Here is a 56758-nt window from a genome sequence, read left to right as displayed (position 1 = left end):
CGGCGGCACGGTCTTCACCCTCGAACTGGAGGCTTCCCCGTGAACGCACCCCTGCTTGCCAACCACCTGTGCGTCGTCGATGACGACGAGGCCGTGCGCCGCTCTTTGGGCCTGCTGCTGCTGTCGCGCGGCCATGCGGTGCAGGCCTTTGCCTCGGGCGAGGCCTTTTTGGCCGGTGCCGACCTGCAGCGCCCGGGCTGCGCCATCCTCGACCTGCGCATGGAAGGCATGAGCGGGCTGCAGGTGTTCGACGCGCTGCGCGCGCAGGACAGCCCGCTGGTCGTGATCTTCCTGTCCGGGCACGGCGACATCCCGATGGCGGTCGAGGCGGTGCAGAACGGCGCCTTCGGCTGGCTGGAAAAGCCCTGCAACGACGAGCGCCTGCTCGACAGCATCGCCAAGGCATTGCACAAGGCCGAGGAGATCGCCGTGCGCCGCCAGGCCCGGCAGGCCGCGCAGGCGCTGTGGGCCAAGCTCACGCCGCGCGAGATGCAGGTCGCCCGGCTCGTGGCCGAAGGCCTGCCCAACAAGCGCATCGCGCAGGAACTCGCGCCGCTGGAGCTGCGCACGGTGGAAACGCACCGGGCGCACATGTTTGCGAAGCTGGGCTTTTCGAGCAGCCTGGAGCTGGACCGCTTCCTGCGCGAGCACGGTCTCTAGAACTTAGGGTTTACCCCTGCGTACGGGTACGCAGTCCCGCGGCCGGGGTCTACGGACGACAGCGCGCCCCCGGCGGACCAGACTCCCCGGCACGGCTTTCCGCGGGCTTCGCGGGGGCTGCAGCCAGAGACAAGGACCCCCGCATGACCGCCATTGCCAGCAGCAGCACGAGCGCCGGCGCTTCCAGCCCGGACGCGACCCGCGACACCACCCCCTACACCTTCGAGGAAAAGCGCAAGCGCATCTTCGCCATCTTTGCCGCTTCGTCCGGCAACCTGGTGGAGTGGTTCGACTTCTACGTCTATGCCTTCTGCGCGATCTACTTCGCGCCCTCGTTCTTCCCCAAGTCGGACCCGACGGTCCAGCTGCTGAACACCGCCGGCGTGTTCGCCGCCGGCTTCCTGATGCGCCCGATCGGCGGCTGGCTGTTCGGCCGGCTGGCCGACCGCAAGGGCCGCAAGACCTCGATGGTGACCTCGGTGGTCATGATGTGCGTCGGCTCGCTGGTCATTGCCTGTCTGCCCACCTACGCCCAGATCGGCGCCTGGGCGCCCGCGCTGCTGCTGGCCGCGCGCCTGCTGCAGGGCCTGTCGGTCGGCGGCGAGTACGGCACCACCGCCACCTACATGAGCGAAGTGGCGATGCGCGGCCAGCGCGGCTTCTTCTCGTCGTTCCAGTACGTCACGCTGATCGGCGGCCAGCTGCTGGCCGTGGTGGCCGTGGTGGTGCTGCAGCAGCTGCTCACCGAGGCCGAGCTCAAGGCCTGGGGCTGGCGCATTCCCTTCGTGCTGGGTGCCCTGGCCGCCGTCGTGGCGCTGATGCTGCGCCGCACGCTGACCGAGACCGCCAGCACCAAGACCCGCGCCGCCAAGGGCGCCGGCAGCGTCGCGGAGCTGTTCAAGCACCACAAGCGCGCCTTCCTCGTGGTGCTGGGCTACACGGCCGGCGGCTCGCTGATCTTCTACACCTTCACCACCTACATGCAGAAGTACCTGGTGAACTCGGCCGGCATGTCGATCAAGACCGCCAGCAACGTGATGACGGCCTGCCTGTTCCTGTACATGTGCATGCAGCCGCTGTTCGGCGCGCTGTCGGACCGCATCGGCCGGCGCAGCAACATGCTGCTGTTCGGCGCCCTGGGCGCGCTGATGACGGTGCCCGTGCTGAGCAACCTGCAAAGCGTGAGCAGCCCGCTGATGGCCGGCGTGCTGATCACGCTGGCGCTGGCGGTGGTGAGCTTCTACACCTCGATCAGCGGCATCGTGAAGGCCGAGATGTTCCCGCCCGAAGTGCGCGCGCTGGGCGTGGGCCTGTCGTATGCGGTGGGCAACGCCATCTTCGGCGGCAGCGCCGAGTACGTGGCGCTGGGCCTGAAGTCGATCGGCCACGAGTCGTACTTCTACTGGTACGTGACGGCGATGATGGGCGTGGCCTTCCTGGTCAGCCTGCTGCTGCCGAAGCAGGCCACCTACCTGCACAACGACAAGTAAGCGCAGCGGCGCTTCATCAACGAACCCGGCCGCGTGCCGGGTTTTTTACGTGCGCTGCAACGCGCGCGTGACCATGTCGTTGGGCGCCAGCCGCAGCAGGTGCGGCAGCAGGCCCAGGGCGCGATCGCGTTCGCCCGCGTGCAGCAGGCCGTTGGCGCACACCGAGAGCGTGTCGGCCAGCTCGGGGTGGTCGGGCGCGGTCTTCAGCAGGATGCGGCAGAGCTTGTCGGCGTCGCCGAATTGGCGGATGCGCGCGAAGCGGCGCGCCAGCCGGGCCATGTCGTCGGGCTTCAGGCGCACGCCGGGCTTGGCCTGGTCGAGGTAGGTCGTGAAGCTGCTGTGCTGCAGCGCCAGCGTGTCGGCGTCGGTGGCGGGCAGGCGGAAGATGCGGCGCGCGGCCTGGTGGAAGTCGTCGCTCGCGGGCTGCAGTCGCGCGGTGTGGAACCAGGCGCGCAGCGTGTCGGTGTCGCCGGGGCGCAGGGCGGCGGCGGCGCGCCATTCGGCACACGCTGGCTCGAACTTCATGGCCGCCGACAGCTTGCGCGCGGCGGCCACGTGCTGGTCGAAGCGGTGGTCGTCGGTCACCATTTCCGACTTCACGGTCTCGGGCGTCTTCACGCGGCCCAGCCACATGGCGCCGGCCATCAGCGCCGCGCCCGTCAGCAGGCCGCCCAGGTGGGCCATGTAGCCCACGCCCTGGTCCCCCATCCATTGCTGCAGCAGCTCGTTGGCGATCCAGGCCGGCAGCAAGAGCAGGGCGGGCGCGGTGACGTAGCTGAAATAGAAGAACAGCTGGTAGAAAAAGCGGATGCGCCGCAGCCGGTACATCACGGCGTACATGCCCATCAGCGCCGAGATCGCCCCCGAGGCGCCCAGGCCGTGGCCGCCGTTGCCGGCATAGGCCCAGCTGGCCAGCAGCGACGAGCCGACGGCGCCCAGCAGGTAGAAGCACAGGTAGGTGCCGCGCCCCAGCGCCAGTTCGACCGAGAAGCCGAACAGGAAGAGGAACAGCATGTTGCCCAGCAGGTGGCCGGTGTCGGCGTGCAGGAAGGCCGCGGTGACCCAGGTCCAGGGCTTGAACGCGGCGCCCTTGTTCTGGTCGAGCGACCAGCGCTCGGTGAAAGGCGCGGGCAGCATCGCTTCGTACTGGCGGCGTTCGCGTTGCCATTCGTCGAAGCGCGGGTTCGCGGGCGTCACGACCTCGTCGGCACGCAGCTTCTTCAGGAAGGGCTGGTCGTTCTGCAGCGCTTCGAGCAGTTGCGGGTAGGCCTCTTCATGCCCCAGCGCGCGGCGCGCCCTCTTGCCGCGCTTCGGGTCGGTTTTTTCGAGCCATTCGACGAAGGGCGGCAGTTCCAGCTCGGGCAGCACGCTCTGCACGTAGAACTGCGCCGCGCGCTCGCGGCCGTTCTCTTCGCTGCGCTGCGGACCCCAGAACACGATCATGTTCAAGAGGATCAGCAGCACCGTCATCCACGGCGGGTTGTGCCAGCTCGGTTTGTTTTCGAGCGGGATGGCGTAGAACATGAAGCGCGGCCCTCGGTGGTGCGGCCGCGGGCTTCAGCCCAGGCGGGCGCGGTGGCGGGCGACCTGTGCCTTCACTTGCACGGGCGCGGTGCCGCCCAGCACGTTGCGTGCATTGAGCGAGCCGCGCAGGCTCAGCACGTCGTACACGTCCTTCTCGATGTTCGGGTTGAACTGCTGCAGCACCGACAGCGGCAGCTCCGACAGGTCGACCTGGTGCGAGGTGGCGGCCTTCACGGCGTGGGCCACGGTTTCGTGCGCGTCGCGGAAGGGCAGGCCCTTCTTCACGAGGTAGTCGGCCAGGTCGGTGGCAGTGGCGTAGCCGCGCAGCGCGGCGGCTTCCATGGCCTCGGGCTTCACGGTGATGCCGCCGATCATCTCGGCAAAGATGCGCAGGGTGTCCTTGAGCGTGTCGACGGTGTCGAACAGCGGCTCCTTGTCTTCCTGGTTGTCCTTGTTGTAGGCCAGCGGCTGGCCCTTCATGAGCGTGATGAGCGCCATCAGGTGGCCGACCACGCGGCCGGTCTTGCCGCGCGCCAGCTCGGGCACGTCGGGGTTCTTCTTCTGCGGCATGATCGACGAGCCGGTGGTGAAGCGGTCGGCGATGTTGATGAAGCCGAAGTTCTGGCTCATCCAGATGATGAGCTCTTCGCTCAGGCGGCTCACGTGCACCATGCACAGGCTGGCGGCGGCGGTGAACTCGATCGCGAAGTCGCGGTCGCTCACGGCGTCCAGGCTGTTCTGGCAGACGCTGTCCATCTTCAGGGTGCGCGCCACGAGCTCGCGGTCCAGCGGGTAGCTGGTCCCGGCCAGTGCGGCGGCGCCCAGCGGCAGGCGGTTGACGCGCTTGCGCACCTCGCCCATGCGCTCGGCGTCGCGGCTGAACATTTCCACGTAGGCCAGCATGTGGTGGCCGAAGCTCACGGGCTGGGCCACCTGCAGGTGGGTGAAGCCGGGCAGGATCACCTCGACGTTCTTCTCGGCGATGTCCACCAGCGCCTTCTGCAGCTCGACCAGCAGGTCGCCGATGAGGTCGATTTCGCCGCGCAGCCACAGGCGCACGTCGGTGGCGACCTGGTCGTTGCGGCTGCGGCCGGTGTGCAGGCGCTTGCCGGCGTCACCGACCAGCTGGGTCAGGCGGGCCTCGATGTTCAGGTGCACGTCCTCGAGGTCGAGCTTCCATTCGAAGCTGCCGGCCTCGATCTCGCCGCGGATCTGCGTCATGCCGCGCTCGATGGCGGCGTGGTCCGTCACGCTGATGATGCCCTGGGCCGCGAGCATGCCGGCGTGCGCCAGCGAGCCCTCGATGTCGGCCTGCCACAGGCGCTTGTCGAAGAAGACGCTGGAGGTGTAGCGCTTCACCAGGTCGCTCATCGGTTCGGAGAACAGGGCCGACCAGGCTTCGGATTTCTTGTCGAGTTGGTTTTGGGTCATGGGAGCCGTCCAGGAAGGCAATAATGGGTTGGTCACCCGATGGATCTGATGTCTGCGATGCGCAACCCGGCGATTTTATCGGCCAGCTCCCCCTCCACGTCCGCTTCGTCACCGGAACGCGTGCGCGCGCCCGTGCGCGGCGGCCCGGCGCTGTTCGACGCCTGCCAGATCGGCGTGGTGCTGCGCACCGTGGTGTTCGTCGAAGCGGTGGTGGCGGTGGCCACGTTGTTCGTGGTCGGCACCTTCGGCGAATGGCTGGTGCAGGCGGCCACGGTCACCGGCGGTGCGCTGCCCGCCACGCTGCTGTGGCTGGTGGCGGCCTGCGGGCTCAAGAAGCAATTGCGGCGCCTGCCGCCCCCCGGGCAGTACGCCGCGGGCGCCGTGCTGGGCGCGGTTGCGTCGCTGTACGGCTGCGGCCTGCTGCGCCTGACCGGCGTGATCGCCAGCGCGCCCTGGCTGGCCAGTGCGCTGGCCGGCGCGCTGTTCGCGGGGCTGGTGATGGCGGCCATGGTGCTGCGCGCGCGCGGCCAGACGCCGGCCGCGACCACGGCCCGGCTCGAAGAGCTGCAGTCGCGCATCCGCCCGCACTTCCTGTTCAACACGCTCAACAGCGCCATCGCGCTGGTGCGCGAAGAGCCGGCCAAGGCCGAGACCATGCTGGAAGACCTGGCCGAGCTGTTCCGCCAGGCGCTCACCGTGCCCGGCGAATCGGGCACGCTGGCCGACGAGATCGCGCTGGCCGAGCGCTACCTGGCCATCGAGCAGGTGCGCTTCGGCGAGCGCCTGCGCATCCGCTGGGACCTCGATGCCGCCGCCAGCGACGCGCGCCTGCCGCCGCTGCTGCTTCAGCCGCTGGTCGAGAACGCCATCAAGCACGGCGTGGAGCCCAGCCCCGACGGCGGCAAGCTGCGCATCCGCACCGAGCGGCGCGGCGGCATGGTCGTGATCGAGGTGGTCAACAGCCTGCCGCCGCTGCGCTGGGCCGACGAGCCGCTGCCGCGCGGCCATGGCATCGCCCTGGACAACGTGCGCGAGCGGCTGCGCCTGCTGCACGACATGCAGATGCAGTTCAGCGCCGGCATGGACCAGAAGAACTACCGCGTACGCATTGCCATTCCCGCCGAATCCTCATGAGCCTCAAGACCCTGATCGTTGACGACGAAGCCCTGGCCCGCTCGCGCCTGCGCACGCTGCTGCGCGACTGCACCTCGCCCGCCGCCGAGGTGACGGCCGAGGCCGCGCAGGGCGAGGAGGCGCTGGCGCACCTGGCCGCGATGGACCTCGACCTGGTGCTGCTCGACGCGCACATGCCCGGCGTCGACGGCATCGAGGTGGCGCGCGCGCTGCGCCACCGGCCCGACGCGCCGGCCGTGGTGTTCGTGACGGCGCATGCGAGCCATGCGGTCACGGCCTTCGAGCTGGAGGCGGTCGACTACCTCACCAAGCCCGTGCGCGCCGAGCGGCTGCAGCAGGCGCTGCAGAAGGTCGAGCGCTTCCTGAAGGAGCGCCGCGCCGCGCAGCCGGTCGCCGAAGCCACGCCCGAGTGCGTGCTGATCCAGGACCGGGGCCGCGCCGAGCGCGTGCCGCTGTCCGAGGTGCTCTACCTCAAGTCCGAATACAAGTACCTCACGGTGCGCACCGCCACGCGCAGCCACATCCTCGATGGCTCGCTCAACGATTTCGAGGAGCGCTACCCGAACCGCTTCCTGCGCGTGCACCGCAATGCGCTGGTGGCGCGCTCGGCCATCCGCGCGCTCGAGCGCTACGACGACGGCGAGGACGCCGATGGCTGGGCGCTGCGGCTGGACTCGGTGCCCGAACCCGTGGCGGTGTCGCGCCGCCAGCTGGCCGCGGTGCGCGAGATGCTGAAGGAATCGCGATGACCGACGACACCCCGGCTGGCCCGAAGCCCCCGCCCGAGCGGCCGGTGGCTGCGGAAGAGCCGCCGCCTGCGCCCGCTCCGGCGCCGCCGCCGGCCGAGCCCGCTGCGCCGGTCGAGCCGCAGGAAGATTCCACCTCCGCCCTGCGCAGGCGCTTCGTGCTGCACATGCCGGTCGACGTGCGCAGCGCGTCGCTCGTGGTGCTGGCCGTGCTCGCCAGCGTCTTCGCGCTGCGCTGGGGCCAGGCCGTGTTCGTGCCGCTGATGCTGAGCCTGCTGCTGAACTACGCGCTGTCGCCGCTGGTCGAGCGCCTGCACCGCTGGCGCGTGCCGCGCTGGATCGGCTCGGCGGTGATCCTGCTGGGCCTGTTCGGCGGGCTCGGGTGGACCGGCTATTCGCTCTCGGGCAGCGCTTCGCAATTGCTCGACTCGCTGCCGGTCGCCGCGCAGAAGCTGGGCCAGGCCATGCGCCGCGACAAGAACGCCAGCGCCACGCCGCTGGACAGCGTGCAGCAGGCCGCTGCCCAGCTCGAGAAAGCGGCCGAGGAAAACTCCGCGCGTGTGGCCTCGCGCAAGGGCGTGGCGCGCGTCGTCATCGAGCGGCCGGGCTTCAACGTGCGCGACTACCTGCTCAGCGGCACGGTCGGCCTGCTCAACGCCTTGGGGCAGCTCACGCTGGTGGCCTTCCTCACCTACTTCGCGCTGTGCTCGGGCGACACCTTCCGGCGCAAGCTCATCAAGATCACCGGGCCCAGCCTGCAGAAGAAGAAGGTCACGGTGCACGTGCTGGACGACATCACGCGCAACATCGAGCGCTACCTGCTGGTGCAGATATTGGTGAGCGCGCTGGTGGGGCTCGCCACCGGCCTGGCGTTCTGGCTCATGGGCGTGGAGAACGCGGCCGTGTGGGGAATCATCGCGGCCGTGACCAACCTCATTCCGTACATCGGCTCGGTGATCGTGCTGGTGGCGGCGGGGCTCATGGCCTTCCTGCAGTTCAGCAGCATCGAGATGGCGCTGCTGGTGGGCGGCGTCTCGCTGGCGATCCACACGGTGGTCGGCAACCTGCTGATGCCCTGGCTCACCAGCCGCACCAGCCGCATGAACCCGGTGGCGGTGTTCGTGGGCGTGATCTTCTGGGGCTGGCTGTGGGGCATCTGGGGGCTGCTGCTGGGCATCCCGATCACCATGGTCATCAAGTCGATCTGCGACCGGGTGGAAGACCTGCAGCCGATCGGCGAATTGCTCGGCGAATAAACCGGCCCTTCAAACCCTTCAGGAGGGTGCATCGTCCGATGCTGTAAATTATTGCGAATCAATTCGCAATAATTAAATGGCCGACGTTTCATCCGCTTCCTTGCCACCCGGGGCCGGCGCCCCGGCCCGGCTGCTCTCCATCGACGCGCTGCGCGGCCTCGTGATCCTGTTCATGCTGCTGGACCACGTGCGCGAGACCTTCTACCTGCACCACCAGGTGCCCGACCCGATGCTCGTGGCGCAGACGCCGCCGGCGCTGTTCTTCGGCCGCCTGCTGGCGCACCTGTGCGCGCCGGTGTTCGTGTTCCTGACCGGGCTGTCGGCTTTTCTCTACGGCGCGAAGCAGGCGGACGGCCGCGCGGCGGCGTCCTCGTTCCTGTGGAAGCGGGGCCTGTTCCTCGTGCTGCTGGAGGTCACGGTCGTCAACTTTGCGTGGACCTTCCAGTTCCCGCCGGCGACGGTGTTCCTGCAGGTGATCTGGGTGATCGGGCTGTCGATGCTGGCGTTGTCGGCGCTGGTGTGGCTGCCGCGCCGGGCGCTGGTCGTGTTGGGCGTGGTGCTGGTGGCGGGGCACAACCTGCTCGACGGCGTGCACTTTCCCGTCGGCCATGTGCTGCACGTGCCCTGGGCCGTGCTGCACGACCGGGGCTGGATCGAGCTGTCCGAGGCCCTGAGGCTGCGCACGTCGTACCCGCTGCTGCCGTGGATCGGCGTGATCGCGCTGGGCTATGTCGCCGGGCCGTGGTTCCTGCCCGGCGCCGACGCGCCGCAGCGCCAGCGGCGGCTGCTCGCGTGGGCCGTGGGCCTGCTCATTGGCTTCGTGGCGCTGCGTGCACTCAATGCCTACGGCGACAAGCCCTGGGCAGCAGGCGACAGCGCGCTGACGAACGTGATGGCCTTCCTCAACGTCACGAAGTACCCGCCGTCCTTGCTGTTCATCGCGCTGACGCTCGGCGTGGGGCTGTGGCTGCTGCGCCTGTTCGAGCGCCGGCAGGGCGCGGCCTGGCTCGCGCCGCTGGCCGTGTTCGGCGCGGCGCCCATGTTCTTCTATGTGCTGCACCTGTACGTGCTCAAGTTCCTCTACCTGGGGGCCGAGGCGGTCTGGGGCCCCAACCAGGGTCGCTTGTTCGGCTTCGACGCCGTCTGGATGGTGTGGCTGGTCACCGGGGTGCTGGCCTTTGCGCTGTATCCGGCGGTGCGCGCCTTCGCCGCCCTGAAGGCGCGGCGCCGCGACATCGCGTGGCTCAAATATCTGTGAGCGGCTGGCGATGAAGCGGTTCTGCGGCGCGGCCCTCGCCATGCTGGGCACGTCCGCCCTGGCGGCCGAAGGCGGCGGCTTCGTCGAGGACACGCACTGGCGGGTGCTCCAGCGCAGCGTGTACGAGCACCGGAGCTACCTGCACGGCGATCGCAGCAACGGCGGGCGCAACGCCACGCTGTCGAAGGCGCGGCGCAGCGACTACGCGCAGGAGTGGGGCTACGGCGTCATGGGCACCGTCGCGTCCGGCTTCACGCCGGGCTGGATCGGCTTCGGCGTGGACGCGCATGCCTCGCTCGCGCGCAGCCTCGACGGCGACGATCTGCGCGTCGGCAAGATCCGCATGCTGCCGGTGGACGGCGCGGGCTACGCGCAGGACGGCATCGCGCGCGGCGGCGTGGCGCTGAAGGCGCGCATCTCCGCCACCGTGCTGACGGTGGGTGAGCAACGCGTGAAGACGCCGGTCTTCAGCGCGTCCGATTCCCGCCTGCTGCCCGAGACCATGCGCGGCTGGCTGCTGACGAGCCGCGAGTTCGACACGCTCACGCTGCAGGCCGGCCGCTTCACCGGATCGACCGACCGCCATGCGCGCGGCACGAACCACCCGTTGATCGTCAATTACCTCGACCCGAAGTCACCGCGCGGCGACGTGTTCGACTTTGCCGGCGGCACCTGGAAGGGCAGCGCTTCGCTGTCGCTCACGGCCTATGTCGCACGCCTGGAGGACACCTGGCGCACCGGCTACCTGGGGGCCCAGTACACGGTGCCGCTCCCGGAGAAGCGTGCGCTGTCCTTCGACCTGCAGGTGTACCGCAGCAAGGACACGGGCCGCGCGCTGGCCGGCCCGGTGGACAACACCACCGCGAGCCTCATGACCAGCTACGCCCACGGCCCCCACCGCGTGGGCCTGGGCTGGCAGAAGGTCGCGGGCGACACGCCGTTCGACTACGTGACGCGCGGCGCCGTTTGGCTCGGCAATGCAGCGCAGCTGTCCGACTTCAATGCGCCGCATGAGCGGTCGTGGCAGCTGCGGTACGAAGTGGATGCTGCGCGTTGGGGCGCACCCGGGTTGAGTCTGGGCGCGGCCTACATCCGCGGCAGCGGCATCGACGGCAGCCGCGTGCCGGCGCGCGGAGGCTACGCGTGGCTGGGCTACGGGCAGGGCGGCCGGCACTGGGAGCGCGACCTGTGGCTGCGCTACACGGTCCAGCAAGGCAGCGCCAAGGGCCTGGCCTTCCTGCTGCGCTACGGCGAGCACCGCAACAACAAGGCGCAGGCCGAACTCAACACGCGCCAGATCCGCGTCGCGCTGGAGTACCCGATCGGCAACGACTGAGCGGGCGGCGCTGTCAGGGGGCCGTGACGGGCAGCTTCTTCACGAAGGTCGCGGCGGGGTCGAGCGGCTGGCCGTCGCGCGTGCGCAGGTCGATCGGCGCTACCGGCTCACCGTTCTCGCGCTCCAGCAGCACCGAATGCGGCTCGCCGGGCGCGAACAGGTTCGCCTCGCCCCAGTGCCGCAGGCCGACCACCACGGGGAACAGGCCGCGGCCCTTGGCCGTCAGCGCGTACTCCTGGTAGAGCGAGCCGTCCGAGGCGGGCACGAGGTCGAACACGCCTTCCTGCACCAGCCACTTCAGGCGGTCGGCCAGGATGTTCTTGGCCACGCCCAGGCTCTGCTGGAACTCGCCGAAGCGCCGCATGCCGTCGAAGGCGTCGCGCACGATCAGCAGCGACCACTGGTCGCCGACGATCTCGAGCGCGCGCGCCATCGGGCAGGCGTCGAACCTCAGACTTTTTCTCCTGGCCATCGTGTGTTTCCTGTGCGTCCCTGGGATGGCGGGATTAGACCGTAGCGCTCGGCTGGTTGCAAATTAAAACCGATGCGACTAGCATCCAAATGGTTTTAATTTGAAACCTGAAATGGCCATGACCCTCCCAACCCCCGCTCCCCACGACATCCCTTCCGGCGGCGACGCCGTGCCCGGCCTGCGCGCCAGCCCCGTGCGCGTGGCCGTCGTGCAGTTCGACCCGCAGGTCGGCGTCGAGAACCTCGCACGCAACGCCGCCGCCGTGCGCGCACAACTTGAAGCCGCCGTGGCCGGCGGCGCACAGCTCATCGTGCTGCCCGAGCTGGCGACCACCGGCTACTGCTTCAACGGCCGCGCCGAGGCTTTCGCCCATGCCGAGCCCGTGCCGCACGGCCCGACGGTGCAGGGCTGGGTCGCGTTCGCGGCAAAGCGCGGCGTGTACCTCGTCGGCTGCCTGGCCGAGCAGGACGGCATGCAGCTGTTCGACACGGCCGTGCTCGTCGGCCCCGAGGGCTACATCGGCCGCTACCGCAAGACCCACCTGTGGAACAACGAGAAGCTGTGGTTCACGCCCGGCAACGAGGGCTACCCGGTGTTCGAGACGAAGATCGGCCGCATCGGCCTGCTCGTGTGCTGGGACATCTGGTTTCCCGAGGCGCCGCGCATCGTGGCGCAGCAGGGCGCCGACATCATTTGCGTGCCCACGGGCTGGGTCTGGACGCCGCCACCGCTGTACGACGCCAGCGGCGTGTGCATGGCGGCCTACCTGACGATGACGGCCGCGCACGCCAACAACGTCTTCATCGCCACCGCCGACCGCGTGGGCCGCGAGCGCGGCACGGGCTTCATGGGCAACTCGCTGATCGCGGGCACGAACGGCTGGCCGATGGGGCGCATCGCCGGGCCCGAGGAAGAAACCATCCTCTATGCCGACGTCGACCTGGGCGCCGCGCGCTCCGCGCCGATCTGGACGCCGCTCAACGACCTGCACCGCGACCGGCGAACCGATCTGTACGACGCGATGCTGGGCTACCGCGGGGCGCAGGCACTGCCGCGCTAAGGCGGGCAAAACGGACGATCATCCACGGCCCGAGCAGCGCCCCGAGCCCGACCGAGCTCCACGCCGCCACCCACGCGTACGTGCTGCCGAAGCCGAACCGCGCCTGCCCCCAGTCGAGCGCCAGCCCGAACACCCACGGGCTGAGCGCGCCCGCGCCGAAGCCCATCACCGAGCGCACCGAGAACGCCACGCCGAGCCGGTGCGGCGCCACCACGTCGGCCAGTGCGGTCGAGTAGACCGACGAATCGGCGATGGCGAGCAGGTTGTACAGCGCTGCCATCGCGGCCAGCGCCCACAGCGGCCAGGTCCACATCCAGCCGAAGCTGAACGACAGGGCCAGGCTCGCGAGGGTGGCGATCATCATCACGCGCGCGCGGCCCAGCCGGTCGGAGGCCGCGCCGCCCACCACGCTGCCGAACACGCTCACGAGGTGCGCGAACGCCGCCAGCGCGATGCCCGCGGCCGGCCACGCGGTCGCGCCGCCGCGCGACGAGGCCATGAGGTAGGCGGGCAGCCAGGCCCACAGCGCCATGAGTTCCCAGCAGTGGAAGGCGTAGGCCCAGTTGCCGGCCATCGCGGGCCGGTCGCGCACGGTCGCGTTCAGCGCCTGCAGCACGCCTTCGCGCGGCGCACCGGCGACCCGTGGCGCAGGCGGCGCCATGCGCCGCAGCGCGAGCTGGGCCAGCAGCACGCCCATCACCGTGCAGCCCGCCGCCACCAGCAGCCCGGTGCGCCAGTGCGCCACCACGCTGAAGCCCGCCACCACCGCGAGCGACAGCGCATAGCCCATCGACGCGGCTCCGAGAAACAGCCCCATCGCGCGCCCGCGCACCGCGGGCCCGGCGTTGAGCGACAGCAGCTGCAGCCCCGGCGTGTACGAGGCGCCCGCGCACAGCCCCGCCAGGCCGTACAGCAGCAGCGCCGAGCGGTGGTCGTGCGCGAAGAGCGCGAAGGCCAGCGATGCGGCCGCGCCGATCACGCCACCGATCGCGAAGATGCGGTGCGGGCCAAAGCGGTCGGCCAGCAGGCCCACGGCGAACAGCGAGCTCATGTAGCCAACATGCCAGGCGCTCTGGATCGAGCCGGCCTGCGCGGCCGTCATCTGCCAGTCGTCGCGCATGAACGGCAGCACGCCCGAGTAGGCCGTGACGATCATTCCCTGCAGCAGCCGGCTCGCGCACAGCAGCGCGAGCCATCCGCGCTGCGGCGCCGCCAGGGTGGGGTCAGCGCAGTGCACGCTGCATCAGCACGGTGTCGCCCCACTGGCCGAACTTGAAGCCGACATTGCGCAGCACGCCGACCGTCTCGAAGCCCAGGCTCGCATGCAGCCGCTGCGAGCCCGCGTTGCCGCTGTGGCCGATGCACGCGACCATCTGCGTGAAGCCGGCCTCGGTGCAGCGGTGGATCACCGCCTGCAGCAGCGCCGTGCCGATGCCGTGGCCGTGCATGTCGGGTGCGACGTAGATCGAGTCTTCCACCGTGTGCCGGTAGGCCGAGCGGGTGCGGTAGGGGCCGGCGTAGGCGTAGCCGGCCACCTCGCCATCCTTCAGCGCCACGAGGTACGGCAGGCCGCGTTCCTGCACGTCGATGCGGCGTGCCTGCATCTGCGCGACGGGGGGCACTTCTTCTTCGAACGAGCACAGGTCGTGCTGCACGTAGTGGCTGTAGATGGCCTGCACGCGGGCCATGTGGTGGGGCTCGGCATCGGCGATGTCGAGCGCGGTGAAAGCAAGGGTGGGGGAGGACATGGGTCGATCTTGACGAGGCGGGATCTATAAGTGAAGCTGAGACAACCTATGCAACGCATAAGAAATACTTTGGACAAAAACCTCAACCTCGACCAGCTCGCCACCTTCGCCCTGGTGATCGACACCGGCAGCTTCTCCGCCGCGGCCGACCGGCTCGGCCTGTCGCAGCCGGCCGTGAGCCTGCAGGTGCGCCAGCTCGAGCGACGGCTGGCCGTGCGGCTCATCGAGCGCGTCGGCAAGCGCGCGCGGGCCACGCCGGCCGGCGCCGAGCTGCTGCGCCACGTGCCGCAGATCGAAGCGGCAGTCGAGAACGCCGTCGACGCGGTGGCCGACCACGCGCGCGGCGTCACGGGTCGCGTGCGGCTGGGCACGGGCGCCACGGCCTGCCTGTATTTCTTGCCGGCCGTGCTGCGCCAGTTGCGCGAGGCGTTTCCGGCGCTCAGCGTGGTCGTGAGCACCGGCAACACCGACGAGCACGTGCGCAAGGTGGAAGACAACAGCATCGACCTCGCACTCGTCACGCTGCCCGCGGCGGGGCGCTCGCTGAGCGTGATCCCGGTGTGCGACGACGAGTTCGTCGCCATCGGCCGTGCCGACCTCGCGCCGCTCAAGGCCCGCGTCACACCGGCCGACCTGGCGATGTTGCCGCTGGTGCTGTTCGAGCCTGCGGCCAACACGCGCAAGCTGGTCGACCGCTGGTTCGCGGCCGAAGGCCTGCAGCCGCAGCCCGTGATGGAGCTGGGCAGCGTCGAGGCGATGAAGGAGATGGTGGCCGCGGGGCTGGGCTACGGCCTGGTGCCCGGCATGTCGATGGCGGGGCGCGGTGCCCACCCGGCGTTGAAGGCCAGCCGCCTGGCCCCGCGCATGCACCGCACGCTGGCGGTGGTGATCCGTCGCGACAAGCCGCTCAACAAGGCGCTGCGCACGGTGCTCGAGGTGATCGTGGCGGCCGGCAAGAAGCCCGGCCGCCGCTAGGAGTCCTTACTCTGGAATGGCCGCCAGCGGCGCCGCGCCGCCGCGTGCGCGGCCCAGCGTGCCGACGATGAGCGCGGCGATCAGCACCAGCACGCCGCTGAGCACCATCGTGGGCGAGATGCCGCGGCTGTCGACCATCAGGCCGCCGATCAGCGCGCCCGAGGCGATCGCCACCTGGAAGCCCGTCACCAGCAGGGCCTGGCCGGCTTCCTGCGCGTCGGGCACGGCTTCCATCATCCAGCCGGTGAGCGCCACCGGGATCAGGCCGAAGGCCACGCCCCAGATCACCACCACGACCGCGCCGGCCACCATGCCGGTGCCGATCACCGTGGTCAGCAGCAAGGCCGTCGCGAGCATCAGCGCCGCCAGCAGGGTGGTGCCGCGCACGCTGCGCGCCACCAGGCTGCCCCCCAGGAAGGTGCCGATGAAGCCCACCGCGCCGTAGATCAGCAGCAGCGTCGAGACCGCATTGGCCTGCAGGCCGAACACCTGCTGCAGCAGCGGCTTCAGGTAGGTGTAGGCCGCGAAGTGGCCGGCAATGAAGAACAGCACCGCGAGCAGGCCGACCTGCGCCATGCGGCGCGTGAGCGGCGTGAGCAGGTCGCGCGCACCGATGGCGCGTTGCGGCGGAATCGCGGGCAGCAGCCACAGCTGCACCAGCAGCACGGCCGCGGCCAGCGCGCCGGTCACGGCGAACGAGGCGCGCCAGCCGAACATCGTGCCCAGCCACGAGCCCGCGGGCACGCCGAGCACCGTGGCGGCCGACACGCCGGCCAGCACCAGCGACATGGCGCGCGCCTTCGAGGCGTCGGGCACCAGCTGCGTGGCAGCGGCGGGCGCGAAGGTCCAGAAGCCGCCCACGGCCAGGCCGAGCATCAGGCGCGCGACCAGCATGGTCGTGAAGTTGGGCGCGAACGCGGCCAGCAGGTTCGAGGCGATCAGGAGCAGCGTGAGCGCGATCAGCACCGTGCGCCGGTCGAGCCGGCCCGAGGCGACGATCAGTGCCGGCCCGGCGAAGGCGGCGAGCACGCCGGGCATGGTGATCATCAGGCCGGCCGTGCCGTCCGACACATTCAGGCCGCGCGCGATGTCGGTGAGCAGGCCGATGGGCATGAACTCGGTCGACACCATCGCGAAGGTGCCGACGGCGATGGAGCCGACCGCGAGCCACGCGGAGCGGGTGGGGGCGGCCACGGCGTCGCGCGCGGGCGCCGCCAGGTCGTCGATGCAGGGGTTGCTGCCGGAAGAATTCATCATGGAGATGCAGTCCTTGAACGCATCGGCGATGAAGGCGCCAATGCCGGTGAGGGGGCATTGGAGTGTGCGAGCCGGGGGCCTTGCGACCAAGGGGCGGTGGAGCAGTAGACAGTTTCCCTGCGGCGAACAATCGACCCCTTTGGTGTCTGAAGCCGCCCGGGGATGCGGCAATGGCGCCTTTCGCCATCACCGTCTTCTTGAGTCGCCGAGATTAAGTGTGGGCGGGGCGCAACTCGAGCGCCCGTCCATCGGCCACGAACGCCTCGTCGACCAGCACGCGGAAGGCCGTGCCCTGCGGAAACTTCGGCTGCGCGACGGCCGGCGAGAGGAATTCGATGTCGAGCGCAATGGGCGTGCCGCGCACCAGCGATTCGCCCTGCGGCACGCGCCAGCGCACCGAGAAGCCTTCCTTGTCGAGCACCAGCGCGCCCCGGTATTCGCCGGGGCCCAGCGGCACATCCTGCGACGGCACCGAGGGGCGGCGGAAGGTCAGCTCCGCCGCCAGGTGCGGCGTGAACGCGGGCAGCGCGTCGAAGCCCGCGGGCGGCGCCTGCTTGGGCGTGCGGCGCGGCAGCTTGCCGATGAGCCACGTGATCACGTTGCCGATGATCGGCACCCACAGCACCATCAACAGCGTGGCGATGTCGCGCGTGGTGGTGCCGGGCGCCGCGTAGTGCCGCACGATGCCGCCGCCCACGGCCACGCACAGGAGGATCAGGACGATGACGCGTCGGCGGAACTGGATTTTGGTCATGAATGCGCGGCGGGGCGGGGGTGAAAGCGGCTTCGGACCTTACCCTACCCGCAGCACCGCATCCGCCGGCAGCGCCTGCCAGTCGATCCATTCGCCCACCGCCGCATGGTGCGTGGGTGCGGCGGCGCCTTCGACGGTGCCCCACTGCAGCGTGAGCCGGCGCGTGCCGAGCCGCAGCGCGAGCTCGAAGCCCGGCCAGTGCGCGGGCACATGCGGCGTCATCGACAACTGCCTGCCCTTCACGTTCAGGCCCAGCAAGGTCTCGACGGCCGCACGGTGCAACCATGCGGCCGAGCCGGTGTACCAGCTCCAGCCGCCCCGGCCCACATACGGCGCGGCGCCGTAGACATCGCCCGCCATCACATAGGGCTCCAGCTCGTAGACCGGGCCGCGCGCGGGGTGCTGCGAACGGTGGGCCGGGCTCAGGCCCTCGAAGCTCTGCCAGGCCGCTTCATGGTCGCCCTGCAGCGCCTGCGCCATCAGCGCCCACACGGCGCCGTGCGAGTACTGGCCGCCGTTCTCGCGCACGCCCGGCGGGTAGGCCTGGATGTAGCCCGGGTTGGGGGTCGACTGGGCAAACGGCGGCGCCAGCAGCCGCAGCAGGCCGGCCGGTTCGTCGTGCAGGTGCTTCTGGATGGCGGCCATGGCCGGGCCGGTGTGGGCCGCGTCCGAGGCGCCCGACAGCACCGACCAGGCCTGCGCGATCAGGTCGATGCGGCACTCGCTGTTGATCGACGAACCCAGCGGCGCGCCGTTGTCGAAGAAGGCGCGGCGGAACCAGGCGCCGTCCCAGCCGGCGTCGTGCAGCGCGGCGATCCAGCCCGTGCGCGCCGCGGTCCAGCGCGCGGCGCGTTCGTGTTCGCCGCGTGCTTGCGCGAGGGGCGCGAAGCGCTCGACCACGCTGCACAGGAACCATGCGAGCCACACCGATTCGCCACGGCCCTCGTGGCCGACGCGGTTCATGCCGTCGTTCCAGTCGCCGGTGCCCATCAGCGGCAGGCCGTGCACGCCGGTCTTCAGGCTGCGGTCGATGGCGCGCGCGCCATGGTCGAACACGGTGGCCATGCGGCCGCTGTTCTGCGGCGCGTAGTAGGCGTCTTCGGCGCCCTCGGGAATGCCGGGGCCTTCGATGAAGCCGACCATCTCGTCGAGCAGCGAGGCATCGCCCGTCACCTCGACGTAGTGCGCCGACGCGTACGGCAGCCACAGCAGGTCGTCGGAGAAATGCGTGCGCACGCCGGCGCCGCCGGGCATGTGCCACCAGTGCTGCACGTCGCCTTCAGGGAACTGGCGCGCCGCGTTCACGAGGATCTGCGCGCGCAGTCGCGGCGGGTCGGTGAGCGCGAAGGCCATCGCGTCCTGCAGCTGGTCGCGAAAGCCGAAGGCGCCGCCGGCCTGGTAGAAGCCGGCCTTCGACCAGAGCCGGCAGGCCAGCGTCTGGTACACGAGCCAGCGGTTGACCAGCGCATCGAACAGCGGGTCGGGCGTGCGCACCTGCAGGCGACCCAGCAGGTCGTCCCAGAAGCCGCGCACCTGCGCCAGCGCCTCGGGCACGTCGCGCTGCCGCCAGCGGCGCGCGAGTTCGAGCGCCGCGTCGGCAGTGCCGGCGTGGCCCAGCACGAAGCTGAAGCGCGCGGTCTCGCCCGCCGCCACGACAAACTCACCGCCAATCGCCGCGCAGGCATCGAGCCCGCTGCCCGCGCGCCGTGCCAGCGTGTCGGGCACTTCGACGATGCCGCGGCCGGCGAAGAATTCGCTGCGGTCGCAGGTCCATTGCGTGGCCCCGGTGGTCGCGCCCTGCAGGCCGGCGAGCAGCAGGAAGGCCGCGTTGCCGCCGAAGCCTGCGCTCGATTCGCGCTGCTGGCCGAACACGGCCGGCTGGTCTTCGGGCTTCCAGCAATGCACGGTGCGCCGTTCGCCGCGCGCGGCGCCCAGTTGCCACTCGACCATCGCGAGTGCGCGCAGGCGGCGCTGGCCGGCGCCTTCGTTGCGCACGCGCACGTGCACCAGCTTGACGGCCTCGTCGCGGTCCGCGAAGAAGGTGGTGTCGAGTGCGAGGTCGCCCTGGCGGCACTCGAAGACGGTGTAGCCCTGGCCGTGTCGCACGCGGTGGCGGGTGGCGCCATCGCTGCCACCGGCGGGCGTGAGCGGCAGCATCTCGCGCGTCGCGACGTCCTGCAGCAGGTAGTGCTCGAAGGCCGGGTCCTGCACCGGGTCGTTGGACCAGGGCGTGACCTGGTGCATGCGGCTGTTGCCGGCCCAGGTGTAGCCGGTGCCCCATTCGGACACCTGGAAGCCGAAGGTGGCGTTGGCGATCACGTTGATCCACGGGCGCGGCGTGCGGCGGTCGGGGCCGACCTCGAAGCGGAACTCGCCGCTCTCGGCGTCGAAGTCGCCGGTGGGTGCCGTGGTGGTCGATGAGGCTGCGTGCCGCGTTAACAGCGGCGTGCGGTGCTGCACCGGTGCGCTGCTGTCGTCCGCAATCGTCGGGCTGCGTGCCTCATGCAACGCAGCCACCTGCACTTCGAGCGCGCGGCCATCGGCCGTGAACACCACGCGTGCCAGGCTGGAGAGCGCGGCCTTTTCCGACGGCACCACGTCCTGGTCGCGCAAGAGGTAGAAGCCGGCGGTGTCGTTGCGCGGAAAGCTGTTCTGCGTCTGCTGTGCGACGCGCGTGCGCAGCATCTCGATCTCGCGCTGCAGCGGCATGAGGTACGAGTTCGGTTCGCTGTTGAGCACCACGAGGTCGCAGGCCACGCCGCCGAAACCCCACCACGGCTGCGCGCGCAGCAGCGTGTTGATGAGGCCCATGCCGTTCATCGAGTGGATGTAGACGAGCACGATGGGCTTGTCGCCCGAGATGCCGAAGCGCCAGATCTGGCGCAGGTCGATCAGCCCGCGGTCGCTCATCACGCGGGGCGTGGTGTAGGTGAGGATGGTCGTCAGGTCCTGCAGCGCCAGGTTCTGCGCGGGCGCGATGCTCAGGTCGCGCAGCCGCACCTGGGCCAGCGTGGCCGCCATGCGGGTGGCGCGCTCCACGTGCATGGGCTGCAGGTAGCGGTCGATGCAGGGCATCAGCGCTTCGATGCTTTCGTCGGCGGCGGTGGCGAAGCTCAGGCGCGCGGTGGTACCCGGCGCAATCGACAGGCGCACGCGCAGGCAGGCGATGGGGTCCAGGCCGTTCATCGGCTTGCCCTGGGCCGTGAGCGGTTGCGGGTCGAGCGCGGGGTCGGCCAGCGTGCGGTTGCGGCCGATGAAGGCGCGCCGGTCGGTCATGCAGTCGATCGACAGCACGTGGGCATCGACCGAGGCCACGAAGTGCACCGCGGCCACCACCGCATCGCCATGCAGGCGCGGCTTGCGCGACAGCAGCAGCGCGCGCCACGTGGGCTCCCAGCGCGATTCGACGAACAGGTTGGCAAAGGCCGGATGTGCCTCGTCGGCCTTGGGGTTCGACAGCACGGGCTCGAAGTACGAGACGAGTTCGAGCGTGCGCGTTTCGTCGCCCGAGTTGTGCAGCGTGATGTTGCGCAGCTCGGTGTCGTCCTCGGGGCTGATGAGCACCGTGGTGCGCACCTGCAGCCCGGGGCCGGTCGCATCGAACTGCACCTGGTCGGCCAGGAAGCGGGTGCGGTAGTGCCAGTCGGCGCCGGGCGCGGGCAGGGCGGTGAGTGAGGTGAGCTCGGCTTTCCCTTCGTCGCGTACATAGAAGAAAGTGCCGTAGCTGTCGCGCAGCGGATCGTCGCGCCAGCGCGTCACGTTGAATGCGCGCCAGCGGCTCACGCCCGCGCCGTTGGCCCGCAGCGCCACCGTGTAGCGGCCGTTCGACAGCAGGTGCGTGGGCTGGAAGCCCGGCCCCGTCGGATCGACCACGCGCGGCTGGAACAGCGGCGCCAGCTCGGCCTGGCTGGGCTCGGGCGGCGTGCGCGGGTCGGCGCTGCCGATGATCTGGCGCGGCGTGCGCTCGTGCAGCAGCGACTCGTGCGCCTGCACCAGCGCGGCGCTGCCGAACCAGCGGCGCGGCGCGTCGTCGCGCAGCACGTTGCACAGCGCCACCAGCGACATGCCCTGGTGGTGTGCCATGAAGTTGCGCACGACGGTGAAGTCCTGGCCCTCGGCCTGGCGCGAGGTGGTGAAGTCGATCGCGTCGTGAAAACCGAATTCGCCGCGCGCACCGAGCGATTCGAGCAGTTCGAGATTGATGACGGCCGCTTCAGGCGCGAACGGCGCGGCCATCAGGCTGGCGTAAGGCGCCACCACGCGGTCGGTCGGCGGCGTGCGCCGCAGCGCCAGGCGCGGCACGCCGAAGGGCGAGTACTGGTACGCCAGCGAATGGTCTTGCGCGAAGTAGGCCGACTCGGACACGCCCCACGGCATGTTCTGCGCGCGGCCGAAGGCCTGTTGTTCGGCGATGGCCGCGGCATTGGCCACCTGCAGCAGGCCGTCGGTGGGCTCGGTCATCACGAGCGCCGGCATCAGGTACTCGAACATCGAGCCCGACCACGACTTCAGGCTGGGCTGGAAGCCCACCAGCAGGAACGGTCGGCCCAGTGCCATCCAGTGGCGGCGGGGCACGTCGCCCTTCGCAATCGCCAGGAAGCTCAACAGGCGCGACTCGGAGGCCAGCAGGTCGTAGTAGCTCGCGTCGAGCACGTTCTCTTCGACGCGCAGGCCGATGTGGAACAGGTGGCGCTTGGCGTCGTAGAGGCCGCTGAAGTCCATGCCGTCGTGCAGTGCGTCGCAGCGTCGGGCCAGTGCTTCCAGCGCGGGGGCTTCATGACTCTGGCAGCCTTCTTCCGCTGAGAAAGCGCGGCAGGCCTGCGCCACGGCCACGAGGTGGCCCGCGAAGTTGCCGCTGTCCACGCTGGACACATAGTCCGGCGGCAACGGTTTGAGTGTCTGCGTGTCGTACCAGTTGAACAGGTGGCCGTTGTGCTTCTGCATGCGGTCGACGGTGTCGAGCGTGGCCGTGAGGCGCGCCAGCAAGGCTGCTGTGTCGATCCAGCCGAATTCACGCGCGCAGCAGGTGGCCAGCAGGTACATGCCGATGTTGGTCGGCGAGGTGCGGTGCGCGAGGGTCGGCTGCGGCTCGAGCTGCAGGTTGTCGGGCGGCAGGTGGTGGTCGTCCGGGCCCACCACGTGCTCGAAGAAGCGCCAGGTGTCGTGCGCCAGCGTCTCGAGGTAGCTGCGTCGCGCGGGCGCGAGCGGGTCTTCGGCGTGTGCGTCGACACGGCTGCCCCACCAGGCCGCGATGGGCGCCAGCGACCACAGCACGAAGAGCAGCGGACCGAGCACCGGCCAGGCGCTCCAGTTGGCGAGCACGGCCAGCACCAGGCACACCGCGCTGCTGAGGGCCGCGCTGCGCACGAAGGGCTTCAGGCGCTGGCTCGATTGCGCCTGTGCCTGGTCGGCCGTCGTCCACTGCAGCAGGTGCCTGCGGCTCACGACCAGCCGCCAGGTGGCGAGGAAGGCCGCGTCGAGCAGCAGGCGCGTCTGCGCCGCCAGCTGCACGAACTGCCAGGCCGCGCCGGCCATGGCGCGCAGCAGCTCGATCGCGCCCACGTCGAAGAAGTGGCGCAGCTCGATGGCGCGCCGTGTCGGCACCAGACCGGCCAGTGCGCCCAGCAGCGGGCCCAGCGTGAGCGCCGCGCCGACGGCCGCCAGCGCCCAGCCGAGCGGCATCGCCTGCGTGAAGATCACCAGCACCAGCAGCGCGAAAGACGCCGGTGCGACCAGCGAGCGGCGCAGGTTGTCGCACATTTTCCAGAGGCCCAGCGCGTCGATGCCGAAACGGCGCGCGCGCCACATCAGCGGCAGCAGCTGCCAGTCGCCGCGCACCCAGCGGTGCACGCGCGAGGCGGCCACGCCGGCATGGTGCGGATGGTCTTCGACCAGCACCACGTCGCTGACCATCGCGCAGCGCGCGACGCTGCCTTCGAGCAGGTCGTGGCTCAGCACGGCGCTGTCGGGCAGGCGGTCGTTCAGCGTGGCGTGCACCGCGCGCACGTTGAGCAAGCCCTTGCCGGTGAAGGAGCCGCTGCCGAACACGTCCTGGTAGATGTCGGAGGCGCCGCTGCCGTAGGGGTCGAGCCCGCACTGTCCGGCGAACACCCAGTGGAAGAAGGAGCGCTCGCTGCGCATCGGGAACGGCGTGACGATGCGCGGCTGCAGGATGCCGAAGCCCGCGACCACGCGCCGGCTTGGCATGTCGATCTCGGGCGCGTTCAGCGGATGCGCGGCGATGGACACGAGGTCGCGCAGCGCACCGGGTGGCAGTCCCGTGTCGCTGTCGAGTGTGAGCACATAGGGCGTGCGGCCGGGCGCGAGCTGCTGGCCCGGTGCGAGCGGCAGAAAGCCGCTGGCGTCGCCGCTGGCCAGCAGGCGCACCAGCATTTCGAGCTTGCCGCGCTTGCGCTCCCAGCCCATCCAGCGCTGCTCGGTCTCGCTCCAGCTGCGCGGGCGGTGCAGCAGCAGGAAGCGCGGCGCCGTGCCTTCGGCCGGCGGGTACTTGGCGTTGAGTGCGGCGATGCGTTGCTGGGCGTCGTCGAGCAAGGGCGCGTCGTCGGGCATCGCCGCTTGCGAAGCGTCGGCCCAGTCGGTCAGCAGCGCGAACTGCGCGTGCGCCTCGCGGTTGGCGAGCCAGTGCAGTTCGAGCCGGTGCGCGAGCCTGGCGTTGTTCGCGGTCGAACCCAGCATCGTGGGCATGACGACGAGCGCGCGGTGCCGCTCGGGAATGCCGTTCGCAAAATCGAGGCGTGGCAGGGCCTGCACGCGCACCGACTCCGCCATGATGCGTTGCGCCAGTGCAATCAGCGCTTCGGACAGCGGCCACGCGAGCAGCAGCAACGCCGCGACCGTGGTCCAGTCGCCGCGGTGCGGCAGGCTGTGCAGCACGGCGGCCAGCAGCAGCGCGGTGCCGAGGGCGACGGACCCCACGTAGACAGGCAGGCGCCAGCCGCGATGGCTGCGCGCGGGGCGTGTGTGTGCGGTGCGTGCGGCTTGGCCCGGCGTTGCGTTCGCCTGCAGCGATGCGATCAGCGCGGGGCGGCCCTGGCCGAAGAGGTAGTAGCCGGCGGTGCCGTCGGCGCGGTCGGTCTCCGCACCGGCTTCGTCGGCCGGCGCACTGGACGCCAGCGTGACCACGGCCTGCGCCACTTCGCGCTCGGGCCGTTCGGTGCTGCGCGCCACCTGCTCCATCGCATGCGTGATCTGCTGGCGCGTGAGTTCGCTCTCGTTCGCAAAGCTCGGCAGTTCGCGCAGCACGCGCAGCGAGCGGCTCACGGGTTCGATGAGGTCGCTCCACTCGACCTGGCCGATCATGCGCAAGGTCGTGATGATGTTGCCGACCGTGAGGTTGGCCGCGGCCTGCGCGTTCTGCGCGTCGCCGATCAGCGCCGGGCCGTTGGGGCAGTGCTGCTCGGTCCAGCGCACCAGCGCGGGCATGTCGTCGCCGTGCTCGACGGGCAGGCGCTGCCACAGCTGCGTGAGGTAGCTGTCCTGCAGGCCGTGGCTCTGCAGTGCGCGGTAGAGCACGTCGAGGTCTTGCACCGAAAGGTGCGGCGCCGCGTCCCACGCGGCATGCGCGATCTCGCGCGCGACCTTGTTCTCGGCAATGCGCTCGGCCACGCGGCGCAGGTTTTCGAGCAGCACCACGCGCAGGGTGGTGGGCAGCGCCCACAGCTCGCCGAGCATCAGCTCGTCGATGTCCTGGTAGGCGTTGAGGAAGGCGGTGAACAGCGTCTTGTTGAGCACGCTGTCGGTGTGCGCCACATAGGCCCACGCAATGCCGTACACGCGCGGCAGCCCCGCCAGCGGCGGCGTGACGAGCTTGGGCAGGCGCGCGTAGTAGCTGCGCGGCACGCCGTCATGGATCTGCTGGAGCTGCGCCTCGACGAGGTGGAAGTTGTCGAGCAGCCATTCGGCCGCCGGCGACACATAGCGCCCGCTCTGCGAGATCAGAGCGATGTAGTCGAAGGCGGCGCGCAGCGACTCGAGGTTCTCGTCGACCCGCGGAAAGAAGGGCGCGCCTTCGCGCGCGCGGTGGTGTTCGTCTTCCACCACCTGGGCACGGGCCAGGCTGTGGCCGTGCTGTTCGAAACGTTGGGCGCCGAAGAGTTCGGCGCGGATCGCGGGTGCTGCCAGGTCGTGCGGACCGAGCAGAAGGGTCCGGGCGTAGTGACTGAGCCCTTGGAGGCGGTCGACGACGGCAGCGGCGCTCAAGTGACCGCGAACAGGCCGATGCCCAGAACCACGGCCACGCAGGCCATCGTGACAATGCGGCCCGCAGCGAGCGCGCGCACACGTTGCATGTGGCTTCGCAGCGAGAACCATCGCCCGTGGGCACGTGCACAGTGGTGCATGTGGGAAGCCAGGGCCTCGAAATCGCTGCCGACGAAATCGATCTGAGAATGGGAAAGGGACTGCGGGACGGACATTGCAACGGGCTCCTGTGAAACGACTTCGAGCTGCCGCGCGATTGCGAGAACTGTGAACGTGTCCCGACCGTACCCTTTTAAATGACCTTACAGGTACCTCATTGCCGACAGCGCACGTAGGAAAGGGCGCACAAGGCGCCCTTTGTCCATGGAGGCTGCCTGCCGGTCAGCCCGTATTGCGCAGCCCCGCCGCCACCCCGTTGATCGAGATGTGGATGCCGCGCTGCAGCCGCTCGCCGCCATCGCCCGCGCGGTAGCGCCGCATCAGCTCGACCTGCAGGTGGTGCAGCGGGTCGATGTAGGGGAAGCGATGGCGCACCGAGCGCTGCATCTCGGCATTGCCCTCGAGCCGCTGCTTGGCGCCCGTGATGAGCGTGAGCGCGTCCGAGGTGCGTTGCCATTCGGCCTCGATCATCGAGAACACCTTCTGGCGCAGCTTGCGGTCGGTGACCAGCTCGGCATAGCGCGAGGCCAGCGCGAGGTCGCTCTTGGCGAGCACCATGTCCATGTTCGACAGCAGCGTGCGAAAGAACGGCCACTGCACGTACATGCGCTGCAGCAGCGCCTGGCGTTCCTTCTTGCCCGCGGCGGTGCCGGCGGCGGCCAGGAACTGCTCCACGCCCGAGCCGAAGCCGAACCAGCCCGGCAGCGTGAGGCGGCACTGGCCCCAGCTGAAGCTCCACGGCACGGCGCGCAGGTCGTCGATCTTGTGGCTCGGGTTGCGCGAAGCGGGGCGCGAGCCGATGTTGAGCTCGGCGATCTCGCGGATCGGCGTGGAGCCGAAGAAGTAGTCGCCGAAGCCCGGGGTCTCGTACACCAGCTTGCGGTACGCGGCCATGCTGGCAGTCGAAAGTTCGCCCGCGGCCGAGAGGAAGTTCGCCGGCGCCGACTTGCCCTGCGGCAGCAGCGTGGCTTCGAGCGTGGCGGCCACCAGCGTCTCGAGGTTGCGCCGGCCGATCTCGCGGTTGGCGTACTTCGAGCCGATGACTTCGCCCTGCTCGGTGAGGCGGATCTGGCCGCGCACCGTGCCGGGCGGCTGCGCCAGGATGGCCTGGTAGCTCGGGCCGCCGCCGCGTCCCACCGTGCCGCCACGGCCGTGGAACATGCGCAGGCGGATCGGGTTCTTTTTCTTCTTGTTCAGCTCGTCGAACAGCGACACCAGCGCGATGCCCGCGCGGTACAGCTCCCAGTTGCTGGTGAAGATGCCGCCGTCCTTGTTGCTGTCGGAGTAGCCCAGCATCACGTCCTGCTCGGCGCCCGAGCGCTCGATGAGCGCCTGGATGTTCGGCAGCGCGTAGAAGGCGCGCACGATGGGCGCGGCGTTGCGCAGGTCTTCGATGGTCTCGAACAGCGGCACCACGATCAGGTCGCAGGTCGCGTTGCTGTCCATCGCGCCGCGCAGCAGGCCCACTTCCTTCTGCAGCAGCAGGGCCTCGAGCAGGTCGCTCACCGTTTCGGTGTGGCTGATGATGTAGTGGCGGATGGCCGCCGCGCCGTAGCGTGCACGCGCGGTGCGTGCGGCCGCGAAGATGGCCAGCTCGCTTCGGGCGAGCGGCGAGTAGTCGGCGTCGGGCACGCGCAGCGGACGCGCGTCGTCGAGCAGCTTCAGCAGCAGCGTCTGCTTGGCCTCTTCGGCCAGCGACGCGTACGAGGGCTCGATGCGCGCGGTGGCCAGCAGCTCGGCGATCACGGCCTCGTGCTTGTCGGAGCTCTGGCGCAGGTCGACCGTGGCCAGGTGGAAGCCGAACACTTCCACCGCGCGGATCAGCGGACGCAGGCGCGGCGCGGCGAGCACGGTGCCGTGCTTCTCGACCAGCGACTCTTCGATGGTGCGCAGCTCGGCCAGGAATTCTTCGGCGTTCGCATACGGGTTCTGCGGCGCTACCGCATGGCGCGCAGCCTCGCCGCCGCTGAGTTCGCGCAGCGTGGCGGCCAGGCGCGCGTACACGCCGGTGAGGGCGCGGCGGTAGGGCTCGTCCTTGCGGTGCTCATTGGTGTCGGGCGAACGCTCGGCCAGCGCCTGCATCTCGACCGACACGTCGACCAGCGTGGCCGACAGCGACAGCTCGCCGCCCAGGTAGTGCACCTCGGTGAGGTAGTGGCGCAGCGCGAGTTCCGACTGGCGGCTCAGCGCGTACTCGAGCGTCTCGGCCGTGACGTTGGGGTTGCCGTCGCGGTCGCCGCCGATCCACTGGCCCATGCGCAGGAAGGGCGCGACCGAGGGCGTCTGCCCGCCTTGCACCAGCGCCTTCTCGAGATCGGCGTACACGCGCGGGATCTCGCGCAGGAAGGTGGCTTCGTAGTAGCTCAGCGCGTTCTCGATCTCGTCGGCCACGGTGAGCTTGGAGAAACGCAGGATGCGCGTCTGCCAGATCTGCGTGACGCGGATGCGCACCTGGGTTTCGTTGTCGGCCAGCTCGAGGGGCGAGAGCGCGTCTTTTCCGCCGGCGTAGGCGTTCTGGCGCAGCTTGATCTCGTCCCGCGTGGTCAGCAGCAGGGCGATGGCGCGCTCGGCGTCGAGGATGCTCTTGCGCTGCACTTCGGTCGGGTGCGCCGTGAGCACGGGCGACACGTAGCTGTGGGCCAGCGAGGCGACGATCTCGTCGGGCTTGATGCCGGCCTTGCGGATGCGGGCCAGGGCGGTCTGCAGGTCGCCGTCGGCCTGCACGCCTTCGCGTTCGGCCTCGGTGCGGCGGCGGATCTGGTGGCGGTCTTCGGCCAGGTTGGCCAGGTGGCTGAAGTAGGTGAAGGCGCGGATCACGCGCACCGTTTCGGCGGCGCTCAGGCCCTTGAGCAGGTTCTTCAGCGCGCGGTCGGCAGCATGGTCGGCGTCGCGCCGGAACGACACCGACAGGGTGCGGATCTTCTCGACCAGCGCGTAGGTTTCGTCGCCCTCCTGCTCCCGGATCACGTCGCCGAGGATTCGGCCCAACAGCCGGATGTCGTCGATCAATGGCTGGTCTTCGGTCTGGCGGCGCTTGGCGGGGGATGCAGGAGTCTTGCTGGCTTTCATTCGATGTTGTTCCTGGGGACTTGAATGGACGCGCCGCCTCCGTTGCTGCGGCGCAACATGCTAGCATTCCAGAGGTCAGAAACCATGTACTTTTTTGGGAGCGATCTTGAGCAACATCGTGATCGCCACGCGCGAAAGCCGGCTGGCCCTGTGGCAGGCCGAACACGTGCAAACGCTTTTGCAAGAACGAGGCCACAGCGTCAGCCTGCTGGGCATGACGACCCGTGGTGACCAGATCCTGGACCGCACGCTGAGCAAGGTCGGCGGCAAGGGCCTCTTCGTCAAGGAACTCGAAGCCGCGCTCGAAGACGGGCGCGCCGACATCGCCGTGCATTCGCTCAAGGATGTGCCGATGGAGCTGCCCGAGGGCTTCACGCTGGCCTGCGTGCTGGAGCGCGAAGACCCGCGCGACGCGCTGGTGTCGCCGCGCTACGCCTCGCTCGACGAGCTGCCGCAGGGCGCGGTGGTCGGCACCTCCAGCCTGCGCCGCGTGGTGCTGCTGCGCGCGCAGCGGCCCGACCTGCGCATCGAACCGCTGCGCGGCAACCTCGACACCCGCCTGCGCAAGCTCGACGAAGGCCACTACGACGCCATCGTGCTCGCGGCGGCCGGGCTCAAGCGGCTGGGCCTCGAAGACCGCATCCGCGTCGCCTTCGACCCCGACACCATGCTGCCCGCCGCAGGGCAGGGCGCCCTGGGCATCGAGGTGCGCGCGGACCGCCAGGACCTCATCGACCTGCTGGCACCGCTCGCCCACAAGGGCGACTGGCTCAGTACCACCGCGGAGCGCGCCGTGAGCCGCGCGATGGGCGGCAGCTGCTCCATGCCGCTCGCGGCCCATGCGCGCCGCCAGCCCGACGGCACGCTGCGCATCGATGCCGCCTGGGGCGACCCGGAAGGCGACGCGCCGCTGGTGCGTGTGCACGCCCAGGCCGAGGCCGGCGACTTCGCGGGGGCCGATGCCCTCGGCCAGCACGCCGCCGGGCTGCTGCGCGACGCCGGTGCCCACTGATCACGGTGGGCGCCGGGCGATGAGCGCGGGGCCTGTCATCGTCACGCGGCCGGCGCACGAAGCGGCGGCGTGGGTTCGTGATTTCCAGTCGGCCGGCCTTGATGCCGTGGCGCTGCCGCTGATCGCCATTGCGCCCGCGCTCGACGTGGAACCGCTGCGCGCCGCGTGGACGCGGCTCGCGGACTACGCGGCGCTCATGTTCGTGAGCGCTACCGCCGTCGATCACTTCTTCCAGCACCGTGGCAGCTCGACCCTCGCCGGTTGCCGCTTCTGGGCCACCGGCCCCGGCACCGAGCGCGCGCTGCTGCGTGCCGGCGTGCCGCCCGCGGCCATCGACGCGCCGCCACCCGGCGCCACGCGCTTCGACTCCGAGGCGCTGTGGGCGCTGGCCCACGGGCAGGTGTCGCCGGGCGTGCGCGTGCTCATCGTGCGCGGCGGCGACGAAGCCGGCCAGCCGGCCGGCCGCCAATGGCTGGCCCGGGAGATCGACGCCGCTGGCGGCGTGCGCGACACCGTCGTGGCCTACCGGCGCCTGGCGCCCGCGCTCGATGAGGCACAACGCCGCATCGCGACCGAAGCCGCCGCCGGGCGCGGCATCTGGCTCTTCAGCAGCTCGGAAGCCATCGGCAACCTGCGGCGCGCACTGCCGGGCACCTCGTGGCAGGCCGCGCGCGCCATCGCCACCCATGCACGCATCGGCGAAGCCGCGCAGGCCGCGGGTTTCGGGGCGTTGCGTGTCTGCACACCCCTGCGGGAAGCGCTGATCGCGTCGATAGAATCCTTCGCATGAGCGCCGCGTCCCCGTCCGACGACCTTTCTCCCCCTTCCGCCGCCCCTGTGCAGGTGCCCGCCACGGTGGCGCCGCACCAGACGCCCGCCGCCCAGGCGGCCGCGGCCACCCTGCTGGCGCGCATCGGCATGGGCCTCGTGGCCCTCGTGGCGCTGATCGCGCTGCTGTCGACCATCGCGCTGTGGCAGAAGGTCGGCGGCATGAAGGAACAGCTCGCGCGCCAGAGCGCCGAGGCCACCGCCCAGTCGATGGAAGCGCGCACGCTGGCGCGCCAGGCCAGCGACACCGTGCGCGACGCCGCCGCCCGCGTGGCCCTCATCGAGACCCGCGTGGCCGAAGTCGCGTTGCAGCGCTCGCAGCTCGAAGAACTCATTCAAAGCCTCTCGCGTTCGCGCGACGAGAACCTGGTGATCGACATCGAATCCGCCGTGCGCCTCGCGCTGCAGCAGGCGCAGGTCACGGGCAGCCTCGAGCCGCTGCTCGCCGCGCTCAAGGCCGGCGACCTGCGCATCGCACGCGCCGCGCAACCGCGGCTCGCGCCCGTGCAGCGCGCCATGCAGCGCGATGCCGACCGCCTGCGCAGCAGCGCCAGCACCGACAGCGCCGAAGCGCTGCAGAAGCTCGACGAACTGGTGCGCAGCGTGGACGACCTGCCCACGCTCAACGCGGTGGCCGTGCGCGGCACCGGCGTCAACGCCTGGCGGCCCGAACCCATTCCCGCCGATGCGCCCTGGTGGCAGCGCGTGCTGCTGACCATCCGCGGCGAGGCCCGTTCGCTGGTGCGCGTGGGCCGCATCGAGAGCCCCGAGGCGGTGCTGCTGGCGCCCGAGCAGTCGTACTTCCTGCGCGAGAACCTCAAGCTCAAGCTGCTCAACGCGCGGCTGTCGCTGTTGTCGCGCCAGATGGACGCCGCACGCGGCGAGCTGGGCCAGGTCACCGCATCGCTCAACCGCTATTTCGATCCGGCCTCGCGCCGCACGCAGGCCGCGGCCACGCAGCTGCAGCAACTGCAGCAGCTCGTGCGCAGCACGGAGCCGGTGCGCATCGACGACACGCTGGCCGCGCTGACCACCGCGGCCGCAGGGCGCTGATCCGTTCATGCGCGCTGCAATCTGGCTCCTCGCGCTGTTCGCCGTCGCCGCGGCGGTGGCGCTGTTCGCCGGCAACAACCAGGGCACGATCACCGTGTTCTGGCCGCCGTGGCGGGTCGACCTTTCGCTGAACCTCGTGCTCGTGATCCTGCTGCTGACCTTCGTGCTGCTGCACGTCGCGTTGCGCGCGCTCGCGGCGCTGTTCTCGCTGCCCACGCAGGCGCGCCACTGGCGGCTGCAGCAGAAGGAACGCATGCTGCACTCCGCCTTGCTCGATGCGATGGTGCAGCTGATCGCCGGCCGCTTCTCGCGCGCACGCAAGGCCGCGCAGGCCGCGCTCACCCAAGAAAAGACACTGGCCGCGCTCGGCGCCGACCTGCCGCAGGCGCAGCAGGTGCGTGTGCTGTCGCACCTGCTGGCCGCCGAAAGCGCGCAGGCCCTGCAGGACAAGGCGGCGCGCGACGCCCACCTGCAGCAGGCCCTGAATGAAAGCGCCGACCGCACCGTGCTCGCGAGCCCGGAAACCCGAGAAGGCGTGCAGCTGCGCGCCGCACGCTGGGCGCTCGACGACCGCGACCCCACGGCCGCGCTCGCGCGGCTCGAAGAACTGCCGCAAGGCGCACAGCGCCGCACGCTGGCGCTGCGGTTGCGGCTCAAGGCCGCGCGGCAAGACCGCCGCACGGTCGAAGCGCTCGACACCGCGCGCCTGCTGGCCAAGCACCGCGCCTTCTCCGACGCGGCGGCGCAAAGCATCGTGCGCGGTCTCGCGACCGAACTGCTGACCGGCGCACACGACCCGGCGCAGCTGCTGCGTGCATGGTCCGAACTCGATTCCGCCGAACGCCAGATGCCCGAGGTGGCCATCCACGCGGCGCAGCGCATGGTCGCGCTGCGTGGCGACCTGGCGCTGGCACGCGGCTGGCTGCTGCCGGCCTGGGAGCGCATGGTGGCGAACCCGCGCGGTCTCGGCGACGGGCTGCGCGTGAAGCTCACGCGCGCGCTCGAAGCGGGGCTCGACTCGGTGGATGCCGACTGGCTCGCACGCATCGAAAGCGCGCAGCGCAACAACCCGCGCGACCCGAACCTGCAGTACCTCGCCGGCATGGCCTGCATGAAGCGCCAGCTGTGGGGCAAGGCCCAGCAGCTGCTCACGCAGGCCGGGCTCGGGTTGCAGGACCCCGACCTCTACCGGCGCGCCTGGCTCGCGCTGGCTCAGCTGGCGGAGGCGCGCGAAGACCACGCGCAGGCCGCCGACGCGTGGAAGCGCGCGGCGCAGATCGACAACACCCCCTGATCTTTTTTGGGTTCCGTCGTGCGTCCTGGCTTCAGGAGCACGCGGATTCCTTGGCGGCCGTCAGGCCCGCCGCCTGCACTGATGGCTTGCCGTTGCCGAAGATCAACAGGCTGAGGCCGGCGAGCACCCACACCCCGATCCCGCCGTAGAGCATCACCCAGCCGAAGCTGTGCACCAGCGCCGCATGCACGGCGACGCCCGACGGATCGGCCTGTACCAGAGCCGGGAATTGCTCGGGCAGCGAGGCGAAGCTGCCTGCCGCGACCTTCTCGGCCAGCGCGCGCAGCTGCGCTGCATCGAGCGACGCAGACAAGGCCTGCTTCAGGTGCGCGTGAATCCCTTCGAGCAACAGGAAGCCCATCAGCGCGATGTTCACGGCCAGCGTGATCAGCCGCGCGCTCATGTCCATGCCCGAGGCCATGCCCGCGCGGGCGCTCGACACCGAGCCGGTGGTGGTGTTGGTCACGGGCGTGTTCGTCAGGCCCAGCCCGATGCCGGCCAGCAGGCAGCCGGGCAGCAACGTGAGCCAGCTCGCATGCGCCACGCCGCTGCCCCAGCGCATCGCGATGAAGCCCAGGCCGATCACGAACAGCCCCGCCGGGATGACCACGCCGGGCCGGTAGCGCATCGACAGCCGCTCGGCCAGCGGCGGCAGCACCAGCGTGGGCAGCGTGTAGGCCAGCAGCGCCGAGCCGGCCGTGACGGCGTCGTAGCCCAGGCCGCTCTGGAAGTAGATCGGCAGGTAGATCATGAACGGCCAGAAGCTGAAGTTCATGCCGATGGAGCCGACGATCGAGCCCGAAAAATTGCGGATGCGGAACACCGAGAAGTCGAACATCGGGTGCGGGTTGATCTTCTCGACCCACAGGAAGACCGCGAAGCAGGCCAGCGTCGCCGCGAGGATGCCCACGGCCACGGGGCTCGTGAAGCCGAGGCCCGGCCCCTGCGTGATGAAGTAGGTGAGGCCGAACACCGCGAGCGACAGCGTGACGATGCCCGGCAGGTCGAGCCGCTTCGCGTCGGGGTCGCTGGACTCTTCCACGCTGCCCAGGACCAGCGCCAGCGCCACCACGGCCAGCGGCACATGCACCAGGAACACCCATTCCCAGCTCGACAGTGCGACGATCGCGCCGCCGACGATCGGCCCGAAGCCCAGCCCCATGCCGAACACCACGCCCCAGATCGCGAAGGCCTTGCTGCGTTCCTTGCCTTCCTGGAACTGGTGCGACAGCACCGCGAGCTGGCAGATCAGCATCGCGCCGCCGGCCAGGCCCTGCAGGAAGCGGCTGACGATCAGCACCCATGCGTTGCCCGCGATGCCGCACGCCAGCGAGGTGAGGCCGAACAGCACCACGCCGACGATCAGCACGCGCTTGCGGCCGTAGCGGTCGGCCACGGTGCCGGCCGCCATCAAGACCGTGGTGCAGGCGAGGGTGTAGGCGTTCATGATCCACTGCATGTCGCTGAAGTCGCCGTGCAGTGATTGTTCGAGCGTGGGAAGAATGACCGGCACGCTGGAGATTTCCAGGCCGAACATCAGGGCAATCAGGCAGACCGCGGACAGGGCGATCCGGTTCTTGCCGGCAGGGGAGAGGGACATCGGACGGTTTCCAAAAAGGCAGAGCGGCCGATTCTGGTGAAACCCTCTTCATGATGGAAATGATTTGATTTCCTAGAATTCATTAGGAAACATCATTGATAAAAACTCGCCATGGACTTCGACCCCACGCTGTTGCGCGCCTTCGTGGCCGTCAAGGAAACCGGCGGCTTCACGCGCGCCGCCGAGCGCCTGCACCTGACCCAGTCGGCCATCAGCCACCAGATCCGCAAGCTCGAGGAGCAGGTGGGCCGGCCGCTGCTGCACCGCACGACGCGCCGCCTCACGGTGACCGAGGACGGTGAAGACTTCCTGCGCTACGCGACGCAGATCCTCGACACGCTCGACGCGATGACGCGGCGCTTCCAGCCCTCGCAGATCTCGGGCGTGGTGCGTTTCGGCGTGCCGGACAACTTCATGGGCGACCGCCTGCCGCCGCTGCTCTCGCAGTTCGCGCGCGGGTTCCCGGCGGTGCGCATGGAGGTCTGCGTGAGCATGCACACCGACTTGCGCGCGGCCATCCGCGCCGGCGAGCTCGACCTCGCGGTCGTGATGTCGCCGCCCGACGTGGTGGAGGGCACCTGCCTGCGGCGCACGCAGCTGGTGTGGGCCGCGGCCGAGACCTTCGAGGTGCCGAAGGGCGCATCGCTGCCGCTGGCCTTCTTTCCGAAGCCGTGCGTCAACCGGCAGGTGGCCGGGTCGGCGCTCGACCTGGTGTCGCTCGACTGGCACGTGGTCTTCACCTCGGCCAGCCCGCAGGGCATTCGCGCGGCGGTGCTGGCGGGGCTGGCGGTGACGGTGCTCACGCGCGAGGAGGTGGAGCCGGGCATGAAGATCGTCGACGGCCGCTACGGCCTGCCGCCGCTGCCGAGCGTGAACTTCTCGCTGATCTGGAGCGAGAGCGGCAAGACGCCCTGCGCCTGCCGCTTCGGGCAGCTGATCCTGGAGATGCCGGACCTGCCCGGCGTCGAGGCACTACCGCCGCAGGCCTGAATTCCGAAGCAAAAAAAACGGCGCCACGAAGGCGCCGTTTTCATTTGCGAGGGAGCAGGGCTCAGAGCGAGCGCTGCTGTTCCTGCGGCTGCTGTTGCTGCTGTTCGAACGGCAGCGACATCGAACCGAGGTCGCGGCGGGTTTCGACCAGCACCAGCGGACCTTCGTCGAGCACGATCACCGGCGGGCGCTCGCGCGGCACGTGCACCGGCTTCGGCTCGGCGGCGATCGCGGCGCGCGCCTGCGCGATGCGTTCGGCGTCCGAGTTGACCCACTGCAGGCCCGAGCTTTCGGCGATCTGCGCCAGTTCGTTCAGCGGCAGTTCGAAGGCCTGCACCTTGGGCAGTGCGCGGCCGTTGCTGGCGGGCGCTGCGGCTGCGGGCTTGGCCGCGGCTTCGACCACGATGGGCGCTGCGACAGGTGCCGGTGCGGGCGCAGCGGGGCGCTCGAAGCGCGGCTGCTCTTGCACCTGCGGCGCGGGTTCGCGCACTTCGACAGCGGTGGCGACCACGGCCACGGCAGCGGCTTCCGCCACCAGCGGCAGTTGCTGCTGCGGCTGGCGCTCGGCCTGGGCTTCGGTAGCCACGGCGCCTTCGGCGACCGGTGCGGCGTCTGCGCCGTTGGCTTCGTTGCCACCGTTGCCGGCGTCGTCACGCGGACCGCGTTCGCGGCGATCACGGCCGTAGCGGTCACGCGAACGGCCGCGGCGCTCTTCGCCTTCGCGGCGCGGGGCTTGCTGCTCGTTGCCTTCGTTGTTGTTGCCTTGCTCGGCATCGCCGGCGACGGCCGATTCGGCCACGCGTGCGTCGCCTTCGTTGGCGGCAGGGGCGTCGTTGCGGCGCTCGCGGCGGCCGTCGTTGCGCTCACCGCGCGGGCCGCGCGACTCGTCGCCACGGCCGTTGCGGGGCTGGCGCTCGCCGTCGCCGGCGGGTGCTGCTTCATCGCGCGGCTGTTGCTGCTGCGCGTCGCCGTTGCGCTCACCGCGCTCGTTGCGTTCGCCGCCACGTTCACCACGCTCGCCGCGCTCGCCACGTTCACGGCGCTCGCCGCGGGCGCGCGGTGCGCGTTCCGCTGCGGCATTGCCGTTCTCGTCGCCGCCGGGTGCCGGCTGCTGTTGCTGTGCGTCGAGGTTCAGGTTGCCGTCGAGCAGGGCTTCGGCCGGCGCGTTGCGGCCTTCGCCACCTTCGCGGCGCTCGCCGCGACCGCCACGGCGTTGTTCGCCGTCGCGCGGGGCGCGTGCTTCGCGCGGTTCGCGTTGCTCGCGTGCCGGGTTGGTGCTGTCGTTGCGCTGCTCGGTGTTGCGAGCCTCGCCGCGGCGTTCGCCACCACTGCCGCCTTCACGGCGCTCGCCGCCGCGTCCGCCACGGCGGTCGCCGTCGCGTCCGCCCGAACGGCCGCCGCCTTCGCCACGGCCTTCGCCGCCGCGTCCGCCGCGGCGCTGTTCGCCGTCGGTGCCGCGCGCACCGCGCGTTTCGCCGTCACGGCCCGGACGACCGCCTTCGCGGCGGGGCTTCGGTGCTTCGACCGGAATGGCGCTGGGGGCCGGTGCCGGTGCGGGCGCCGGCGAGGCGCCGCCGAAGAAGCTCTTGATCCAGGCCATGAAGCCGGTCTGTGCCGGGGCCGGAGCGACCACCGCGGGCGGGGCCACCGGGGCGGGCGCGGGCGCAGCGCGCACCGCTTCGGGCTTGGGCGGCACCACGGGCGCGGGTGCGTCGGGCAGCACGCCCTTGATGACCGGCGTCTGCTTGTTGGTGGGTTCTTGCGAACGGCGCGTGACCGAGGTCGGGTCCTCGATCTCGTCGGCCATCTTGTAGCTGGCTTCGATGTGGTCGAGGCGCGGGTCGTCGTGCTTGAGGCGCTCGAGCTTGTAGTTCGGCGTTTCGAGCGTCTTGTTGGGCACCATCAGCACGGTGACACGCTGCTTGAGCTCGATCTTGGCGATTTCGGGGCGCTTTTCGTTCAGCAGGAACGAAGCGACTTCCACGGGCACCTGCACATGCACGGCGGCCGTGTTGTCCTTCATGGACTCTTCCTGAATGATGCGCAGGATCTGCAGCGCGCTCGATTCGGTGTCGCGGATGTGGCCCGAGCCGCCGCAACGGGGGCAGGGGATCGACGAGCCTTCCGACAGCGCGGGCTTCAGGCGCTGGCGGCTCATTTCCATCAGGCCGAACTTGCTGATCGAGCCGAACTGCACGCGGGCGCGGTCCTGGCGCAGCGCGTCGCGCAGGCGGCTTTCGACTTCGCGGCGGTTCTTCGACTCGTCCATGTCGATGAAGTCGATGACGATCAGGCCGCCCAGGTCGCGCAGGCGCATCTGGCGGGCCACTTCGTCGGCGGCTTCGAGGTTGGTGCGGGTGGCGGTCTCTTCGATGTCGCCGCCCTTGATGGCGCGGGCCGAGTTCACGTCGACCGACACCAGTGCTTCGGTGTGGTCGATCACGATGGCGCCGCCCGAGGGCAGCTGCACGGTGCGGGCGTAGGCTGACTCGATCTGGTGCTCGATCTGGAAGCGGCTGAACAGGGCCGCGTCGTCGCGGTAGCGCTTCACGCGGGCGGCATGCTCGGGCATGACGTGCGCCATGAACTGCTGCGCCTGGTCGTAGATGTCGTCGGTGTCGATCAGGATGTCGCCGATGTCGTGATTGAAGTAATCACGGATGGCGCGGATGACGAGCGACGATTCCTGGTAGATCAGGAAGGCGCCCTTGCCGCCCTTGGCCGCGCCGTCGATGGCGGTCCACAGCTTGAGCAGGTAGTTCAGGTCCCACTGGAGTTCGGGCGCCGAGCGGCCGATGCCGGCGGTGCGCGCGATGATGCTCATGCCCTTCGGGTACTCGAGCTGGTCCATCGCCTCCTTGAGCTCGGCGCGGTCGTCGCCCTCGATGCGGCGCGACACGCCACCGCCACGGGGGTTGTTGGGCATCAGCACGACATAGCGGCCGGCCAGCGAGATGAAGGTGGTGAGGGCCGCGCCCTTGTTGCCGCGTTCTTCCTTTTCGACCTGGACGGTGAGTTCCTGGCCTTCACGGATCACGTCCTGGATGCGGGCCTGGCTGGCCGACACGCCTTCGGCGAAATACTGCTTGGAGATTTCCTTGAACGGCAGGAAGCCGTGGCGGTCTTCGCCGTAGTCGACGAAACAGGCTTCGAGCGAAGGCTCGACGCGGGTCACGACCGCCTTGTAGATGTTGCCCTTGCGCTGTTCGCGCCCTTCGATTTCGATTTCGTAGTCGAGCAGTTTCTGCCCGTCGACGATGGCCAGGCGGCGTTCTTCGGCCTGCGTGGCATTGATCAGCATCCGCTTCATGATGCGTTGTCCTTATATGTATCGTTCTTGCGGCTCATGACGAGCCAACGATGCACGGACGACGCCCGCGAAACCAGGGAATTGCCGCTTGGCCCCGGATGCTGTGACTGCCGCGCCAGGCGCGAGCAGGCCTCTCGAGCGTCAGCTCAAGAAGACAGCCGGGGTGGGGGCGCGTGGATGGGCGCGAGCCAGATTCGGTGTTGGGCAGCTATCTTTTTGATAGCTGATTGCGCAAGGGTGGCGCGCACTGCGGGCGATTCAATGCCTGAGGCGACTGGTCGAAACCAGGTCGACCAGCGCAGGCATATTTGAATCAGCAGCATCAACACAACAAGGGACTCGCTTCGATCCGCCTGCAGCTTGGAAGCTGCAGGCTGGGTATTCCGTATCGGTGTTTCGTGGGTGTCGGCTTGACTTGGGTGCCTGGCCTGCCACTTTGCGCGATTGCGCGGGGTTTGCGGGCTGGACGCCAAAGCGGCATCGACCTCACAGCATGATCGTCAGTGCTCTAAACTTCTGTCTAATCAAGCACTTACACGACCGCGCTGGTGAAAAACATTATAGGTGCGAAGAAAAGCCCCGCGGGGGCTCCAAATCCCGCGGATCGACCCGCGGGCGCCGACACCGGTACGCCGCACGCCGCCATCCACTTCCTGACCGTCGACGCCGAATCGGCCGGGCAGCGGCTCGACAATTTCCTGTTTCGCCATCTGAAAGGTGTGCCGAAGACGCACGTCTACCGGATCATCCGGTCGGGCGAGGTGCGCATCAACAAGGGCCGGGCCCAGGCCGATACCCGCATCGAAGACGGTGACCTGGTCCGGATTCCGCCGGTCCGCATCTCGCCACGCGCCGAAGAGGGCGCCACGCCGCCCGCGCCGGCGCGGGAGTTTCCGGTGCTGCTCGAAGACGAGGCCGTGCTGGCCATCGACAAGCCCGCCGGTGTCGCGGTGCATGGCGGCAGTGGCGTGAGCTTCGGGGTGATCGAGCAATTGCGCACGGCGCGTCCGGGCGCCAAGTTCCTGGAACTGGTGCACCGGCTCGACCGCGAAACCTCCGGCATCCTGCTGGTCGCCAAGAAGCGCAGCGCACTGGTGGCATTGCAGGACCAGTTTCGCGAGCGCGAAACCGGCAAGACCTACCTGGCGCTGGTCGAGGGCGACTGGCCCGCCAACAAGAAGGTGCTCGACGCGCCGCTGGCCAAGTACCTGCTGCCCGACGGCTCGGGGGCTGGTGCCGGCGAGCGCCGCGTGCGCGTGGTCGCCAAGGACCACCCCGACGCGATGCGCGCCGTCACGCTGGTGCGCGTGCTGGCCCGCCTCAGCCTGCCGGGCGACGCCACGCCGCTGTCATTGCTGGCGGTGACCATCAAGACCGGGCGCACCCATCAGATCCGCGTGCACCTGGCTTCGGCCGGGCATCCGATTGCGGGTGACGACAAGTACGGCGAGTCCGATCGGCAGCGTGCCCTGCACAAGCTCGGCCTCAAGCGCATGTTCCTGCATGCGTGGCGGCTGCAATTCAACCACCCGGCCAGCGGCGAGCGCATCGCGCTGCAGGCCGGACTGCCACCCGAGCTGCATGCGCTGATGTCGCGTGCGGCGCTCGAGGCGATGGCCCAACACCCCACCCCCACGGCCCATGACTGATTCTTCCGCCCGCCCTGCACGTTCCCCTCGCTTCGACCTGATCGCCTTCGACTGGGACGGCACGCTCTACGACTCCACCCGCCTGATCGTGCGCTGCATCCAAGCGGCCGTGGTCGATGTCGGCGGCGCCAAGCCCAGCGAGGACGATGCCGCCTGGGTGATCGGCCTGGGCCTGGCCGAGGCGCTCGCGCGCGCGGCGCCCGACGTGCCCAAGGAAAAGTACCCCGAACTCGGCGCCCGCTACCGCTACCACTTCCTGCAGCATCAGGACGACCTTGTGCTGTTCGACGGCGTGCTGCCGATGCTCGATGCGCTGCGCGCGCGCGGCCACAAGCTGGCCGTGGCCACGGGCAAGTCGCGCCGCGGCCTCAACGAAGCCTTGAAGACGGTGGCGCTGCGCGACCGCTTCGACGCCTCGCGCACCGCCGACGAAACCTTCGGCAAGCCGCATCCGCGCATGCTGCTCGAACTGATGGAAGAGCTCGACGTGCCGGCCGAGCGCACGCTGATGATCGGCGACACCACGCACGACCTGCAGCTGGCGCAGAACGCCGGCTGCGCCAGCGTGGGCGTGGGCTTCGGCGCGCATGCGTCGTCGACCTTCGACGAGTTCAAGCCGCTGTACGTGGCGCAGTCGATCGCCGAGCTGCAGGCCTGGCTGCTCGACAACGCCTGAGGGCCAAGGCATGAGCGACCAGCGCATCCCGTTGTGCAATGCCTCGGACCTGGTCGAGGGCGGCAACGCCGTGCCCTTCGACGTGGTCCACGGCGGCGAAACCTGCCGTGCCTTCGCGGTGCGCTTCGAAGGTCTGCCGCATGCGTACCTCAACCGTTGCAGCCATGTGGCGATGGAGATGGACTTCCAGCCCGACCGCTTCTTCGACGACTCCGGCCAGTGGCTGCTGTGCGCCACCCACGGCGCCGTCTACAAGCCCGACACCGGCGAGTGCGCGGGCGGGCCCTGCCGTGGCGGGCTCGTGAAGATCGCGCTGAGCGAAGAAGACGGCGTGGTGCACTGGCATACTGACTGGAACCTCCAACCTCTTTCCTTCTGACATGACCGATCCGAACCGCAGGGAACCCCAAGGTTTCGACCCGCTGGAGCCGGTTGCCCCTCTTACGACATCACAAGACAGTCCCCGCACCATGGCCCAAGATCCCACGCAGCGCCCCGGGTGGGAGCGCGCCACCCTCGAAAAGCTCGCCTTCGCCTCCCTGAATGAGCAGAAGGCCACGCGCCGCTGGAAGACCTTCGTGCGCCTGGGCTGGCTGGCTTTCTTCGTGTTCCTGGCCTGGTTTGCGTTCTCGCGCAGCACGCCCAGCACCGCCAAGACGACGGCCCACACGGCCGTCGTCGAGATCAAGGGCGAGATCGCCAACGGCGGCGACGCCAGTGCCGAGTTCGTGATCGCCGCCATGAAGACGGCCTTCGAGGACGAGGGCGCCAAGGGCGTGGTGCTGCTGATCAATTCCCCGGGCGGCAGCCCGGTGCAGGCCGGCATCATCAACGACGAGATCAAGCGCCTGAAGGCCAAGCACAAGAAGCCGGTCTACGCGGTGGTTGAAGAAACCTGCGCTTCGGCGGCGTACTACATCGCCGCTGCGGCCGACAAGATCTTCGTCGACAAGGCCAGCATCGTCGGCAGCATCGGCGTGCTGATGGACGGCTTTGGCTTCACCGGCGTGATGGAAAAGGTCGGTGTGGAGCGCAGGCTGCTGACGGCCGGTGAGAACAAGGGCTTCCTCGATCCGTTCAGCCCGATGAACGACGCGCAGCGCGCGCATGCCCAGACGATGCTCAACCAGATCCACACGCAGTTCATCAACGTCGTGAAGACCGGCCGCGGCGACCGCCTCAAGCTCGACACCCCGGGCCTGTTCAGCGGCCTGTTCTGGAGCGGCGAGCAGGCCGTGGAGTTCGGCCTGGCCGACCAGCTGGGCAACGTCGACTTCGTGGCCCGCGAGGTGATCAAGGCCGAGGAAGTCATCGACTACACGCGCCGCGACAACGTGGCCGAGAAGCTGGCCAAGAAGTTCGGCGCCGCCATGGGCGCGGCTTCGGTGAGCGCACTGAGGACTTCGCCGGCGCTGCGCTGAGCGCAGCTTCTTTCAGGCGGCACTGTCGGTGCTGCTGCCGGTGAACCGGGCCGAGGCCGCCAGCGCGGCGGCAAAGGCCACCACCACATAGAGCGCGGCGGTCAGCGAGCTGACCCGCGCCAGCAGGCCTATCACCGCAGGCCCTGCCATGAACCCCAGATAGGCGATGGCCGACACGGCGGCAATGCCGTTGGCGGGCGCCACACCCGGCACGCGGGCCGAGGCCCCGAACAGGATCGGCACCACGTTCGCAAAACCGACGCCGACCCCCGCGAAGCCGAGCAGCGCGAGCCAGGGCAGGTCGGTCAGCAATACCAGCGTCATGGCCGCTGCCGCGAGCAGGCCGCTGCCACGCAGCAATGCGGTGGGTGAGAAGCGGGCGCGCATCGCGTCGCCACCGAAACGTGCAGCCGCCATCGCGGCGGAAAAACTCGCATAGGCCAGGGCGGCCTGCTGCTGCGGGCTGCCCAGTTCCTGCTGCATGTAGAGCACGCTCCAGTCGTAGATGGCGCCCTCGGCGATCAACCCCAGCGCGGCCAGCACGCCGAGCACCGCGAGCACGCCACGCGGCAGGCGAAAGCTGTGGTCTGCCGCGGCCGCGCCGTCGGCGGGTGCAGCCGGCGTGGGCAGCATGCGCGTGGCTGCGAGCGCGACCACGCCGATCATCACCACGGCCACCGTCCACAAGTGCGTCTGGGGTGCCATGCCGGCGGCCAGCGCCGCGCTGCCGCTCGCGGCGCCGACCATGCCGCCGAGGCTGAACATGCCGTGCATGCCGCTCATCAACGGTTGGCCCCCGCGCAGTTCGAGCTGCGCGGCTTCGGTGTTGATCGCCACGTCGAACACGCTGGTGACGAGGCCGAACACCGCCAGCAGGCCCAGCAGCGCGGCATAGCCCGGCATCGCGATGAGGCCGGCGATCAGCAGGGCGTAGATGCAGCCGCAGAGCGCGGCCATGCGGCGCGGGCCGTGGCGGCCGATCCAGCGACCGGCGCTGGTCAGGCCGACCATCGCGCCGGCGCCTGCCGCGAGCATGGCGAGCCCGAGCTGCGCCTCATCGATGGCGTAGTGCGCCTTGACCGTGGGCACGTGCACGCCCCAGGTCGCGAAGATGAAGCCCGACGCGAAGAACTGGGCGCGCGATGCCCAGCGCGTACCGGCCGTGACGCCCGGCCCCACCGTCAGCGCCCGATCGCGAACACGGCGGGCAGGCGCTCGTCGGTCGTGGCCTGCGGCTTGGCGGCACGCCAGCTTTTCACCGTCTCGCTGCGCACCTGCGCGGTTGCCAGCGTCAGGCCCCGCGCGACCGCGAGCCGGGTGTTGTGCTGCAGCGTCTGCACCAGTGCCTGCAGCAGGGCGGCGTTGCGGTACGGCGTTTCGATGAAGAGCTGCGTCTGGCCGGTCTTGAGTGCGAGCGCCTCGAGCTCGCGGATGCGCGCCTGACGTTCGCCGCCGTCCTGCGGCAGGTAGCCGACGAAGGCGAAGTTCTGTCCGTTCAGGCCGCTTGCTGCGAGGGCCAGCAGCAAAGACGCCGGTCCGGTGAGCGGCACGACGGTGATGCCCAGGTCGTGCGCCGCGCGCGCCACCGACGAGCCGGGGTCGGCCACGGCGGGCATGCCGGCTTCGCTCAGCAGGCCGATGTCGTGGCCTTCGAGTGCGGCGGCCAGCAGCGGGCGGGCGTCGAACTGGCCGGCGTGGTCGCCTTTCTTGTGCACTTCGCGCGGCAGCTCCTGGATGTTCTGCGCCTGCAACGGCGCGGCCAGCGGAGCGACCGCGTCGATGCGCTTCAGGTAGGCGCGGGCCGACTTGGCGTTCTCGCATATCCAGTGCGTGATGCCGGCGGCGGCCTGCAGCGTGCCCAGTGGCAGGGCGTCCTGCAGCGGCGCCTGAAGATCGCAGCCGAAATCGAGCGGCGCGGGGACGAGGTAGAGCTTGCCTTTTGTGGTCACAGCAGGTCGACCCCCGCGGCGCGCAGCATCCGGCAGGTGCGGATCAGGGGCAGGCCGACCAGCGCGGTCGGGTCGTCGCTGTCGATGGCGTCGAGCAGCGCGATGCCGAAGCCTTCGCTCTTGGCGCTGCCGGCGCAGTCGTAGGGCTGCTCTGCCAATAGATAGCGCTCGATGGCGGCATCGGAAAGGTCTCGGAACACCACGCGCACGGGAGCGATGTCGCGCTGGACGAAGCCCGTGGCATGGCAGACGACGGCCACGGCGGTCTGGAAGACCAGCGTCTGGCCGCGCATGCGGCGCAATTGGGCGGTCGCCCGGGCGTGGTCGCCGGGCTTGCCGAGCGCCTCGCCCGCCAGGTCGGCGACCTGGTCGGAGCCGATCACCACCGCGTCGGGAAAGCGTGCGGCCACGGCATTGGCCTTTTCCAGCGCCAGGCGCTCGGCCAGCGCGCGGGGCGTTTCGCCGGCGTGCGGGGTTTCGTCGACGTCGGGGGCATGCACCTCGAAGGGCAGATGGAGGCGGGTGAGCAGTTCGCGGCGGTAGCGCGAGGTCGAGGCAAGGATCACGGTGCGTTGCATGCAGCGATTGTGCGTGAGCGACCGGACCCGACCCGTGCGGTGGGTTGCTCGCCTGGGAAGCTGGCGGGCGCGCTAGACTGGGACGGATGAAGAGAGAATTTGCCCCCGAAAGGCTCAATGTGCCCGCGTTCACCGCGGCGGCCGCCACCCTGGACGGCGACGACCCGGTTCCTGGCTTTGCGCGCCTCGTCGCCGAACTGGCAACGCCGGCCACCGATGCGGTGGTCCACTGGGAAGCGACCGGCGAGGAGCGCCCCGGCGCCGACGGCAAGGCGACGTCCTGGCTGCACCTGGACGTCGAAGCCACCGTGCCGCTGGTGTGTCAGCGCTGCCTGTCGCCCGTCGATACCGAGCTGTTCGTGGACCGCTGGTTCCGTTTCGTGGCCGACGAAGCCACGGCGGAGGCGGAAGACGAGGATTCCGACGAGGACCTGCTGGTAATCAGTCGCGATTTCGATCTGCGCGAGCTCATCGAGGACGAGCTGCTGATGGAAATCCCCACCATGCCGGTCCACGACGTGTGCCCGACGCCGGTCCGCCTCTCGTCTAGCGACGACGATTTCCAGGCGGCCGAAGAGGCCAAGCCGAACCCCTTTGCCGTGCTCGGCGCGTTGCGTCCGCGCAAGCCGGAAGAGGGCAAGTAGCCCTTTCTCTGCGGCTGGGCTATAATCATGGGCTTCGCGCGCGCCGCCGTGAGCAGCAATGCATACAAGGCAAAGGCAGAACGTGGCATTCCATGCATGCCGCCGGAGCTTTCGCCTCATTGCCACCGCTTGAGCCCGCATCCAGTCACCCACCTAACCGTCCAGGAGCCATCATGGCCGTCCAGCAAAACAAGAAGTCGCCTTCCAAGCGCGGCATGCACCGTTCACACAACGCTCTGGTTGTCCCCGGCATCGCCGTGGAGCCGACCACTGGCGAAACGCACCTGCGCCACCACATCAGCCCCAACGGTTTCTACCGTGGCCGTCAGGTGCTCAAGAACAAGTCCGAAGCCTGATCTCGAATCCCAAGGCCAAGGCCCGAAGCTACTTTTGCTGTAGCGTCGGGCCTTTGTTTTGATGGCTGCGCCTTTTTCTCCCGAACTCACTGCTGCGCCCGCCGCAATCACGCTCGCCGTGGATTGCATGGGGGGTGATCATGGGCCGCGTGTCACGCTCGCGGCCTGCCGCGCGTTTCTCGAGCGGCACAGCGAAGCCTCGTTGCTGCTGGTCGGTGCGCCGGCCGCTTTGGCAGGGTTTGCCGACCATCCGCGCGCCCGCATCGTGCCGGCCAGTGAAGTGGTCGGCATGGACGATCCCATCGAAATCGCCTTGCGCAAGAAGAAGGACTCTTCGATGCGCGTCGCGATCCAGCAGGTCAAAGATGGCAGTGCGCAAGCGGCCATATCTGCTGGCAACACGGGTGCATTGATGGCGATTGCGCGCTATCTGCTGAAGACGCTCGACGGCATCGATCGTCCTGCCATCGCGCCCCAGCTACCGAATGTGAAGGGCGGGGCGACCACCGTGCTCGATCTCGGCGCGAACGTGGATTGCGACGCCGAGGACCTGCTGCAGTTCGCCGTGCTTGGCTCGGCGCTCGTTTCGGCGCTGACCGGCAACGAGTCGCCTTCGGTCGGTTTGCTCAATATTGGCGAAGAGGCCATCAAGGGCAGTGAAACCATCAAGAAGGCGAGCCAACTGCTGCGTACGGCTGCCAACTCCAAGGATCTGAACTTCTACGGCAACGTGGAAGGCAACGACATCTTCAAGGGTACGACCGACATCGTCGTGTGCGACGGGTTTGTCGGCAACGTGGCGTTGAAGGCCAGCGAAGGTGTCGCCTCGATGATCGGTGAGTTCATTCGGGTCGAGTTCTCGCGGAATATCTTCACCAAGCTGGTCGCAATTGTTGCTTACCCGGTTCTAAAAGCGTTCAAAGGTCGTCTGGATCACCGTCGTTACAACGGCGCGGCCTTGTTGGGCCTGCGCGGGCTGGTATTCAAGAGCCATGGCTCGGCCGACGAAGTGGCTTTCGGCCATGCGTTGGATCGCGCTTATGATGCCGCTCGCAACAACCTGCTCGATCGCGTGCGGGCCCGCATCGCCCACGCCGCGCCTTTGCTCGCGCGGCAGGAGTCGGCGGCGCCGGCCGACGCGACAGCCCTTCACGCTTGATGACCCCTTTTTCGCGCATTACCGGCACCGGCAGCTACCTGCCCCCCCGCCGCGTCACCAATGACGACCTTGCCAAGGATCTGGCGACACGCGGCATCGAAACTTCCGATCAGTGGATCGTCGAGCGCACCGGCATCCATGCGCGTCACTTCGCCGCGCCCGATGTCAGCAGCAGCGATCTCGGCCTCGAAGCCGCGAAGCACGCGCTGGAAGCCGCCGGCCGCAAGGCGAGCGACGTCGACCTGATCATCGTCGCGACCTCGACGCCGGACATGGTGTTCCCGTCGTCGGCCGCGATCCTCCAGCACAAGCTCGGCATCGCCGGCTGCCCGGCCTTCGACGTCCAGGCGGTCTGCAGCGGTTTCGTTTACGCGCTGACGGTGGCCGACGCGATGATCCGCACGGGCACCGCGCGCTGCGCGCTGGTGATCGGTGCTGAAGTGTTCTCCCGCATCCTCGACTTCAACGACCGCACCACATGCGTGCTGTTCGGCGACGGCGCGGGCGCGGTGGTGCTCGAGGCTTCCGACGAACCCGGCATCCTGGCCAGCGACCTGCATGCGGACGGCAAGCACGTCGGCATCCTGTGCGTGCCGGGCCATGTGTCGGGCGGCAACGTGCTGGGCACGCCGCTGCTGCACATGGACGGCCAGGCGGTCTTCAAGCTGGCAGTCCGCGTGCTCGAAGAGGCTGCGCGCGCCACGCTCGCCAAGGCTGGCAAGACCGAAGCCGACATCGACTGGCTGATCCCGCACCAGGCCAACATCCGCATCATGGAAGGCACGGCCAGGAAGCTGAAGCTGCCGCGCGAGAAGCTGGTGGTCACGGTGCACGAGCACGGCAACACCTCGGCCGCCTCGATCCCGCTGGCGCTCGACGAAGCCGTGCGCTCGGGCAAAGTGAAAAAGGGTGAGACCCTCATGCTGGAAGGCGTGGGCGGTGGCTTCACCTGGGGCGCGGTGCTATTGAATCTGTAGTGCGTTGCGGCGCCCTGGAGCGGGCGTCGGCGCGGTGACGAAGAAACAACAATGAAATCCTTTGCTTTTGTCTTTCCGGGTCAGGGCTCGCAGGCGGTCGGCATGCTCGACGCCTGGGGCGATCACCCGGCCGTGGCCGAGACCTTGCGTGAAGCCTCCGAAGCGCTGGGCGAAGACATCGGTGCACTGATCAAGAATGGCCCCAAGGAAGAGCTGGCGCTCACCACCAACACGCAGCCCGTGATGCTGGTGGCCGGCGTGGCCGCTTGGCGCGCCTGGCTGGCCGAAGGCGGCGCGACGCCGTCTGTCGTCGCCGGTCATTCGCTGGGCGAGTATTCGGCGCTGGTGGCGTCGGGCGTGCTCACGCTCGCGCAGGCCGCGCCGCTGGTGCGTTTCCGTGCGCAAGCCATGCAGCAGGCGGTGCCGGTCGGCGTCGGCGCGATGGCGGCGATCCTCGGCATGGCGTCGGACAAGGTCATCGCAGGTTGTGCGGAAGCCACCGCCACGTTCGGCCCCGGCAGCGCCGAGGTGGTCGAGGCCGTGAATTTCAACGATCCGATGCAGACCGTGATCGCCGGCAGCAAGGCCGCGGTCGACAAGGCCTGCGAGCTGCTGAAGGCCAATGGCGCCAAGCGCGCATTGCCGCTGCCGGTGTCGGCGCCGTTCCACTCGAGCCTGATGAAGCCCGCAGCCGAAGCCCTGCGCGAGAAGCTCGCGAGCGTGGTGCTGGCCGCGCCGCAGATTCCGGTGCTCAACAACATCGACGTGGCCGTCGAGACCGATGCCGACCGCATCCGCGACGCCCTGGTGCGCCAGGCTGCTGGTCCGGTGCGCTGGGTCGAGAGCGTTCAGGCCTTGAAACTGCGCGGTGCAACCGCCATCATCGAGTGCGGTCCCGGCAAGGTGCTGGCCGGCATGGTAAAGCGCATCGCCCCCGAACTGGAAGCCGCGTCGGTGTACGACCCGGCCACCCTCACGGACGTCCGACAATCGCTCGCCGGCTGAACGCCGCCAGGCCCCGATACTTTTTCTCTTTTATGAGCACTCCCAAATTCGAAGGCCAGGTGGCCCTGGTCACCGGCGCAACGCGCGGCATCGGCGCTGCCATTGCGCTCGAACTGGCGCAGCGCGGCCTCAAGGTCGTGGGCACCGGCACCACCGACGACGGCGCTGCCAAGATCACCCAGGCGCTGAGTGCGTTCGACGGCCGTGGCCGTGCGCTCGACGTGAACGACGGTGCCGCCGTCGAAGCCCTGATCGACGAGATCGTCAAGGCCTACGGCGCGATCCATGTGCTGGTCAACAACGCCGGCATCACGCGCGACACGCTCGCCATGCGCATGAAGGACGACGACTGGGATGCGGTGCTCGACACCAACCTCAAGGCCGTGTTCCGCCTCTCGCGCGCGGTGATCCGCCCGATGATGAAGCAGCGCTATGGCCGCATCATCAGCATCACGAGCGTGGTGGGCGCGTCCGGCAATGCCGGCCAGGCCAACTACGCGGCCGCCAAGGCCGGCGTGTCGGGCATGACCCGTGCGCTGGCCCGCGAACTCGGCAGCCGCAACATCACGGTCAACTGCGTCGCGCCGGGCTTCATCGAAACCGACATGACGGCCAGCCTGCCGGAAGCCCAGCAACAGGCGCTGCTCTCGCAGATCCCGCTGGGCCACCTGGGCAAGCCGGCCGACATCGCGCATGCCGTGGCTTACCTTGCATCGCCGCAGGCGTCGTACGTGACGGGGCAGGAACTGCACGTCAACGGCGGCATGCACATGTAGCCGAAAGGCGCAATCTTTTTCCGTACCGGAGCGCGGGGCAAATGCCACGGGCCGCCCGGCTAAAATCCACCAGTTACCTACAACCCTTAGAGGGAATCAAATGAGCGATATCGAAGCACGTGTCAAGAAAATCATCGCCGAGCAGCTCGGCGTGGAAGAGTCCCAAGTGACGAACGAAAAGGCTTTCGTGGCCGACCTCGGCGCTGACTCGCTCGACACGGTCGAACTCGTGATGGCACTCGAAGACGAGTTCGGCATCGAGATCCCGGACGAAGACGCAGAGAAGATCACGACGGTGCAGAACGCCGTCGACTACGCCACCAAGAATCAAAAGGCCTGATCGGCCAGCTGACACTGCAACGACGGCCGGCGGCTCTTTTTTCAACCGCCCGCGCCGCTCGGCAGTGGTCCAGCGCTTCCAGAAAGGTTTGCCGGCATGACCAAACGCCGCGTCGTCGTGACCGGACTCGGTTGCATCGCTCCTGTCGGAAACACCGCAACCGAATCCTGGACCAACCTGTTGGCCGGGAAGTCGGGCATTGCGAACATCACCGCGTTCGATGCAAGCGCCTTCGCCTGCAAGTTCGCCGGTGAGGTCAAGGGTTTCGACATCACCCAATACATCTCGGAGAAAGAAGCGCGTCACATGGACCGCTTCATTCATCTGGGACTCGCCGCCGCCATCCAGGCGGTGCAGGACAGCGGACTGCCGACCGGCGACGCGCTGTCCTATGAAAAGGCCGTGCGCATCGGCTGCAACATCGGCTCCGGCATCGGCGGTCTGCCGATGATCGAGCAGACGCACGGTGAATACGCGAGCCGCGGCCCGCGCCGCATTTCGCCGTTCTTCGTGCCGGCGTCGATCATCAACATGATCTCGGGTCACGTGTCGATCAAGTACGGCTTCAAGGGCCCGAACATCGCCGTCGTGACCGCCTGCACCACCGGCCTGCATGCCATCGGCACGTCGGCACGCATGATCGAGTACGGCGACGCCGACGTCATGATTGCAGGCGGTGCCGAATCGACCATCTCTCCGCTGGGCATCGGCGGCTTCACCGCGCCTCGCGCGCTGAGCACCCGCAACGACGATCCCACCACGGCTTCGCGCCCGTGGGACAAGGACCGTGACGGCTTCGTGCTGGGCGAGGGCTCCGGCGTGCTGGTGCTCGAAGAGTACGAACACGCCAAGGCACGCGGCGCCAAGATCTACGCCGAAGTCTCCGGCTTCGGAATGACCGGCGACGCGTACCACATGACCGCGCCCGACGTCGACGGCCCCCGCCGTTCGATGGCGATGGCACTGGCCAATGCGGGCGTCAATGCCGACGAGGTCCAGTACCTGAACGCGCACGGCACTTCGACGCTGATCGGTGACCTCAACGAGACCAACGCGGTCAAGCTCGCCTTCGGCGATCACGCGAAGAAGCTTGTCGTCAATTCGACCAAGTCCATGACCGGCCACCTGCTGGGCGGCGCGGGCGGCATCGAATCGGTGTTCACGGTGCTCGCGCTGCATCACCAGAAGAGCCCGCCGACGATCAACATCTTCAACCAGGATCCGGAGTGCGATCTCGACTACTGCGCCAACGAGGCGCGCGATCTGAAGATCGATGTCGCGGTCAAGAACAACTTCGGCTTCGGCGGTACCAACGGTACGCTGGTGTTCAAGCGCGCTTGAGCGTCGCTCTCCCATGCACAGCGCACCGTCGGTGACCTATCCGGTGGGGCGCACCCGCGGCGCAACCCGGATTCTCCTGGTCCTTTGGACCCTGGGCGTTTGCTGCGCGGGCGCGGCATGCTATCTGTTCGATAGCAATGGCTGGCGCCAGTTGCTGCTGCTCCTCAGCGTTGTCTTTTCCGGTGTCGCCGCGGGCTTTGGCCTGCGGCGGGACGGTGCAGCCACGCTGCACTTCGACGGATCGCACTGGTCGCTGACCGGTGCCGATCCTTCGCGCGGCGTGCTTGCTGCACGCGCCATCGTGGCGCTTGATTTCCAGTCATTGCTGCTGATCCGCTTGGCCGAACCCGGCCGCGCGGCGCGCTGGGTCTGGCTCGAGCAGCGGGCCATGCCCGAACGCTGGCGCGACGTGCGCCGTGCGGTCTACGCGCGGCCCCCGGCGGCCGAACCGGCCGGCGACCCCTGGCGCGCGACCGCTCCGGCCGATGCGCCCTGATCCGTTTCGATGACCACTTCCTTGCCGCCCGCGCCCCCGGAGTCCGCGCCGCCCGATGGGGCGGCCGAGGCGCCGCGTCCGGGTGAGGTCGACTTCCAGCTGGTCCAGCGCACCGTCGCGGGCGACCAGAAGGCGTTCGAGTTACTGGTCATCAAGTACCAGCGTCGCATCGAGCGCCTGATCGGGCGCATGGTGCGCGACGTCGACCTGATCGAGGACATCGCCCAGGAAACCTTCATTCGCGCCTACCGCGCGCTGCACCAGTTCCGCGGCGAGGCGCAGTTCTACACCTGGCTGTACCGGATCGCGGTGAACACCGCCAAGAAGGCGCTGGTGGACATGAAGCGCGATCCGACCGTCTCCGAAAGCGCACTGCGTTCGTCCTCGGACGACGAAGATGAAACTTACCGCCCTGGAAACGAACCAACCACCGATGAAACCCCCGAATCGGTCATGGCGGCGAACGAAATCGCCAGTGCCGTCGAGGCTGCCATGGAAGCGCTCCCGACCGAGTTGCGCCAGGCGGTCACGCTGCGCGAGATCGAGGGGATGAGTTACGAAGAGATTGCCGAGGTCATGGATTGTCCGATCGGCACGGTGCGTTCGCGTATTTTCCGGGCGCGCGAGGCCATTTCGGCCAGGGTCAAGCCGCTGCTGGACAACCAGTCCGGCAAGCGTTGGTAGATCAGCAGGTGAATGACATGAATCAGACGATGACGGTTCGGGAACAGGTGTCCGCACTCGCGGACGGCCATTTGCAGGGCGAGGCGTTCGCGCGTGCGATCGAATCCGTCTGCGCTGAAGACGACTCGCGCGACGCTTGGCACGCATACCACGTGGTCGGCGATGTGCTGCGCTCGTCGGCGCACTCGCGCTGCAGCGACACCTCGGCCTTCCTGGCGCGCTTCCAGCAGCGGCTTGCTGAAGAGCCGGTCGTGATCGCTCCGCCCGCGGCCGTGGCGCCCTTGGCCGCCGTGCCGGCCGCGATGCCCGTGCGGCAGCGTGCCGAAGCGGCCAACGAGCCGGTGTTCCGTTGGAAGCTGGTGGCTGGCGCCGCGTCGCTGATGGCCGTGGCGGCCATCAGTTGGACGCTGGTCGGCAACGGCGCTGCGGTGCCGAGCGGCGGTGCCCAATTGGCGGCGACGCAGCAGCCCGTGGCGAACTCGGTCCTGGCGGCAGCGGCCGGTGGCAGCGCGTTGCCAGGCAACGGCGCCCTGACGCCGACCCGCGTGCTGGTCGGCAACGGCAATCCGCAGGTCATGCTGCGCGATCCGCGCCTTGACCAGCTGCTCGAAGCCCACCAGCAGGCCGGTGGCGCATCGCAAATGCCGTCCGGCTTCCTGCGCAACGCCACCTTCGAGGGCCCCACGCGCTGATTGCGCGCCCGTCGCCGCCTGCAATGACCGTTGTTCACATGCCGATTTCCGCACGCACGCTGGTGCTCGCGTTTGCTGTTCTTTGCCTGGGGCAGATGGCCACCGCGCAGACCCGCTACGGTGCGGCGAACACGAAGAGCGTGCCCTCGGCGCAGACCGACGAGCCGCCGGCCATGGGTGTGACCGAATGGCTGCAGCGCATGCACGCAGGTGCACGGCAGCGCAGCTACGTGGGCACCTTCGTGGTGTCGGCTCCGGGCGGCGACCTGTCGAGCGCGCGCATCTGGCATGTGCGCGACGGCGATCACCAGCTGGAGCGCATCGAAGCGCTGTCGGGCCCACCGCGCTCGACCTTCCGGCGCAACCGCAACGTGATGACCTTCCTGCCCGAGGCGAAGGTCGTGAAGGTGGAGAAGCGCGAGAACCTCGACCTCTTCCCCAATCTGCCCGACAAGCCCGATTCGTCGGTGGGTGACTACTACGACGTGCGCGCGATCGGCAAGGACCGCGTCGCGGGCTTCGATACCGACGTGGTGCAGCTGGTGCCGCGTGACGGCCTGCGCTTCGGCTACCGCATCTGGAGCGAGCGACGCTCCGGCCTCGTGGTGAAGCTCCAGACCGTCGACAGCGACACTCGCGTGGTCGAGCAGTCGGCGTTCTCCGAGCTGCAGCTCGATGCGCCCGTGAAGGCGCAGGCGCTGGCGCAGATGATGGCCAACACGAACGGCTACCGCATCGAGAAGCTCGAACTCGAGCGCAGCACTGCGCAGGACGAAGGCTGGATGCTGCGCACACCCGTGGCCGGATTCAAGCCCCGAAGCTTCTTCCGCCGCCCCGCGTTGCCCGGCAGCGATGGCAAGCCGCCCAAGCCCGAAGCGACCACGGTGCAGTGGACCTTCTCCGACGGCCTCGCGACGGTCTCGCTCTTCATCGAACGCTACGATCCCACGCGCACGCCGGGCGACGGCGTGCTGACCATCGGCGCCACCAACGCGATCCGCCGGCGACTGCCCGCACCGGCCAGCGACTGGTGGTTGACGGCGGTCGGCGAGGTGCCGCAGCAGACGCTCAATGCCTTTGCCCAGAGCCTTGCGCGCACGCGCTGACGGGCGATGGGCTGACGCCATGCAGGCGCTCATGCTGAACCAAGCCGGCGTCGCGTACTCATAGCCTCTGTCGTTATTTGCAGCTCTGTTCTTTTTGAAAGACAACCGATGATGTTCAAAGTCGAGGGACACAAGCTTCGTTCCGGTCTGCTGGCCTTTGCGCTGGCGCTGACGGCCGGTGCCACTTTCCTGCCGGTCGAGTCGGTGCATGCGCAGACGCGCACGCTGCCCGACTTCACCGACCTGGTCGATCAGGTCGGTCCGTCCGTGGTCAACATTCGCACCGTCGAGAAGGTTGCGCAACGTGGCGGCGGCAACGGCGAGATGGACGAGGAGATGCAGGAGTTCTTCCGTCGCTTCTTCGGTCAGCCGGCGCCGGGCACCCCGCGTCAAGGGCCGCGCCCGAACCGTCCGCAGCAGGAAGAAGAGCGCCCGCGCGGCGTGGGCTCGGGCTTCATCCTGACGGGCGACGGCTACGTCATGACCAATGCACACGTGGTGGAAGACGCCTCCGAGGTGCTGGTCACGCTGCCCGACAAGCGCGAGTTCAAGGCCAAGATCATCGGTGCCGACAAGCGCACCGACGTGGCCGTGGTGAAGATCGAAGCCACGGGCCTGCCCGCGGTGAAGGTGGGTGACATCTCCAAGCTGCGCGTCGGCGAGTGGGTGATGGCGATCGGTTCGCCTTTCGGCCTCGAGAACACCGTCACGGCCGGCATCGTGAGCGCCAAGCAGCGCGACACCGGCGAGTACCTGCCGTTCATCCAGACCGACGTGGCCATCAACCCCGGCAACTCGGGCGGGCCGCTGATCAACATGCGCGGCGAAGTGGTGGGCATCAACAGCCAGATCTATTCGCGCTCGGGCGGCTTCATGGGCATCTCGTTCTCGATCCCGATCGACGAAGCCATCCGCGTGAGCGACCAGCTGCGCTCCTCGGGGCGCGTGTCGCGCGGCCGCATCGGCGTGCAGATCGACCAGGTCACCAAGGACGTGGCCGAAGCCATCGGCCTGAGCAAGGCGCAGGGTGCGCTGGTGCGCGGCGTCGAAGCCGGTTCACCGGGCGAGAAGGCCGGCGTGGAGCCGGGCGACGTCATCACCAAGTTCGACGGCAAGGCGATCGAGAAGCCGAGCGACCTGCCGCGCCTCGTGGGCAACACCAAGCCGGGCACCAAGAGCACGCTCACCGTGTTCCGCCGCGGCAGCGCGCGCGACCTCAGCGTGACCATCGCCGAGATCGAGCCCGACAAGCCGGCCAAGCGCGCGAGCGATCGTGACGAGCCGGCCGCGAAGCCGTCTGCCTCCGCAGCCCTGAAGTCGCTGGGCCTCGGGGTCAGCGACCTCACCGATGCGCAGAAGAAAGAGCTCAAGCTGAAGGGCGGCGTGAAGGTCGATGCCGCCAACGATGCTGCCGCGCGGGCCGGCCTGCGCGAGGGCGACATCATCATGGCCGTGGGCAATCTCGAGGTGGCGAATGCCCGCGAATTCGAAGCAGCGGTCGCCAAGGCGGACAAGGGCAAGCCGCTGAGCGTGCTCTATCGCCGGGGCGACTGGGCGCAGTACGCCCTGATCCGACCCGCACGCTGATACGGCGCCGGCGTCAAGTGGCCCCACCCGGCAGTCGGGTTTGGGGCCATTTTTTCGAGGTGTTTACGACGCTTCGGCGCCGGCCCCTAAAAAAATCCGGGGCCTTGAAAACGCCAAGATTTGTTTGCAATCACTAACTTATAAAAGGCCTAAGGACGAATTTCGGTAGAATAGACAGCTCCTGGCGGCCAGTCAGCGCATAAAGAGGGCGATGGCCTTCACGATGCGAGATGTCAGACAGCCGTCCACCGGTGCTCCACAGATCGCCCACAAGTTGTTCAGTGAGTGCTCCACCCGTCCTGTGGATAACCTGTTTGTATCTTTGATGTTGTGGACCTGCAACGAGCCCTTTGGACCCTGTTCCCGGATGTACGTGCTTCCCTTTTTGCCTACAATGAAGTTCCAACTACTGCAGTTGCCATTGCTTGTTGGTTCAGGGCGCGTCTCCAGAAGACGCGCCCTTTTTTCTTGGCCTCGCCCCTCGGCGCCCGAGCCAATTCAAGTACTTAAGCGTTCCCGTTGATGAATCACATCAGAAATTTTTCGATCATTGCGCACATCGACCATGGCAAGTCGACACTCGCAGACCGTTTGATCCAGCGTTGCGGCGGTCTCGCTGAACGCGAGATGGAAGCGCAGGTGCTCGACTCGATGGACATCGAAAAAGAGCGTGGGATAACCATCAA

The 56758-nt window shown here is 69.0% G+C and carries 48 protein-coding genes (2 of these 48 only partly in view); 33 read left to right on the top strand and 15 right to left on the bottom strand.

What is annotated here, in order from left to right:
• The 3 genes from AC07Q9_RS25265 to AC07Q9_RS25255 form a co-directional block, all read left to right on the top strand.
• A protein-coding gene (locus AC07Q9_RS25265) for an ATP-binding protein (protein ID WP_495312183.1) crosses the window boundary here: on the top strand, positions 1–43 show its end. Its footprint begins 2144 nt before the window's first position; only the last 43 of its 2187 coding nucleotides appear in the window; its start codon lies off the left edge, out of view; the stop codon is at positions 41–43.
• A complete protein-coding gene (locus AC07Q9_RS25260) occupies positions 40–660 on the top strand; it encodes a response regulator transcription factor (protein ID WP_139702402.1) in 621 nt (206 codons plus the stop codon). The genes AC07Q9_RS25265 and AC07Q9_RS25260 overlap by 4 nt, the downstream gene beginning before the upstream one ends.
• Before the next feature lie 143 nt (positions 661–803).
• On the top strand, positions 804–2150 hold the full coding sequence (locus AC07Q9_RS25255) for an MFS family transporter (RefSeq protein WP_070062216.1): 1347 nt from the start codon (positions 804–806) through the stop codon (positions 2148–2150).
• A 45-nt stretch (positions 2151–2195) separates the two neighbouring features.
• On the opposite strand, the gene AC07Q9_RS25250 is transcribed toward AC07Q9_RS25255, so the two are convergent.
• Positions 2196–3674, bottom strand: a complete 1479-nt coding sequence (locus AC07Q9_RS25250; RefSeq protein WP_495312182.1) for a rhomboid family intramembrane serine protease — start codon at positions 3672–3674, stop codon at positions 2196–2198.
• A 33-nt stretch (positions 3675–3707) separates the two neighbouring features.
• Positions 3708–5105 carry an argininosuccinate lyase gene (gene argH / locus AC07Q9_RS25245; protein ID WP_489057919.1) on the bottom strand — a complete coding sequence of 466 codons (1398 nt, stop codon included), beginning with the start codon at positions 5103–5105 and terminating at the stop codon, positions 3708–3710.
• A gap of 57 nt (positions 5106–5162) precedes the next feature.
• Here argH and AC07Q9_RS25240 point away from each other — a divergent pair, with 57 nt between their 5' ends.
• The 5 genes from AC07Q9_RS25240 to AC07Q9_RS25220 all read left to right on the top strand — a co-directional run bounded on the left by AC07Q9_RS25240 (position 5163) and on the right by AC07Q9_RS25220 (position 10835).
• Positions 5163–6239 (top strand): sensor histidine kinase, encoded by a 1077-nt coding sequence (locus AC07Q9_RS25240; RefSeq protein ID WP_495312259.1) that lies wholly within the window; start codon positions 5163–5165, stop codon positions 6237–6239.
• Positions 6236–6988 (top strand): LytR/AlgR family response regulator transcription factor, encoded by a 753-nt coding sequence (locus AC07Q9_RS25235; RefSeq protein ID WP_495312181.1) that lies wholly within the window; start codon positions 6236–6238, stop codon positions 6986–6988. The genes AC07Q9_RS25240 and AC07Q9_RS25235 overlap by 4 nt, the downstream gene beginning before the upstream one ends.
• Complete coding sequence (locus tag AC07Q9_RS25230) at positions 6985–8241, top strand: AI-2E family transporter (protein WP_495312180.1); 1257 nt, start codon at positions 6985–6987, stop codon at positions 8239–8241. The genes AC07Q9_RS25235 and AC07Q9_RS25230 overlap by 4 nt, the downstream gene beginning before the upstream one ends.
• 76 nt (positions 8242–8317) lie before the next feature.
• Positions 8318–9499, top strand: a complete 1182-nt coding sequence (locus tag AC07Q9_RS25225; RefSeq protein ID WP_495312179.1) for an acetyltransferase domain-containing protein — start codon at positions 8318–8320, stop codon at positions 9497–9499.
• A gap of 10 nt (positions 9500–9509) precedes the next feature.
• Entirely contained in the window at positions 9510–10835 is a 1326-nt protein-coding gene (locus tag AC07Q9_RS25220) for an OprD family outer membrane porin (RefSeq protein WP_495312178.1), read from the top strand.
• Between the two features lie 13 nt (positions 10836–10848).
• On the opposite strand, the gene AC07Q9_RS25215 is transcribed toward AC07Q9_RS25220, so the two are convergent.
• Positions 10849–11307: a winged helix-turn-helix transcriptional regulator gene (locus AC07Q9_RS25215; protein ID WP_095746483.1), complete on the bottom strand. Its 459-nt coding sequence runs from the start codon at positions 11305–11307 to the stop codon at positions 10849–10851.
• Between the two features lie 118 nt (positions 11308–11425).
• On the opposite strand from AC07Q9_RS25215, the gene AC07Q9_RS25210 reads away from it, so the two are divergent.
• Positions 11426–12367 carry a nitrilase family protein gene (locus AC07Q9_RS25210; protein ID WP_495312177.1) on the top strand — a complete coding sequence of 314 codons (942 nt, stop codon included), beginning with the start codon at positions 11426–11428 and terminating at the stop codon, positions 12365–12367.
• Here AC07Q9_RS25210 and AC07Q9_RS25205 read toward each other — a convergent pair.
• Both AC07Q9_RS25205 and AC07Q9_RS25200 read right to left on the bottom strand, forming a co-directional pair.
• Entirely contained in the window at positions 12285–13604 is a 1320-nt protein-coding gene (locus AC07Q9_RS25205; RefSeq protein ID WP_495312176.1) for an MFS transporter, read from the bottom strand. The two genes, AC07Q9_RS25210 and AC07Q9_RS25205, sit on opposite strands and share 83 nt — an antisense overlap.
• Positions 13591–14115: a GNAT family N-acetyltransferase gene (locus tag AC07Q9_RS25200; RefSeq protein WP_495312175.1), complete on the bottom strand. Its 525-nt coding sequence runs from the start codon at positions 14113–14115 to the stop codon at positions 13591–13593. Before AC07Q9_RS25200 ends, AC07Q9_RS25205 begins: the two co-directional genes overlap by 14 nt.
• A 48-nt stretch (positions 14116–14163) precedes the next feature.
• On the opposite strand from AC07Q9_RS25200, the gene AC07Q9_RS25195 reads away from it, so the two are divergent.
• Positions 14164–15090, top strand: coding sequence for a LysR family transcriptional regulator (locus AC07Q9_RS25195; RefSeq protein WP_495312174.1), 927 nt, complete (start codon positions 14164–14166; stop codon positions 15088–15090).
• A gap of 6 nt (positions 15091–15096) precedes the next feature.
• Here AC07Q9_RS25195 and AC07Q9_RS25190 read toward each other — a convergent pair whose 3' ends face one another.
• The 5 genes from AC07Q9_RS25190 to ppc form a co-directional block, all read right to left on the bottom strand.
• On the bottom strand, positions 15097–16347 hold the full coding sequence (locus tag AC07Q9_RS25190) for an MFS transporter (protein WP_495312173.1): 1251 nt from the start codon (positions 16345–16347) through the stop codon (positions 15097–15099).
• Positions 16348–16558: 211 nt separating this feature from the next.
• A complete protein-coding gene (locus AC07Q9_RS25185) occupies positions 16559–17101 on the bottom strand; it encodes a hypothetical protein (RefSeq protein WP_495312172.1) in 543 nt (180 codons plus the stop codon).
• A gap of 39 nt (positions 17102–17140) precedes the next feature.
• Positions 17141–25321 carry a glycoside hydrolase family 94 protein gene (locus AC07Q9_RS25180; RefSeq protein WP_495312171.1) on the bottom strand — a complete coding sequence of 2727 codons (8181 nt, stop codon included), beginning with the start codon at positions 25319–25321 and terminating at the stop codon, positions 17141–17143.
• Positions 25318–25536 carry a hypothetical protein gene (locus tag AC07Q9_RS25175; RefSeq protein ID WP_062474298.1) on the bottom strand — a complete coding sequence of 73 codons (219 nt, stop codon included), beginning with the start codon at positions 25534–25536 and terminating at the stop codon, positions 25318–25320. The genes AC07Q9_RS25180 and AC07Q9_RS25175 overlap by 4 nt, the downstream gene beginning before the upstream one ends.
• 166 nt (positions 25537–25702) lie before the next feature.
• Positions 25703–28549: a phosphoenolpyruvate carboxylase gene (ppc, locus tag AC07Q9_RS25170; RefSeq protein WP_495312170.1), complete on the bottom strand. Its 2847-nt coding sequence runs from the start codon at positions 28547–28549 to the stop codon at positions 25703–25705.
• Positions 28550–28655: 106 nt separating this feature from the next.
• Between ppc and hemC the strand changes: the two genes are divergently transcribed.
• The 4 genes from hemC to AC07Q9_RS25150 are packed head-to-tail and all read left to right on the top strand — an operon-like array spanning position 28656 to position 32736.
• Complete coding sequence (hemC, locus tag AC07Q9_RS25165; protein WP_495312169.1) at positions 28656–29561, top strand: hydroxymethylbilane synthase; 906 nt, start codon at positions 28656–28658, stop codon at positions 29559–29561.
• A 19-nt stretch (positions 29562–29580) separates the two neighbouring features.
• Positions 29581–30351: a uroporphyrinogen-III synthase gene (locus AC07Q9_RS25160; RefSeq protein ID WP_495312168.1), complete on the top strand. Its 771-nt coding sequence runs from the start codon at positions 29581–29583 to the stop codon at positions 30349–30351.
• Positions 30348–31442 carry a uroporphyrinogen-III C-methyltransferase gene (locus tag AC07Q9_RS25155; RefSeq protein ID WP_354342729.1) on the top strand — a complete coding sequence of 365 codons (1095 nt, stop codon included), beginning with the start codon at positions 30348–30350 and terminating at the stop codon, positions 31440–31442. Before AC07Q9_RS25160 ends, AC07Q9_RS25155 begins: the two co-directional genes overlap by 4 nt.
• 7 nt (positions 31443–31449) lie before the next feature.
• On the top strand, positions 31450–32736 hold the full coding sequence (locus tag AC07Q9_RS25150) for a heme biosynthesis protein HemY (RefSeq protein WP_492681530.1): 1287 nt from the start codon (positions 31450–31452) through the stop codon (positions 32734–32736).
• A gap of 31 nt (positions 32737–32767) precedes the next feature.
• Here AC07Q9_RS25150 and AC07Q9_RS25145 read toward each other — a convergent pair whose 3' ends face one another.
• On the bottom strand, positions 32768–34336 hold the full coding sequence (locus AC07Q9_RS25145; protein WP_495312167.1) for an MFS transporter: 1569 nt from the start codon (positions 34334–34336) through the stop codon (positions 32768–32770).
• Between the two features lie 111 nt (positions 34337–34447).
• On the opposite strand from AC07Q9_RS25145, the gene AC07Q9_RS25140 reads away from it, so the two are divergent.
• Positions 34448–35326 (top strand): LysR family transcriptional regulator, encoded by an 879-nt coding sequence (locus AC07Q9_RS25140; protein WP_495312166.1) that lies wholly within the window; start codon positions 34448–34450, stop codon positions 35324–35326.
• A 61-nt stretch (positions 35327–35387) separates the two neighbouring features.
• Here AC07Q9_RS25140 and AC07Q9_RS25135 read toward each other — a convergent pair whose 3' ends face one another.
• Entirely contained in the window at positions 35388–38636 is a 3249-nt protein-coding gene (locus AC07Q9_RS25135) for an Rne/Rng family ribonuclease (RefSeq protein WP_495312165.1), read from the bottom strand.
• Between the two features lie 548 nt (positions 38637–39184).
• On the opposite strand from AC07Q9_RS25135, the gene AC07Q9_RS25130 reads away from it, so the two are divergent.
• From AC07Q9_RS25130 to AC07Q9_RS25115, 4 genes are read left to right on the top strand one after another with little or no spacing between them, the layout of a single operon-like run.
• Positions 39185–40285: an RluA family pseudouridine synthase gene (locus AC07Q9_RS25130; RefSeq protein ID WP_369646078.1), complete on the top strand. Its 1101-nt coding sequence runs from the start codon at positions 39185–39187 to the stop codon at positions 40283–40285.
• Positions 40278–40961 (top strand): HAD family hydrolase, encoded by a 684-nt coding sequence (locus AC07Q9_RS25125; RefSeq protein WP_099795552.1) that lies wholly within the window; start codon positions 40278–40280, stop codon positions 40959–40961. Before AC07Q9_RS25130 ends, AC07Q9_RS25125 begins: the two co-directional genes overlap by 8 nt.
• Before the next feature lie 10 nt (positions 40962–40971).
• Positions 40972–41340: a Rieske (2Fe-2S) protein gene (locus AC07Q9_RS25120; protein ID WP_062475569.1), complete on the top strand. Its 369-nt coding sequence runs from the start codon at positions 40972–40974 to the stop codon at positions 41338–41340.
• 1 nt (position 41341) lies between these two features.
• Positions 41342–42382 carry a S49 family peptidase gene (locus AC07Q9_RS25115; protein ID WP_495312164.1) on the top strand — a complete coding sequence of 347 codons (1041 nt, stop codon included), beginning with the start codon at positions 41342–41344 and terminating at the stop codon, positions 42380–42382.
• 12 nt (positions 42383–42394) lie between these two features.
• Here the strand turns inward: AC07Q9_RS25115 and AC07Q9_RS25110 are convergent, their stop codons facing one another.
• The 3 genes from AC07Q9_RS25110 to AC07Q9_RS25100 are packed head-to-tail and all read right to left on the bottom strand — an operon-like array spanning position 42395 to position 44909.
• Positions 42395–43561, bottom strand: a complete 1167-nt coding sequence (locus AC07Q9_RS25110) for an MFS transporter (RefSeq protein WP_495312163.1) — start codon at positions 43559–43561, stop codon at positions 42395–42397.
• Between the two features lie 2 nt (positions 43562–43563).
• A complete protein-coding gene (locus AC07Q9_RS25105) occupies positions 43564–44331 on the bottom strand; it encodes an SAM-dependent methyltransferase (protein ID WP_495312162.1) in 768 nt (255 codons plus the stop codon).
• The gene (locus AC07Q9_RS25100) at positions 44328–44909 is read right to left on the bottom strand and encodes a Maf family protein (protein WP_495312161.1); all 582 of its coding nucleotides are present in this window, start codon (positions 44907–44909) and stop codon (positions 44328–44330) included. The genes AC07Q9_RS25105 and AC07Q9_RS25100 overlap by 4 nt, the downstream gene beginning before the upstream one ends.
• A gap of 86 nt (positions 44910–44995) precedes the next feature.
• On the opposite strand from AC07Q9_RS25100, the gene AC07Q9_RS25095 reads away from it, so the two are divergent.
• From AC07Q9_RS25095 to lepA, 14 genes are all read left to right on the top strand, one after another.
• Entirely contained in the window at positions 44996–45553 is a 558-nt protein-coding gene (locus AC07Q9_RS25095) for a YceD family protein (RefSeq protein WP_492681512.1), read from the top strand.
• A 173-nt stretch (positions 45554–45726) separates the two neighbouring features.
• Positions 45727–45909 (top strand): 50S ribosomal protein L32, encoded by a 183-nt coding sequence (gene rpmF / locus AC07Q9_RS25090; protein WP_007830466.1) that lies wholly within the window; start codon positions 45727–45729, stop codon positions 45907–45909.
• A gap of 61 nt (positions 45910–45970) precedes the next feature.
• Positions 45971–47068 carry a phosphate acyltransferase PlsX gene (gene plsX, locus AC07Q9_RS25085; RefSeq protein ID WP_495312160.1) on the top strand — a complete coding sequence of 366 codons (1098 nt, stop codon included), beginning with the start codon at positions 45971–45973 and terminating at the stop codon, positions 47066–47068.
• Positions 47068–48045, top strand: coding sequence for a beta-ketoacyl-ACP synthase III (locus AC07Q9_RS25080; RefSeq protein ID WP_495312258.1), 978 nt, complete (start codon positions 47068–47070; stop codon positions 48043–48045). The genes plsX and AC07Q9_RS25080 overlap by 1 nt, the downstream gene beginning before the upstream one ends.
• A 51-nt stretch (positions 48046–48096) precedes the next feature.
• Entirely contained in the window at positions 48097–49050 is a 954-nt protein-coding gene (gene fabD / locus AC07Q9_RS25075) for an ACP S-malonyltransferase (RefSeq protein ID WP_495312159.1), read from the top strand.
• Positions 49051–49082: 32 nt separating this feature from the next.
• Complete coding sequence (gene fabG / locus AC07Q9_RS25070; RefSeq protein ID WP_056572099.1) at positions 49083–49826, top strand: 3-oxoacyl-ACP reductase FabG; 744 nt, start codon at positions 49083–49085, stop codon at positions 49824–49826.
• Positions 49827–49926: 100 nt separating this feature from the next.
• A complete protein-coding gene (acpP, locus tag AC07Q9_RS25065; protein WP_007830471.1) occupies positions 49927–50166 on the top strand; it encodes an acyl carrier protein in 240 nt (79 codons plus the stop codon).
• Between the two features lie 96 nt (positions 50167–50262).
• A complete protein-coding gene (gene fabF / locus AC07Q9_RS25060; protein WP_354342747.1) occupies positions 50263–51507 on the top strand; it encodes a beta-ketoacyl-ACP synthase II in 1245 nt (414 codons plus the stop codon).
• A 13-nt stretch (positions 51508–51520) separates the two neighbouring features.
• Entirely contained in the window at positions 51521–52003 is a 483-nt protein-coding gene (locus tag AC07Q9_RS25055; RefSeq protein ID WP_495312158.1) for a hypothetical protein, read from the top strand.
• Positions 52004–52012: 9 nt separating this feature from the next.
• On the top strand, positions 52013–52687 hold the full coding sequence (rpoE, locus tag AC07Q9_RS25050) for an RNA polymerase sigma factor RpoE (RefSeq protein ID WP_307694818.1): 675 nt from the start codon (positions 52013–52015) through the stop codon (positions 52685–52687).
• Between the two features lie 17 nt (positions 52688–52704).
• Entirely contained in the window at positions 52705–53379 is a 675-nt protein-coding gene (locus AC07Q9_RS25045) for a sigma-E factor negative regulatory protein (protein WP_495312157.1), read from the top strand.
• 38 nt (positions 53380–53417) lie between these two features.
• Positions 53418–54485, top strand: coding sequence for a MucB/RseB C-terminal domain-containing protein (locus AC07Q9_RS25040; protein ID WP_492681502.1), 1068 nt, complete (start codon positions 53418–53420; stop codon positions 54483–54485).
• A gap of 108 nt (positions 54486–54593) precedes the next feature.
• Positions 54594–56072 carry a DegQ family serine endoprotease gene (locus AC07Q9_RS25035; RefSeq protein ID WP_495312156.1) on the top strand — a complete coding sequence of 493 codons (1479 nt, stop codon included), beginning with the start codon at positions 54594–54596 and terminating at the stop codon, positions 56070–56072.
• Positions 56073–56594: 522 nt separating this feature from the next.
• Positions 56595–56758: the beginning of a translation elongation factor 4 gene (gene lepA / locus AC07Q9_RS25030; protein WP_489057954.1), read on the top strand. Its footprint extends 1648 nt past the window's final position; only the first 164 of its 1812 coding nucleotides appear in the window; it begins with the start codon at positions 56595–56597; the stop codon falls past the right edge of the window.

It is taken from the genome of Variovorax sp. GW821-FHT09A10, from assembly GCF_059418385.1.
The sequence above is the reverse complement of the archived record's forward strand: the minus strand, read 5'-3'. Positions and strand labels throughout refer to the sequence as shown.

What these genes read in the sequence shown, in the direction of transcription:
- AC07Q9_RS25255 (WP_070062216.1), top strand. Translation starts at nt 804, where the DNA reads ATGACCGCCATTGCCAGCAGCAGCACGAGCGCCGGCGCTTCCAGCCCG.
- AC07Q9_RS25250 (WP_495312182.1), bottom strand. Translation starts at nt 3,674, where the DNA reads ATGTTCTACGCCATCCCGCTCGAAAACAAACCGAGCTGGCACAACCCG.
- argH (WP_489057919.1), bottom strand. Translation starts at nt 5,105, where the DNA reads ATGACCCAAAACCAACTCGACAAGAAATCCGAAGCCTGGTCGGCCCTG.
- AC07Q9_RS25240 (WP_495312259.1), top strand. Translation starts at nt 5,163, where the DNA reads ATGCGCAACCCGGCGATTTTATCGGCCAGCTCCCCCTCCACGTCCGCT.
- AC07Q9_RS25235 (WP_495312181.1), top strand. Translation starts at nt 6,236, where the DNA reads ATGAGCCTCAAGACCCTGATCGTTGACGACGAAGCCCTGGCCCGCTCG.
- AC07Q9_RS25230 (WP_495312180.1), top strand. Translation starts at nt 6,985, where the DNA reads ATGACCGACGACACCCCGGCTGGCCCGAAGCCCCCGCCCGAGCGGCCG.
- AC07Q9_RS25225 (WP_495312179.1), top strand. Translation starts at nt 8,318, where the DNA reads ATGGCCGACGTTTCATCCGCTTCCTTGCCACCCGGGGCCGGCGCCCCG.
- AC07Q9_RS25220 (WP_495312178.1), top strand. Translation starts at nt 9,510, where the DNA reads ATGAAGCGGTTCTGCGGCGCGGCCCTCGCCATGCTGGGCACGTCCGCC.
- AC07Q9_RS25215 (WP_095746483.1), bottom strand. Translation starts at nt 11,307, where the DNA reads ATGGCCAGGAGAAAAAGTCTGAGGTTCGACGCCTGCCCGATGGCGCGC.
- AC07Q9_RS25210 (WP_495312177.1), top strand. Translation starts at nt 11,426, where the DNA reads ATGACCCTCCCAACCCCCGCTCCCCACGACATCCCTTCCGGCGGCGAC.
- AC07Q9_RS25200 (WP_495312175.1), bottom strand. Translation starts at nt 14,115, where the DNA reads ATGTCCTCCCCCACCCTTGCTTTCACCGCGCTCGACATCGCCGATGCC.
- AC07Q9_RS25195 (WP_495312174.1), top strand. Translation starts at nt 14,164, where the DNA reads ATGCAACGCATAAGAAATACTTTGGACAAAAACCTCAACCTCGACCAG.
- AC07Q9_RS25190 (WP_495312173.1), bottom strand. Translation starts at nt 16,347, where the DNA reads ATGATGAATTCTTCCGGCAGCAACCCCTGCATCGACGACCTGGCGGCG.
- AC07Q9_RS25185 (WP_495312172.1), bottom strand. Translation starts at nt 17,101, where the DNA reads ATGACCAAAATCCAGTTCCGCCGACGCGTCATCGTCCTGATCCTCCTG.
- AC07Q9_RS25175 (WP_062474298.1), bottom strand. Translation starts at nt 25,536, where the DNA reads ATGTCCGTCCCGCAGTCCCTTTCCCATTCTCAGATCGATTTCGTCGGC.
- ppc (WP_495312170.1), bottom strand. Translation starts at nt 28,549, where the DNA reads ATGAAAGCCAGCAAGACTCCTGCATCCCCCGCCAAGCGCCGCCAGACC.
- AC07Q9_RS25160 (WP_495312168.1), top strand. Translation starts at nt 29,581, where the DNA reads ATGAGCGCGGGGCCTGTCATCGTCACGCGGCCGGCGCACGAAGCGGCG.
- AC07Q9_RS25155 (WP_354342729.1), top strand. Translation starts at nt 30,348, where the DNA reads ATGAGCGCCGCGTCCCCGTCCGACGACCTTTCTCCCCCTTCCGCCGCC.
- AC07Q9_RS25150 (WP_492681530.1), top strand. Translation starts at nt 31,450, where the DNA reads ATGCGCGCTGCAATCTGGCTCCTCGCGCTGTTCGCCGTCGCCGCGGCG.
- AC07Q9_RS25145 (WP_495312167.1), bottom strand. Translation starts at nt 34,336, where the DNA reads ATGTCCCTCTCCCCTGCCGGCAAGAACCGGATCGCCCTGTCCGCGGTC.
- AC07Q9_RS25140 (WP_495312166.1), top strand. Translation starts at nt 34,448, where the DNA reads ATGGACTTCGACCCCACGCTGTTGCGCGCCTTCGTGGCCGTCAAGGAA.
- AC07Q9_RS25135 (WP_495312165.1), bottom strand. Translation starts at nt 38,636, where the DNA reads ATGAAGCGGATGCTGATCAATGCCACGCAGGCCGAAGAACGCCGCCTG.
- AC07Q9_RS25125 (WP_099795552.1), top strand. Translation starts at nt 40,278, where the DNA reads ATGACTGATTCTTCCGCCCGCCCTGCACGTTCCCCTCGCTTCGACCTG.
- AC07Q9_RS25120 (WP_062475569.1), top strand. Translation starts at nt 40,972, where the DNA reads ATGAGCGACCAGCGCATCCCGTTGTGCAATGCCTCGGACCTGGTCGAG.
- AC07Q9_RS25115 (WP_495312164.1), top strand. Translation starts at nt 41,342, where the DNA reads ATGACCGATCCGAACCGCAGGGAACCCCAAGGTTTCGACCCGCTGGAG.
- AC07Q9_RS25100 (WP_495312161.1), bottom strand. Translation starts at nt 44,909, where the DNA reads ATGCAACGCACCGTGATCCTTGCCTCGACCTCGCGCTACCGCCGCGAA.
- AC07Q9_RS25095 (WP_492681512.1), top strand. Translation starts at nt 44,996, where the DNA reads ATGAAGAGAGAATTTGCCCCCGAAAGGCTCAATGTGCCCGCGTTCACC.
- rpmF (WP_007830466.1), top strand. Translation starts at nt 45,727, where the DNA reads ATGGCCGTCCAGCAAAACAAGAAGTCGCCTTCCAAGCGCGGCATGCAC.
- plsX (WP_495312160.1), top strand. Translation starts at nt 45,971, where the DNA reads ATGGCTGCGCCTTTTTCTCCCGAACTCACTGCTGCGCCCGCCGCAATC.
- AC07Q9_RS25080 (WP_495312258.1), top strand. Translation starts at nt 47,068, where the DNA reads ATGACCCCTTTTTCGCGCATTACCGGCACCGGCAGCTACCTGCCCCCC.
- fabD (WP_495312159.1), top strand. Translation starts at nt 48,097, where the DNA reads ATGAAATCCTTTGCTTTTGTCTTTCCGGGTCAGGGCTCGCAGGCGGTC.
- fabG (WP_056572099.1), top strand. Translation starts at nt 49,083, where the DNA reads ATGAGCACTCCCAAATTCGAAGGCCAGGTGGCCCTGGTCACCGGCGCA.
- acpP (WP_007830471.1), top strand. Translation starts at nt 49,927, where the DNA reads ATGAGCGATATCGAAGCACGTGTCAAGAAAATCATCGCCGAGCAGCTC.
- fabF (WP_354342747.1), top strand. Translation starts at nt 50,263, where the DNA reads ATGACCAAACGCCGCGTCGTCGTGACCGGACTCGGTTGCATCGCTCCT.
- AC07Q9_RS25055 (WP_495312158.1), top strand. Translation starts at nt 51,521, where the DNA reads ATGCACAGCGCACCGTCGGTGACCTATCCGGTGGGGCGCACCCGCGGC.
- rpoE (WP_307694818.1), top strand. Translation starts at nt 52,013, where the DNA reads ATGACCACTTCCTTGCCGCCCGCGCCCCCGGAGTCCGCGCCGCCCGAT.
- AC07Q9_RS25045 (WP_495312157.1), top strand. Translation starts at nt 52,705, where the DNA reads ATGAATCAGACGATGACGGTTCGGGAACAGGTGTCCGCACTCGCGGAC.
- AC07Q9_RS25040 (WP_492681502.1), top strand. Translation starts at nt 53,418, where the DNA reads ATGCCGATTTCCGCACGCACGCTGGTGCTCGCGTTTGCTGTTCTTTGC.
- AC07Q9_RS25035 (WP_495312156.1), top strand. Translation starts at nt 54,594, where the DNA reads ATGATGTTCAAAGTCGAGGGACACAAGCTTCGTTCCGGTCTGCTGGCC.